Source organism: Enterobacter soli ATCC BAA-2102 (genome assembly GCF_001654845.1).
GTDB classification, from domain to species: domain Bacteria; phylum Pseudomonadota; class Gammaproteobacteria; order Enterobacterales; family Enterobacteriaceae; genus Enterobacter; species Enterobacter soli.
Genome location: NZ_LXES01000039.1, coordinates 1 through 49760, shown reverse-complemented (window position 1 = coordinate 49760; position 49760 = coordinate 1). Strand labels below are relative to the sequence as shown.

48 protein-coding genes, 1 tRNA gene and 1 riboswitch are annotated in these 49760 nt (G+C 54.7%); of the genes, 25 read left to right on the top strand and 24 right to left on the bottom strand.

Annotated features, from left to right (window positions below):
• Positions 1 to 71: 71 nt before the first annotated feature.
• The gene (locus M987_RS13860) at positions 72 to 977 is read right to left on the bottom strand and encodes a LysR family transcriptional regulator (protein ID WP_014069730.1); all 906 of its coding nucleotides are present in this window, start codon (positions 975 to 977) and stop codon (positions 72 to 74) included.
• 110 nt (positions 978 to 1087) lie between these two features.
• Here M987_RS13860 and M987_RS13855 point away from each other — a divergent pair, with 110 nt between their 5' ends.
• From M987_RS13855 to M987_RS13845, 3 genes are all read left to right on the top strand, one after another.
• Positions 1088 to 1948: a pirin family protein gene (locus M987_RS13855; RefSeq protein WP_014069729.1), complete on the top strand. Its 861-nt coding sequence runs from the start codon at positions 1088 to 1090 to the stop codon at positions 1946 to 1948.
• A 20-nt stretch (positions 1949 to 1968) separates the two neighbouring features.
• A complete protein-coding gene (locus M987_RS13850; protein ID WP_014069728.1) occupies positions 1969 to 2646 on the top strand; it encodes an isochorismatase family protein in 678 nt (225 codons plus the stop codon).
• 147 nt (positions 2647 to 2793) lie between these two features.
• Positions 2794 to 2881 (top strand) — tRNA-Ser (locus tag M987_RS13845).
• Positions 2882 to 3143: 262 nt separating this feature from the next.
• Here M987_RS13845 and phoH read toward each other — a convergent pair.
• The 4 genes from phoH to efeU all read right to left on the bottom strand — a co-directional run bounded on the left by phoH (position 3144) and on the right by efeU (position 7725).
• Positions 3144 to 3932 (bottom strand): phosphate starvation-inducible protein PhoH, encoded by a 789-nt coding sequence (phoH, locus tag M987_RS13840; protein WP_041162033.1) that lies wholly within the window; start codon positions 3930 to 3932, stop codon positions 3144 to 3146.
• Between the two features lie 499 nt (positions 3933 to 4431).
• A complete protein-coding gene (efeB, locus tag M987_RS13835) occupies positions 4432 to 5715 on the bottom strand; it encodes an iron uptake transporter deferrochelatase/peroxidase subunit (protein WP_014069726.1) in 1284 nt (427 codons plus the stop codon).
• Between the two features lie 5 nt (positions 5716 to 5720).
• Positions 5721 to 6848: an iron uptake system protein EfeO gene (efeO, locus tag M987_RS13830; RefSeq protein ID WP_014069725.1), complete on the bottom strand. Its 1128-nt coding sequence runs from the start codon at positions 6846 to 6848 to the stop codon at positions 5721 to 5723.
• Positions 6849 to 6891: 43 nt separating this feature from the next.
• Complete coding sequence (gene efeU, locus M987_RS13825) at positions 6892 to 7725, bottom strand: iron uptake transporter permease EfeU (RefSeq protein ID WP_014069724.1); 834 nt, start codon at positions 7723 to 7725, stop codon at positions 6892 to 6894.
• A 251-nt stretch (positions 7726 to 7976) separates the two neighbouring features.
• On the opposite strand from efeU, the gene M987_RS13820 reads away from it, so the two are divergent.
• Complete coding sequence (locus M987_RS13820) at positions 7977 to 9161, top strand: NupC/NupG family nucleoside CNT transporter (RefSeq protein ID WP_014069723.1); 1185 nt, start codon at positions 7977 to 7979, stop codon at positions 9159 to 9161.
• A 71-nt stretch (positions 9162 to 9232) separates the two neighbouring features.
• Here M987_RS13820 and M987_RS13815 read toward each other — a convergent pair whose 3' ends face one another.
• Both M987_RS13815 and putP read right to left on the bottom strand, forming a co-directional pair.
• A complete protein-coding gene (locus M987_RS13815; protein ID WP_014069722.1) occupies positions 9233 to 9652 on the bottom strand; it encodes a DUF3574 domain-containing protein in 420 nt (139 codons plus the stop codon).
• Between the two features lie 117 nt (positions 9653 to 9769).
• Positions 9770 to 11278, bottom strand: coding sequence for a sodium/proline symporter PutP (gene putP / locus M987_RS13810; RefSeq protein WP_014069721.1), 1509 nt, complete (start codon positions 11276 to 11278; stop codon positions 9770 to 9772).
• Positions 11279 to 11701: 423 nt separating this feature from the next.
• On the opposite strand from putP, the gene putA reads away from it, so the two are divergent.
• The gene (putA, locus tag M987_RS13805; protein ID WP_014069720.1) at positions 11702 to 15664 is read left to right on the top strand and encodes a trifunctional transcriptional regulator/proline dehydrogenase/L-glutamate gamma-semialdehyde dehydrogenase; all 3963 of its coding nucleotides are present in this window, start codon (positions 11702 to 11704) and stop codon (positions 15662 to 15664) included.
• A 101-nt stretch (positions 15665 to 15765) separates the two neighbouring features.
• Positions 15766 to 16161 (top strand): lysozyme inhibitor LprI family protein, encoded by a 396-nt coding sequence (locus M987_RS13800; protein ID WP_014069719.1) that lies wholly within the window; start codon positions 15766 to 15768, stop codon positions 16159 to 16161.
• A 69-nt stretch (positions 16162 to 16230) separates the two neighbouring features.
• On the opposite strand, the gene rutR is transcribed toward M987_RS13800, so the two are convergent.
• The 3 genes from rutR to M987_RS13785 form a co-directional block, all read right to left on the bottom strand.
• Entirely contained in the window at positions 16231 to 16869 is a 639-nt protein-coding gene (gene rutR, locus M987_RS13795) for an HTH-type transcriptional regulator RutR (protein ID WP_014069718.1), read from the bottom strand.
• Positions 16870 to 17182: 313 nt separating this feature from the next.
• The gene (locus tag M987_RS13790) at positions 17183 to 18040 is read right to left on the bottom strand and encodes an HNH endonuclease (RefSeq protein ID WP_014069716.1); all 858 of its coding nucleotides are present in this window, start codon (positions 18038 to 18040) and stop codon (positions 17183 to 17185) included.
• Complete coding sequence (locus M987_RS13785) at positions 18033 to 19673, bottom strand: AAA family ATPase (protein ID WP_014069715.1); 1641 nt, start codon at positions 19671 to 19673, stop codon at positions 18033 to 18035. Before M987_RS13785 ends, M987_RS13790 begins: the two co-directional genes overlap by 8 nt.
• Positions 19674 to 20372: 699 nt before the next feature.
• On the opposite strand from M987_RS13785, the gene M987_RS23965 reads away from it, so the two are divergent.
• The 8 genes from M987_RS23965 to rutG all read left to right on the top strand — a co-directional run bounded on the left by M987_RS23965 (position 20373) and on the right by rutG (position 26567).
• Positions 20373 to 20837, top strand: a complete 465-nt coding sequence (locus M987_RS23965) for a SymE family type I addiction module toxin (RefSeq protein ID WP_014069714.1) — start codon at positions 20373 to 20375, stop codon at positions 20835 to 20837.
• A gap of 286 nt (positions 20838 to 21123) precedes the next feature.
• Positions 21124 to 22215, top strand: a complete 1092-nt coding sequence (gene rutA / locus M987_RS13775; RefSeq protein WP_014069713.1) for a pyrimidine utilization protein A — start codon at positions 21124 to 21126, stop codon at positions 22213 to 22215.
• Positions 22215 to 22907, top strand: coding sequence for a pyrimidine utilization protein B (gene rutB / locus M987_RS13770; protein ID WP_014069712.1), 693 nt, complete (start codon positions 22215 to 22217; stop codon positions 22905 to 22907). Before rutA ends, rutB begins: the two co-directional genes overlap by 1 nt.
• Positions 22908 to 22918: 11 nt before the next feature.
• A complete protein-coding gene (gene rutC, locus M987_RS13765) occupies positions 22919 to 23305 on the top strand; it encodes a pyrimidine utilization protein C (protein ID WP_014069711.1) in 387 nt (128 codons plus the stop codon).
• Between the two features lie 7 nt (positions 23306 to 23312).
• A complete protein-coding gene (gene rutD / locus M987_RS13760; protein WP_014069710.1) occupies positions 23313 to 24113 on the top strand; it encodes a pyrimidine utilization protein D in 801 nt (266 codons plus the stop codon).
• Positions 24114 to 24122: 9 nt separating this feature from the next.
• Entirely contained in the window at positions 24123 to 24713 is a 591-nt protein-coding gene (locus M987_RS13755; RefSeq protein WP_014069709.1) for a malonic semialdehyde reductase, read from the top strand.
• A 9-nt stretch (positions 24714 to 24722) separates the two neighbouring features.
• Positions 24723 to 25217, top strand: a complete 495-nt coding sequence (gene rutF / locus M987_RS13750; protein WP_014069708.1) for an NADH-dependent FMN reductase RutF — start codon at positions 24723 to 24725, stop codon at positions 25215 to 25217.
• A 21-nt stretch (positions 25218 to 25238) separates the two neighbouring features.
• On the top strand, positions 25239 to 26567 hold the full coding sequence (gene rutG, locus M987_RS13745; RefSeq protein ID WP_014069707.1) for a pyrimidine utilization transport protein G: 1329 nt from the start codon (positions 25239 to 25241) through the stop codon (positions 26565 to 26567).
• Here the strand turns inward: rutG and M987_RS13740 are convergent.
• Positions 26555 to 27478, bottom strand: a complete 924-nt coding sequence (locus tag M987_RS13740; RefSeq protein WP_014069706.1) for a DMT family transporter — start codon at positions 27476 to 27478, stop codon at positions 26555 to 26557. The two genes, rutG and M987_RS13740, sit on opposite strands and share 13 nt — an antisense overlap.
• A gap of 117 nt (positions 27479 to 27595) precedes the next feature.
• Positions 27596 to 27769, bottom strand: coding sequence for a con-10 family general stress protein (locus M987_RS13735; protein WP_014069705.1), 174 nt, complete (start codon positions 27767 to 27769; stop codon positions 27596 to 27598).
• Between the two features lie 390 nt (positions 27770 to 28159).
• On the opposite strand from M987_RS13735, the gene wrbA reads away from it, so the two are divergent.
• Positions 28160 to 28756: an NAD(P)H:quinone oxidoreductase gene (gene wrbA, locus M987_RS13730; RefSeq protein ID WP_014069704.1), complete on the top strand. Its 597-nt coding sequence runs from the start codon at positions 28160 to 28162 to the stop codon at positions 28754 to 28756.
• 18 nt (positions 28757 to 28774) lie between these two features.
• On the top strand, positions 28775 to 29002 hold the full coding sequence (locus tag M987_RS13725; protein WP_014069703.1) for a YccJ family protein: 228 nt from the start codon (positions 28775 to 28777) through the stop codon (positions 29000 to 29002).
• Between the two features lie 33 nt (positions 29003 to 29035).
• On the opposite strand, the gene agp is transcribed toward M987_RS13725, so the two are convergent.
• Positions 29036 to 30277, bottom strand: coding sequence for a bifunctional glucose-1-phosphatase/inositol phosphatase (agp, locus tag M987_RS13720; RefSeq protein WP_014069702.1), 1242 nt, complete (start codon positions 30275 to 30277; stop codon positions 29036 to 29038).
• A 151-nt stretch (positions 30278 to 30428) separates the two neighbouring features.
• On the opposite strand from agp, the gene M987_RS13715 reads away from it, so the two are divergent.
• Positions 30429 to 30869, top strand: a complete 441-nt coding sequence (locus M987_RS13715; RefSeq protein WP_014069701.1) for a winged helix-turn-helix transcriptional regulator — start codon at positions 30429 to 30431, stop codon at positions 30867 to 30869.
• A gap of 151 nt (positions 30870 to 31020) precedes the next feature.
• Complete coding sequence (locus M987_RS13710; protein ID WP_014069700.1) at positions 31021 to 31815, top strand: SDR family NAD(P)-dependent oxidoreductase; 795 nt, start codon at positions 31021 to 31023, stop codon at positions 31813 to 31815.
• A gap of 1 nt (position 31816) precedes the next feature.
• On the opposite strand, the gene M987_RS13705 is transcribed toward M987_RS13710, so the two are convergent.
• Positions 31817 to 32176: a winged helix-turn-helix transcriptional regulator gene (locus tag M987_RS13705; RefSeq protein WP_014069699.1), complete on the bottom strand. Its 360-nt coding sequence runs from the start codon at positions 32174 to 32176 to the stop codon at positions 31817 to 31819.
• Positions 32177 to 32276: 100 nt separating this feature from the next.
• Here M987_RS13705 and M987_RS13700 point away from each other — a divergent pair, with 100 nt between their 5' ends.
• Positions 32277 to 33026, top strand: a complete 750-nt coding sequence (locus M987_RS13700; RefSeq protein ID WP_014069698.1) for an SDR family oxidoreductase — start codon at positions 32277 to 32279, stop codon at positions 33024 to 33026.
• Position 33027: 1 nt separating this feature from the next.
• Here the strand turns inward: M987_RS13700 and M987_RS13695 are convergent, their stop codons facing one another.
• From M987_RS13695 to M987_RS13670, 6 genes are all read right to left on the bottom strand, one after another.
• A complete protein-coding gene (locus M987_RS13695; RefSeq protein WP_014069697.1) occupies positions 33028 to 33531 on the bottom strand; it encodes a DedA family protein in 504 nt (167 codons plus the stop codon).
• 72 nt (positions 33532 to 33603) lie between these two features.
• A complete protein-coding gene (locus M987_RS13690) occupies positions 33604 to 34923 on the bottom strand; it encodes an NAD(P)/FAD-dependent oxidoreductase (protein ID WP_014069696.1) in 1320 nt (439 codons plus the stop codon).
• Between the two features lie 245 nt (positions 34924 to 35168).
• Positions 35169 to 35858, bottom strand: a complete 690-nt coding sequence (locus M987_RS13685) for a GntR family transcriptional regulator (protein ID WP_014069695.1) — start codon at positions 35856 to 35858, stop codon at positions 35169 to 35171.
• An 83-nt stretch (positions 35859 to 35941) separates the two neighbouring features.
• Positions 35942 to 36250: a hypothetical protein gene (locus M987_RS13680; RefSeq protein ID WP_245551568.1), complete on the bottom strand. Its 309-nt coding sequence runs from the start codon at positions 36248 to 36250 to the stop codon at positions 35942 to 35944.
• Positions 36225 to 37724 (bottom strand): aldehyde dehydrogenase, encoded by a 1500-nt coding sequence (locus tag M987_RS13675; RefSeq protein ID WP_014069693.1) that lies wholly within the window; start codon positions 37722 to 37724, stop codon positions 36225 to 36227. Before M987_RS13675 ends, M987_RS13680 begins: the two co-directional genes overlap by 26 nt.
• 9 nt (positions 37725 to 37733) lie before the next feature.
• Positions 37734 to 38636, bottom strand: a complete 903-nt coding sequence (locus M987_RS13670; RefSeq protein ID WP_014069692.1) for a dihydrodipicolinate synthase family protein — start codon at positions 38634 to 38636, stop codon at positions 37734 to 37736.
• 385 nt (positions 38637 to 39021) lie between these two features.
• On the opposite strand from M987_RS13670, the gene yddG reads away from it, so the two are divergent.
• Together yddG and M987_RS13660 are read left to right on the top strand one after the other, a co-directional pair.
• Positions 39022 to 39933, top strand: coding sequence for an aromatic amino acid DMT transporter YddG (yddG, locus tag M987_RS13665; RefSeq protein ID WP_014069691.1), 912 nt, complete (start codon positions 39022 to 39024; stop codon positions 39931 to 39933).
• Positions 39934 to 40246: 313 nt separating this feature from the next.
• Positions 40247 to 41635 (top strand): MFS transporter, encoded by a 1389-nt coding sequence (locus M987_RS13660; protein WP_014069690.1) that lies wholly within the window; start codon positions 40247 to 40249, stop codon positions 41633 to 41635.
• A gap of 30 nt (positions 41636 to 41665) precedes the next feature.
• Here M987_RS13660 and M987_RS13655 read toward each other — a convergent pair whose 3' ends face one another.
• Both M987_RS13655 and M987_RS13650 read right to left on the bottom strand, forming a co-directional pair.
• Entirely contained in the window at positions 41666 to 42679 is a 1014-nt protein-coding gene (locus tag M987_RS13655) for a GlxA family transcriptional regulator (RefSeq protein WP_014069689.1), read from the bottom strand.
• Complete coding sequence (locus M987_RS13650; RefSeq protein WP_014069688.1) at positions 42660 to 43145, bottom strand: MarR family winged helix-turn-helix transcriptional regulator; 486 nt, start codon at positions 43143 to 43145, stop codon at positions 42660 to 42662. The genes M987_RS13655 and M987_RS13650 overlap by 20 nt, the downstream gene beginning before the upstream one ends.
• Before the next feature lie 97 nt (positions 43146 to 43242).
• Between M987_RS13650 and M987_RS13645 the strand changes: the two genes are divergently transcribed.
• From M987_RS13645 to M987_RS13635, 3 genes are all read left to right on the top strand, one after another.
• Entirely contained in the window at positions 43243 to 43821 is a 579-nt protein-coding gene (locus tag M987_RS13645; protein ID WP_014069687.1) for a UbiX family flavin prenyltransferase, read from the top strand.
• A gap of 10 nt (positions 43822 to 43831) precedes the next feature.
• Entirely contained in the window at positions 43832 to 45286 is a 1455-nt protein-coding gene (locus M987_RS13640; protein ID WP_014069686.1) for a UbiD family decarboxylase, read from the top strand.
• Between the two features lie 139 nt (positions 45287 to 45425).
• A riboswitch (M-box (ykoK) riboswitch) is annotated at positions 45426 to 45595 on the top strand.
• A gap of 60 nt (positions 45596 to 45655) precedes the next feature.
• The gene (locus M987_RS13635; protein WP_014069685.1) at positions 45656 to 46657 is read left to right on the top strand and encodes a magnesium transporter; all 1002 of its coding nucleotides are present in this window, start codon (positions 45656 to 45658) and stop codon (positions 46655 to 46657) included.
• Positions 46658 to 46692: 35 nt separating this feature from the next.
• Here M987_RS13635 and M987_RS13630 read toward each other — a convergent pair whose 3' ends face one another.
• Complete coding sequence (locus M987_RS13630) at positions 46693 to 47769, bottom strand: LacI family DNA-binding transcriptional regulator (protein ID WP_014069684.1); 1077 nt, start codon at positions 47767 to 47769, stop codon at positions 46693 to 46695.
• Positions 47770 to 48038: 269 nt separating this feature from the next.
• Between M987_RS13630 and M987_RS13625 the strand changes: the two genes are divergently transcribed.
• Positions 48039 to 49304, top strand: coding sequence for a maltoporin (locus tag M987_RS13625; RefSeq protein WP_014069683.1), 1266 nt, complete (start codon positions 48039 to 48041; stop codon positions 49302 to 49304).
• A gap of 101 nt (positions 49305 to 49405) precedes the next feature.
• On the opposite strand, the gene M987_RS13620 is transcribed toward M987_RS13625, so the two are convergent.
• A complete protein-coding gene (locus M987_RS13620; RefSeq protein ID WP_014069682.1) occupies positions 49406 to 49648 on the bottom strand; it encodes a PTS sugar transporter subunit IIB in 243 nt (80 codons plus the stop codon).
• Positions 49649 to 49760 lie beyond the last annotated feature (112 nt).

Here is a 49760-nt window from a genome sequence, read left to right as displayed (position 1 = left end):
AGCCGCGGTAAGTCTTTTATTTCCATGGCGTAATATCATCGCTTTATAAAGCAATAATGACTGGGGAACCACTACTCCTCCACCATCCGCGCATACTCTTCCGTCAGAAAATCCACCAGCGTTCTCACCGATGGCAATAGCCCACGTCTGGACGGATATACCGCATGAATAACCTCCCGGCGAGGCTCCCATTCATCCAGAACCCGAACCAGCGCCCCTGAGGCGAGCTGATCTTTCACCATCAAAATGGGAAGTTGCACCACGCCCACACCTGCCATAGCCGCTTCCCGCAGCGCCAGCATATCGGTCGTGATAAAACGCGGGGCATAGTGGATCTCCGCTTTTGCCCCCTGCGGGCCGGTCAAATCCCATTTATGAACTTGCCTCCCCTCCCCCATACTCAACCCCGGCCAGCAGCTCAGCTCTGACGGCATAACCGGTTTCCCCATACGCTGAATCAAATCAGGCCCGGCCACCAGACAATGCCCTCTGTCGGCAAGCACCCGCAGAACCAGGTCGCTGTCATCAAACGGACGCGGACGCACACGGATTGCAATATCGATCCCCTCACCCACCAGATCCACCCGACGATTGGTGGCTTCAAGCTGGAGGTTTATTCCCGGATATTTCGCCATAAAGCGCGCCAGCATCGGCCCTACGTGCACATGCAGTAAGGTCACTGGGCAGGTGATCCTGACAATACCGCGTGGCTCCGCCTGCAACGCGGCGACGGCCTCTTCCGCCGCCTCAGCTTCCACCAGCATCGCTTTACAGTGTTGATAAAAAGTCTGGCCCACTTCGGTAACGGTAAACTGGCGCGTGGTGCGCTGAATTAACCGCACCCCAAGCCGCTCTTCAAGCTGCGCAATACGGCGGCTCAGTTTTGATTTTGGCTGATCGAGCGCCCGCCCGGCAGCAGCGAAACCACCGTAGTCGACCACCTTCACAAACCACACGAAGTCATTGAGATCCTGCATAAAACCTCATCGTTCCATTTATGGAACAGTGAATGTCATTTTCACTGCCTACCGGGATATTAAACCTGAATATAAGCTAATAAACATCAACAGAACATCAGGAGATAGCCATGAAAAATGTTACAGGCGTTTATACCGCACCGCGTCAGCACTGGGTTGGTGATGGGTTTCCGGTTCGTTCAATGTTTTCTTATCAGACTCACGGCGAGCCGCTCAGCCCATTCCTGCTGCTGGATTACGCAGGCCCGTATACCTTCCCGGCGGATGGCGCAAAACGTGGCGTGGGCGAACACCCCCATCGCGGGTTTGAAACGGTCACTATCGTCTATTCCGGCGAAGTCGAGCATCGCGACTCAACCGGTAAAGGCGGCGTGATTGGCCCCGGCGATGTGCAGTGGATGACTGCTGGCTCCGGCATTCTGCATGAAGAGTTCCATTCCAGTGGATTTGCACAGAAAGGTGGCGAACTCAAGATGATGCAGCTGTGGGTGAACCTGCCCGCGAAAGACAAGATGGCAGCACCGGGGTATCAGAGCATCACCCGCGACACGATCCCGGTGGTGGCGTTACCCGATAACGGCGGCGACCTGCGCGTTATCGCCGGGCGATACGGAGACATCACTGGCCCTGCCCGTACTTTCTCACCACTGAATGTATGGGACATTACGCTGCATCAGGGGAGCCATCTTGCGCTAACTCTGCCCGAGGGCTGGAGCACCGCACTGGTTGTGCTTGAAGGCAACGTAACGGTGAACGGCTCTGCGCAGGCAGGGGAAGCTCAGCTTGTGGTCCTGAGTCAGCAAGGAGAGAAACTACATCTGGAAGCCAGCCGTGATGCCAAAGTGCTGCTTATGGCCGGGGAACCGCTGAATGAGCCGATTGTGGGCTATGGCCCGTTTGTGATGAACAGTAAAACCGAAATCGCTGAAGCCATTAGCGATTTTAACTCAGGCCGCTTCGGCCAGATCTGATCGTAATTAAGGAGAAGAAAATGTCTACACCTGCGAATTTTAATGGAGCACGCCCGGTCATTGATGTAAACGATGCGGTCATGCTGCTTATTGATCATCAGAGCGGGTTATTCCAGACCGTTGGTGACATGCCGATGCCGGAACTGCGTGCCCGTGCGGCAGCGCTGGCCAAAATCGCAACCCTGGCGAAGATCCCGGTGATTACCACCGCGTCCGTGCCGCAAGGCCCAAACGGCCCGCTGATCCCGGAGATCCACGCCAACGCGCCTCATGCGCAATATGTGGCACGCAAAGGTGAGATCAACGCCTGGGACAACCCGGAATTTGTCGCTGCTGTGAAGGCGACCGGGCGCAAGACGCTGATCATTGCAGGTACCATCACCAGCGTTTGCATGGCGTTTCCGTCAATCAGCGCAGTGGCCGACGGCTATAAAGTGTTTGCGGTTATTGATGCGTCAGGCACCTACAGCAAAATGGCCCAGGAGATAACTCTGGCTCGCGTGGTGCAAGCGGGTGTTGTGCCAATGGATACGGCGGCTGTCGCGTCTGAAATTCAGCGCACCTGGAACCGAGAAGACGCCGCCGAGTGGGCTGAGGTGTACACGCACATCTTCCCTGCTTATCAGTTGCTGATTGAAAGTTACAGCAAAGCACAGGACGTGGTGAAGCACAGCGAAGTGCTCGATTCACAGCGGTAATGACACGCTCCACGGCATAAACACCGTGGAGCTGATTATTGCTTAACCGAACAAGCACTAAAGCAGAAAATCTGCTTGACCGTTTTAGCGCAACTCCCTATAGTAGCGCCCCGTTGCCCCCCAAGCGGTCAGGCAGCAATACAATATGGTGAGGTGTCCGAGTGGCTGAAGGAGCACGCCTGGAAAGTGTGTATACGGCAACGTATCGGGGGTTCGAATCCCCCCCTCACCGCCATCTTTAAAGAAGAGCTCGCATGAAAATGCGGGCTTTTTTTTCGCATGTTGCACGTCTGCGGGGGGATGAGAATCCCCGACCGGGGTTCGACAACTGGCGCAGCCAGTTGGACAGACTGAGAGCAAAGCGAGTCAATCCCCCCGGCGCTATATGCAACCCGGTGCGATCTGAGCCCCTCACCCTAACCCTCTCCCCAGGGGAGAGGGAATAAAAGTACAAAAAACAAAGCCCGGTTTCCCGGGCCTTGAACACAACAGCTAACTCAGTAGTACGCTTGAAGCGTGCGCTGGCAAAGCGCCGACCGCACGCAGTCATCTTTGGTAAAGCGAACCACCCCAATCATCTCATCTTCCTCAAAACGTGACATCGCATCGCTCAGGCCGGATTTCACACCAGATGGCAGATCGCATTGGGTGATATCGCCGTTAACGATAACCGTCACATTTTCCCCGAGGCGCGTTAAAAACATCTTCATTTGCGCAGCGGTCACGTTCTGAGCCTCGTCAAGGATCACGACCGCATTTTCAAATGTACGTCCGCGCATATAGGCGAACGGCGCGATTTCCACCTTGCCAATCTCTGGTCGCAGGCAGTACTGCATAAAGGATGCACCCAGTCGTTTCACCAGCACGTCGTAGACGGGCCTGAAGTATGGAGCAAACTTTTCCGAAATGTCTCCGGGCAAGAAGCCGAGATCTTCATCAGCTTGCAGTACCGGACGGGTGACGATAATCCTGTCCACGTCCTTATGGATCAGAGCCTCCGCCGCTTTGGCTGCACTAATCCAGGTTTTCCCGCATCCGGCTTCACCGGTTGCAAAGATGAGCTGTTTACTCTCGATAGCATTCAGGTAGTGCGCCTGAGCTTCATTGCGCGCCACAATTGGGGAATTATCACGGCTGTCCCGCGCCATGCCAATTGCTTCAACGCCACTCATCTGCACAAGCGAGGTGACCGATTCTTCTTCACGTTGCTTATGGCTACGTGAATCCCGTCTCAGCACACGTTTTGCTTCGCGACGAGCTTTGATCACTGCTTTTTGTCTTCCCATGGATAGCACCTTGAGTTGTTGGTATTCATCACACGCGCCAGTTTCGGCACGATTATGCGCACGAACATCAGAGGGTTGGCTTCCTTGTAAGCCATTGCTTGCTTTATCGGATGACGATACAGAACGGCTACGCGCACCATTTTGCACGTCGGTCGAAGGAGATTCTGGAGAAGATGAGGAGAATTTAGTGGTGAGGAAATCGCTGCCGGAGTCTGAGCCTCCGCGCCGGGTGCTGCGGTTTTTATGTTTACCATGTCCAGTACAGGACGCAACCATTCGCGATCTCCATTGTGATTCAGCATCACTGCCGGGAACTACCGCTGTCTTATATTAAGTACATCAAGGCTTATCATAAATGCAACATTTATTTTACTTTGATGCAACTTTAAGACTGTCCCTACAGGTGAAATCAGTCTCATACAGGAATATTACAGAAATATAACAGAGGGATAGTCATATGAAAAAATAATGTCCCCGCGAACTATCGCAGGGACAATTATCAGGCTTCGAGGAGCCCTTGTGCGAGATACGCGTTTTGATCGCGCGGCCCAGGTAGGGCAAAGAAATAGCCACCGCCGACAGGCTTAATGTACTCTTCCAGCGCTTCGCCGTTTAACCGCTTCTGCACGGTTAAGAAGCCCTTTTCCAGGTCATGCTGATAGCAGACAAACAGCAGACCCATATCCAGCTGACCCGAGTTGGTCACTCCCAGCGAATAGCTGTAGCCACGGCGCATCATCAGGCTGGACTGCGTCTCTTTGGTGCGCGGGTTCGCCAGACGAATATGGCTGTCCAGCGCGATGGTGTCACCGTTCGGGTCAGCGCTGTAATCCGGCACATCGTGCTCGTTTTTCATGCCCAGCGGCGCACCGCTTTGCTTGTCACGGCCGAAAATGGTCTGCTGCTCTTTGAGCGGCGTGCGATCCCAGAATTCCACGTGGAACTGGATAATACGCACCGCCTGATAACTGCCACCAACGGCCCACGCAGGCTCTCCCTGATCGGCCGTGACCCAGACCACTTCTTTCATCAACGCGGGATCGCTGCTGTCCGGGTTGGCGGTGCCATCCTTAAAGCCAAGCAGGTTGACGGGTGTCTCCTTCCCTTTGCTGCGCGCAGCATGGTCAGAGATAAATCCTTCCCGCTTCCAGCGCACGCTCAGCAGATCCGGCGTGTGCTTGATGATATCGCGCAGGGCGTGGATCACCGTATCCTGAGTGTTGGCACAAATCTGAAGAAGCAGATCGCCGTGGCACAGCGCCGCATCAAGCGAATCATTCGGGAATCGCGTCATTTTTTGCAGCGATTTCGGTTTGTGCTTCGTCAGGCCATAGCGTTCATCAAACAGCGAATCACCCAGCGACACGGTCATGGTCAGGTTATCCGGGGCGATAAACGGCCCAAGAATACCGGAGTCCATCGGCGGAAGACGCGGGTTAGGCGTTTGCGGTGCCGGGCCGCCTGCGGTGAGAAACGCGATACGCGTCGTCAGCAGGCGGAACAAACGCTCCAGGTCGGCTTTATCACTGGCCAGCGAATCAAACGCCACCAGCATCATAGAGGCCTGCTGCGGCGTCAGAATGCCCGACTGGTGCGCACCATAGAAAGGCTGCGTTTCCATTCGTGCTTCGGGGGATACCGTGCCGGGAGCACTTTGCGGTTTAGCCGCATGTGCCACCGGGCATCCGCCAGCCAGGGCAAGCGCGCCACCCAGCGCCCCTACCCCTTTCAGTAAACGACGTCGCGAAGGTTCAGCCACGTCGAATTCGTCTTGCTTGTTCATCGCGCTTAGTCCAGACCCAGTACGCCACGCAGCTGAGACAGATCTTCTGCCAGAGTCGTAATAGGGCCTTTCAGCGCATTACGGTCAGCATCCGTCAGCTTGTCGTAGGTTTCGAAGCCGTCTTTGGTGCGATATTTTGCCAGAATGGTGTCGACTTTCTTGAAGTTGGCATCCACTTTCGCCAGCAGCTCGCTGTTCTCTTTCTGCAACTGCGGACGCAGCAGAGAGACAATTTTTTGCGCGCCATCGACGTTAGCCTGGAAGTCCCACAGGTCAGTGTGGCTGTAACGGTCTTCTTCACCGCTGATTTTGCTCGCCGCCACTTCTTCAATCAGGCCTGCCGCGCCGCCCACCACTTTAGATGGCGGGAACGCCAGCTCGCTAATACGTTTTTGCAGCTCCAGCACGTCGGTGTTCAGTTGCTCAGCGTACTTCTCCATCCCTTTGGTGGAGTTATCGCCAAACAGCGCTTTTTCCAGACGGTGGAAACCGGTGAACTTAGGATCGGCGGCTTTCTGCTCGTAGTCATCTTCACGGGCATCGATGCTGCCATCCAGGTCGGAGAACAGTTCAGCAATAGGTTCAATACGCTCGTAGTGCTGACGGGTTGGCGCATACAGGGATTTCGCTTTTTCGAGATCGCCCGCTTTCACTGCATCGGTAAAGGCTTTGGTGCCGGTAACCAGGTCCGCGGTCTCTTTGGTGACATAGGCTTTATAGGCGGTAATCGCCTCGCCCAGGCTCAGCAGGGCTTCGCCTTTCGCGGCATCCGCCGTGGCTTCGCCTTTCACAATCAGCTTGCCTTTCGGGTTGGTCAGCAGGCCACAGGTCATGTCGTATTCGCCAGGTTGCAGGTTAGCCGTCATTTTCTGGCTAAAGCCCGGGGCGATGTTTTCACGCTCTTCCACCACCATCACGCCTTTGAGGATTTCCCATTCCAGCGCCTTCTGGCTGTGGTTCTGAATAATAAACTGCGTTTTACCGCTGTTCACCGTGACGCTCATCGGCTCACACTGCTTATCATTCACAGTGATTTTAACCTGCGGAATATCGGCTGCCTGCGCGGAGAATGCAGAAGCGAACAGCGCGGCAATGCCTGCGCGTAACGCACTACGACGGAACTGAATTGCCATGACTCTTCCCTTTTAAAAGTATGTTGTAACTACACCAACCCCATTACGGCGCGGGATGCGACGTCTGGGTGCGGGCACGCGGCGGCAGCGCGAACAGCACCAGCGCCGGAACCAGATAGATAAAGTACATCGCCACTTCACTGACGCTCGGCGTCTCCTGATACCCGAAGATACCTTCGAGCAGGGTTCCGGTCAGGGAGTGCGTAGAGAGCACATTGCTCAGGTCAAACGCGACATCCTGGAAGTGATTCCACAGCCCGGCTTCGTGGAACGCACGGATCGCGCCCGCGGCCAGCCCAGCGGCAACCAGCAGAATAAACAGGCTCGTCCACTTGAAGAACACGCCCAGGTTCAGGCGAATACCGCCCCAGTACAGCAGGAAACCGAGCACCACCGCCGTTGCCAGCCCCAGCATGGCACCGAGCGGCGGCCAGATCCCCACATCCTGCTGGAACGCAGCCAGCAGGAAAAAGACCGATTCCAGGCCTTCACGCGCAACGGCGAAAAAGACCATCATGATCAGCGCCCAGCCGTGGTGATTGCCTTTTTGCAGGGCGTTATCGACCGCCTGCTCCAGCTGAACTTTCACGTTACGGGACACTTTGCGCATCCAGAACACCATCCAGGTCAGGATCACCACCGCAATCACGGCGACGATGCCTTCGAACAGTTCCTGTTCTTTCTGCGGGAACTCACCGGTGGTTTCGTTGATGAGGATCCCAAGCCCCAGGCAGAGCGCCGCGGCAAGGAAAACCCCAATCCACATCACGCCAATCCAGCGCCCGCGCTGGGTTCGCTTGAGGTAACTTGCAATAAGACTCACGATTAAGGCAGCTTCAAGGCCTTCACGTAACATAATGAGAAATGGAACAAACATGCCGACACCTTAATTGTTAATCGCGGTCAACTGATGCAAAGAAAGGTAAATTCTTGTGATAGTGATTATCATTACGTAGATGAGAAACACAAGCGAAATGTGTGGTGTTTTGATGACGAGATGTAAATCGCTCGCCGGTTAATAGTTTCTGTCGTTATCGTTGTGTTTATAACTTATAACGTAAATGCCCATTTACGGTTAAACATAGCTGTGGCTAAATATGCCACTCGAAAACCAACCGAAAATTAACCATGTATAATATTATCCACTTCCTGCTGGCGCTGGTGATTATTCTTGCGCTTGCCTGGCTGGTGAGTTTTGACCGCCGAAAAATTCGTATTCGCTACGTTTTACAGCTTATTATTATTGAAATTGCCCTGGCATTCTTTTTCCTTCATGCCGAAAGCGGTCTTTTCCTGATTAAATATGTCTCAGGGTTCTTTGAATCGCTGCTTAAATTTGCCTCCGAAGGGACGAATTTCGTCTTTGGCGGTATGGGTGAAAAAGGGCTGGCCTTCATTTTCCTCGGCGTCCTTTGCCCGATTATTTTTATTTCCGCGCTGATTGGTATTCTCCAGCACTGGCGAATTCTGCCGGTGTTTATTCGGATTATCGGGACGTTGCTGTCGAAAGTGAACGGGATGGGGAAACTGGAGTCCTTTAACGCCGTCAGTTCACTGATCCTTGGGCAGTCTGAAAACTTCATTGCTTACAAAGGGATCCTGGGCGACCTCTCCTCCCGCCGTCTGTTTACGATGGCTGCTACCGCGATGTCTACCGTGTCGTTGTCGATTGTCGGCGCGTACATGACCATGCTGGATGCTAAATTTGTCGTCGCGGCGCTCATTCTCAATATGCTCAGCACCTTTATTATTCTCTCCGTCATCAACCCGGCGCGCCCGGAAGCGGAGCCGGATATCAAACTGGAAAAAATGCACGAATCCCAGAGCTTCTTTGAAATGCTGGGTGAGTATATTCTGGCCGGTTTTAAAGTGGCGATGATTATTCTGGCTATGCTGATTGGCTTTATCGCTCTTATTAGCGCGGTCAACGCCCTGTTCACCAGCGTATTTGGCATGAGCTTCCAGCAGATCCTGGGCTATGTGTTTTATCCCCTGGCGTGGCTGATTGGTATTCCGCTGAGCGATGCCTTAAATGCGGGCAGTATTATGGCCACGAAGCTGGTTGCCAATGAATTTGTGGCGATGATCGAGCTGCAAAAAATTGCGCATCAGATGACCCCACGCGGTCTGGGCATCTTGTCCGTGTTCCTGGTTTCGTTCGCTAACTTTGCGTCTATCGGGATTGTTGCGGGCGCCATTAAGGGCCTGAACGAGCAGCAAGGGAACACCGTGTCCCGCTTCGGGTTGCGTCTGGTGTACGGCGCGACGCTGGTGAGTTTGCTGTCGGCGAGTTTTGCGGGATTAGTGTTGTAATCTCATGCCGGGTGGCGCTTCGCTTACCCGGCCTACAAAACAACAACGGCGGGTTTTCCCGCCGTTTTTCATTAGAACTGCACGCACACCGGCTGATCGACACGCATCACCGACTCCTGCGCAAAGCGTGATTTGTAGATCCCACGCAACGCTTCAATATTCTGCTCACTCGCGGCGTCTTTACCGTGGATCAGCATCAGCGCCTTGCTCTGCTCACGCGCCACTTTCCCGTCGTTACCCAGCCACTGCCCACGGGCATCAAATACCGTCAGGCCATCGCGAAAGCGCGGGGTTACGTCCTGGTCAACAAACTGCTGCCACTCCTGACCGGTAATGTCTTTCCCTGCCGGGCGGCTCAGCCCGAAATAAAGCGTGGTTTGCTGCATCTGGTTATCCACTTTGCAGGTGGTGTCAGCAGTGTTGTGCGCGGGTGCGTTACAGCCTGCCAGCATGAAAAGTGCCGCCACCATAAGCCCTGTTTTGATTGTCATACTTCGCTATCCTCATTGTTATAAGCACAGCGATATCAGCGTAAATTGTGGAATTTAGCAAGAAAAAAGCCGGGTGGCGCTTGCGCTTACCCGGCCTACAGGAGGTAGAGAGTGTGATTACTCAGGTTGCAGCTTAGATGGCGGAGCTGTGTGGTAATGCGCGTCCGCTTCTGCAAAGCGTTTTTGCATCGCCGCAGACGGTGCTTTGCCCAGCAGGCTGAACACCACGATCCCGATGCTGCCGAAGATGAAGCCAGGGATGATTTCGTACAGGCCCAGCCACGCGAACTGTTTCCAGACGATAACCGTTACCGCACCAATAATCATGCCTGCCAGCGCGCCGTTACGGGTCATGCGTGACCACATAACCGAGAACAGCACTACCGGACCAAACGCGGCACCAAAGCCCGCCCACGCATAGCTTACCAGACCCAGAACGCGGTTGTTCGGGTTGGCCGCCAGCGCAATGGATACCAGCGCCACCACCAGCACCATAAAGCGCCCTACCCACACCAGCTCTTTCTGGCTCGCCCCTTTACGCAGGAACGCTTTGTACAGATCTTCCGTAATCGCACTGGAGCAGACCAGCAGCTGGCAGCTCAGGGTCGACATCACCGCCGCCAGAATGGCGGACAGCAGGATACCGGCAATCCACGGGTTAAACAGAATTTGCGCCAGCTCGATAAACACGCGCTCGGCGTTCTGATTCACCGCCCCCGCCTGCGCCGGGTTATTGCTGAAGTACGCGATACCGAAGAAGCCCACCGCACACGCCCCTGCCAGGCAGAGGATCATCCAGGTCATACTGATACGACGCGCATGAACAATGGTGTGGTGAGAGTCAGCGGCCATAAAGCGCGCCAGAATATGCGGCTGACCAAAGTAGCCCAGGCCCCAACCCATCAGCGATACAATCGCGACAAAGTTCAGCCCTTTCAGCATATCGACGTTTTCGATGCTCTTCTGCTTGATCACTTCCAGCGAATCGCCAAAGCCGCCAACGGTGAAAATCACAATCACTGGCGTCAGGATCAGCGCGAAGATCATCAGGCTCGCCTGCACGGTGTCAGTCCAGCTCACCGCCAGGAAACCGCCCACGAAGGTATACAGGATTGTCGCCGCCGCACCGGCCCACAGCGCCGTTTCATAGCTCATACCGAAGGTGCTTTCGAACAGACGCGCACCGGCCACAATGCCGGACGCACAATAGATGGTGAAGAACACAAGGATAACCAGGGCCGAGATAATGCGCAGCACGCGGCTGTTATCTTCAAAGCGCCCGGTGAAGTAATCCGGCAGGGTCAGGGCATTGTTGTTCGCCTCGGTGTGCACGCGCAGGCGGCCCGCAACCAGCTTCCAGTTAACCCATGCGCCCACGGTCAGGCCAATCGCAATCCAGCTTTCTGAAATGCCGGAGATGAAAATCGCACCCGGTAAACCCATCAGCAGCCAGCCGCTCATGTCCGATGCGCCCGCAGAGAGTGCGGTGACCATTGGCCCTAAACTGCGTCCGCCCAGAATATAGTCGTCAAAGTTCTTTGTTGATCGCCAGGCCAAAAAACCTATCAGGATCATGCCAAAAATATAAATAAGAAATGTCACCAGCATCGGTGTGCTAATTGCCATTTAAAGACTCCAATAATTTGATCGACAACCTTCCCGGCTGCCTTTTATTCCATCACCGGAACGGGGTGATGATGATGTGTATTTCTGTTGGCCGCGCGTATCCTGCCGGAAGCAGTGCTCGCACACAAACGATTTAACACTGCATTTACATCAAATTCATCCCTGGTTTTATACGTCTTTCGTATAGGTTGCACTCGCTCACGCTTTTACGGGTTGCACCTTTAAAAAGTGTTAAGTGCCGCATAAAAACAGGCTTTGGCACCATAAGCCAGCTATTTTTTCCAGCTAACTCTCCATTAACAATCCATTCATTTCCCAGCTTGCAAACCGTGTCACATTTAACACGGTTGCACAAAGTTGCAACATGGTGGATATTTCACGCTATCAACGAGAACACGAACACAGAACAACAGGAGTTTTGGCATGGGCATGACCACCATGGGGGTTAAGCTGGATGACGCAACCCGCGAACGGATTAAAACCGCAGCAACCCGCATTGACCGCACGCCGCACTGGTTAATTAAGCAGGCAATTTTTAATTATCTGGAAAGACTGGAAAGCGAAGACGGATTACCCGAGCTGCCAGCCCTGCTGAGCGGTGCGGCAAATGAAAGCGAAGAAGCGGCTACAGCCGCCGAAGAGAACCACCAGCCGTTCCTTGAATTCGCCGAGCAGATCCTGCCGCAGTCCGTAAGCCGCGCTGCAATCACCGGGGCCTACCGCCGCGCCGAAACCGACGCCGTCCCTATGCTGCTGGAACAGGCTCGCCTGCCGGAGCCGATCGCCACCCAGGCGCACAAGCTGGCGTATCAGCTTGCTGAAAAGCTGCGTAACCAGAAAACCGCTTCCGGCCGCGCCGGTATGGTACAGAGCCTGCTCCAGGAGTTTTCGCTTTCCTCGCAGGAAGGTGTCGCCCTGATGTGTCTGGCGGAAGCGCTGCTGCGTATTCCGGACAAAGCCACCCGTGACGCGCTGATCCGCGACAAAATCAGCAACGGTAACTGGCAGTCACACATCGGCCGCAGCCCGTCGCTGTTCGTTAACGCCGCCACCTGGGGCCTGCTGTTTACCGGCAAGCTGGTGTCTACCCATAACGAAGCCAACCTCTCTCTTTCCCTGAACCGCATCATTGGCAAGAGCGGTGAACCGCTGATCCGCAAAGGTGTGGACATGGCGATGCGCCTGATGGGCGAACAGTTCGTGACCGGGGAAACCATTGCCGAAGCGCTGGCGAATGCCCGCAAGCTGGAAGACAAAGGCTTCCGCTACTCTTACGACATGCTGGGCGAAGCGGCCCTGACCGCCGCCGATGCGCAGGCGTATATGGTGTCTTACCAGCAGGCTATCCACGCTATTGGTAAAGCCTCCAACGGCCGTGGCATTTACGAAGGCCCGGGCATCTCGATTAAGCTGTCTGCCCTGCACCCGCGCTACAGCCGCGCCCAGTACGACCGCGTGATGGACGAACTCTACCCGCGCCTGAAGTCCCTGACCCTGCTGGCGCGTCAGTATGATATCGGTATTAACATCGACGCCGAAGAAGCCGACCGCCTGGAGATCTCCCTCGATCTGCTGGAAAAACTGTGCTTCGAACCGGAGCTGGCTGGCTGGAACGGCATTGGCTTTGTGATTCAGGCTTATCAGAAACGCTGCCCGTTCGTCATTGATTACCTGATTGATCTCGCAACCCGCAGCCGTCGTCGCCTGATGATCCGTCTGGTGAAAGGCGCGTACTGGGACAGCGAAATCAAACGCGCGCAGATGGATGGCCTGGAAGGGTATCCGGTCTATACCCGTAAGGTGTACACCGACGTGTCTTACCTCGCCTGCGCCAAAAAACTGCTGGGCGTGCCGAACCTGATTTATCCACAGTTCGCCACCCACAACGCCCACACTCTGGCGGCTATCTACAGCCTGGCCGGGCAGAACTACTATCCGGGCCAGTACGAATTCCAGTGCCTGCACGGCATGGGTGAACCGCTGTACGAACAAGTCACCGGTAAAGTGGCGGATGGTAAACTGAACCGTCCATGCCGTATTTATGCCCCGGTGGGCACGCACGAAACCCTGCTGGCGTACCTGGTGCGTCGTCTGCTGGAAAACGGCGCGAACACGTCGTTCGTTAACCGTATTGCCGACACCACGCTGCCGCTGGATGAGCTGGTTGCCGATCCGGTGCAGGCGGTTGAGAAAATGGCCGCTCAGGAGGGTCAGCTGGGTCTGCCGCATCCGAAAATTGCCCTGCCGCGCGAGCTGTATGGCCAGGGCCGCGTGAACTCGTCTGGCCTGGATCTGGCGAACGAACACCGTCTGGCATCGCTCTCTTCTGCCCTGCTCAACAGCGCGCTGCATAAATGGCAGGCCAAACCTATTCTCGAGCAGCCGGTGGCTGATGGCGAAATGCAGCCGGTGGTTAACCCGGCAGAGCCGAAAGATGTGGTCGGTTACGTGCGTGAAGCCAGCGAGCAGGAAGTGTCCCAGGCTATCGACAGCGCCGTGAATAACGCGCCAATCTGGTTCGCCACCCCGCCGCAGGAGCGTGCCGCCATCCTTGAACGTGCTGCTGTGCTGATGGAAGATCAGATGCAGCAGCTTATCGGTATTCTGGTGCGTGAAGCAGGTAAAACCTTCAGCAACGCCATTGCCGAAGTGCGTGAAGCGGTGGACTTCCTGCATTATTACGCCGGCCAGGTTCGCGATGATTTTGATAACGAAACGCACCGCCCGCTTGGCCCGGTAGTGTGTATCAGCCCGTGGAACTTCCCCCTGGCGATCTTCTCCGGCCAGATTGCAGCCGCGCTTGCCGCCGGTAACAGCGTGCTGGCTAAACCGGCGGAACAGACCCCGCTGATTGCAGCCCAGGGGATCAACATCCTGCTCGAAGCCGGTGTTCCGGCGGGCGTGGTGCAGTTGCTGCCTGGCCGTGGTGAAACGGTGGGTGCACAGCTGACTTCCGATAACCGCGTGCGCGGCGTGATGTTCACCGGCTCGACCGAAGTGGCTACGCTGCTGCAACGCAACATCGCCACACGTCTGGATGCACAGGGTCGCCCGACGCCACTGGTGGCAGAAACCGGCGGGATGAACGCCATGATTGTGGACTCGTCCGCCCTGACCGAGCAGGTGGTGGTTGATGTGCTGGCTTCGGCATTCGACAGCGCGGGCCAGCGTTGCTCTGCGCTGCGCGTGCTGTGTCTGCAAGATGACGTGGCAGACCACACGCTGAAAATGCTGCGTGGTGCCATGGCGGAATGCCGCATGGGTAACCCGGGTCGCCTGACCACGGATATTGGTCCGGTGATTGATGAAGAAGCCAAAGGCAACATTGAAAACCACATTCAGACGATGCGCGCCAAAGGCCGCCCGGTGTTCCAGGCCGTGCGTGAAAACAGCGAAGACGCGCGTGAGTGGCAGACCGGTACCTTCGTTCCGCCAACGCTGATTGAACTGGCAAGCTTTGATGAACTGAAAAAAGAGGTCTTTGGCCCGGTGCTGCACGTGGTGCGTTACAACCGTAACAACCTGGATCAGCTCATCGAGCAGATTAATGCCTCCGGCTACGGTCTGACGCTCGGCGTGCATACCCGTATCGACGAAACCATTGCCCAGGTGACCGGCAGCGCCAAAGTCGGCAACCTGTACGTGAACCGCAACATGGTGGGTGCCGTAGTCGGCGTGCAGCCGTTCGGCGGCGAAGGGTTATCCGGTACCGGTCCGAAAGCCGGTGGCCCGCTGTACCTGTATCGCCTGCTGGCCAACCGCCCGGAAAATGCGCTGGGCGTGACGCTGGCACGTCAGGATGCGGAACGCCCTGTGGATGCACAGCTGAAAGCCGTGCTGACCCAGCCGCTGGAAGCCCTGATTACGTGGGCGGAAAAACGCCCGGAACTGCGTGCTATCGCTCAGCAGTACGGCGAGCTGGCACAGGCAGGTACGCAGCGTCTGCTGCCGGGGCCAACCGGCGAGCGCAACACCTGGACGCTGATGCCGCGTGAGCGTGTGCTGTGCGTGGCGGATAACGAGCAGGATGCGCTGGTTCAACTGGCAGCCGCGGCGGCAACGGGTTGTGAAGTATTGTGGCCGGAAGATGGGCTGCACCGCGACCTGGCAAAACAGTTGCCGAAAGTGGTGTCTGCGCGTATCCGCTTTGCGAAAGCCGATGAACTGCTCAGCCAGGACTTCGAAGCGGTGATCTACCACGGTGATTCCGACCAGCTGCGCGAACTGTGCGAGCAGGTGGCGGCGCGTCGTGGGCCGATTGTGTCGGTGCAGGGCTTTGCCCGTGGCGAAACCAACCTGTTGCTGGAGCGCCTGTACGTTGAGCGTTCACTCAGCGTCAACACCGCGGCCGCAGGCGGTAACGCCAGCCTGATGACCATCGGTTAATCGTGTAAAATCCCCCGGTGGCGCTAAGCTTACCGGGGCGACATCTGTCACCACAGGCCGGATAAGCGCAGCGCATCCGGCTTTTTTACAGGGAGCAAATGATGAAACGATTACTGATTGCCGCAGGCGCGTTACTGCTGAGCACCAGCGCACTGGCGGATGAGTGCGGCAACGCCAGCACTCAGCTTGAGCTGAACACCTGCACGGCATCGCAATACCAGGCGGCAGACAAGAAACTCAACCAGACTTATCAGGCCGCCATGAAACGTGCGCCAGCGCCACAGCGCGATCTGTTAAAGAAGGCACAGCTGGCGTGGATCGCCCTGCGTGATGCGGATTGTGCGTTTGTCGGGTCGGGTACTGAGGGCGGCAGCGTGCAGCCCATGATCATCAACCAGTGTATGACGGAGAAAACCGTCGAGCGCGAAGCCTATCTGGCGTCGATGATGCAGTGTGAAGAAGGCGATTTGAGCTGCCCTCTCTCCCCTGTGCATTGAGGAATCCCCACAAAACTACGAGCACGGACAACTCCCTCTCCCCTTGGGAGAGGGTTGGGGTGAGGGGAACTAGCGTACGCGGATCCCTTCGATAATCATCCGCTGCACGTTTTCCAGCGTGTTCTGGAAGAAGGTTTCATCCTGAAGTGTTTTGCCGGTCACCGCTTCGACCTGGGCCGAAAAGTCAGCGTAGTGCTGAGTGGAGGCCCAAATCATAAAGATCAGATGATGCGGCTCTACCGGTGCCAGCTTGCCGCTGGCGACCCACCCGGCAATGATCGCCGATTTATCGTCCACCAGCTGTTTTAAATCCCCGGTTAGCTCGGTTTTCAGCAATGGCGCGCCCTGCAACATCTCAAGGCAGAACAGGCGAGACGCCTGCGGGTAGTCGCGGGATACCTCAAGCTTGAGGCGGATGTACTCTTTAATCGCCACCAGCGGGGTGAACTCCTCACGAAACGCCTTGAGCGGTGCCAGCCAGATATCGAGGATCTGTTGCAGCACCGCAACGTAGAGCACCTCTTTTGACGGGTAGTAGTACAGCAGATTGGTTTTTGACACCCCTGCCCGCTCTGCCACCTGCTCCAGCCGCGTACCGTGGATGCCAAACTGCGAAAACGTATCCAGCGCCGCGCCCAGAATGGCCTGCTTTTTCGCACTCACCGCCTGCGAACGTTTACCTGGTGTTTTCACTGCACCTTGTGTCATCTGAGCTCTCCTTATTGGTTTGCCATAGCATAGCAAATGCGGGGGGTTGTCTCGACATTTTGGGGGATGGGGGTTGCGTAAAATCTATTAAGGAAGCGTGTTGTGGATAGGGGGATGGGCTGTGTGGAGGAGTAATTTAGAATGCGGTCGGGAAGTTATATCAAAGTTTAGCTGGGATAGTTATAGGTTGGTTGCGGCAGGCCTGAAGGGGATATTGAAAAGATACAAATTATTGCTGCGTAAACTCGTATATAACAGATCATAACGAACCAGAAAACCCACCAGTTTAATTCTGGCGGGGATTATATACTCATCAAAATACACCGCTACACAAATCATCATCTGCAATAATGGCTCGGTACATTGCTTTATTTGATGGATTTTGTGTTTCAGCGATTATATTAGCTCGACACCAATTTCTTACTGTATCGATGTCACCAATGGTCAAAAGAAAACTAATGGTGGTTTTAACTGTCGTAACCATTAATGAAGCATTCAAGGAGTAAGCTTTACGAAGGTTAAAAGCATTGAAATGATTTATAGCTCGTTCACGGTCAACTTGAGGCCAGCGCAAAGGCGGATTTGCATAAAAATCAAAAACTAGTTGTCCTTGCATTCTCTCAATGGTGGCGTAAATCCATTCTTCTTCATAAAATTTCGCATCCTCATCATAAGGATAAAGTGTTTGCTCGGGTTTAGTTTCAAATATTTTGTCTAATTTCCCAGTATTACAGTCTCGACATGCAGGAACCAAATTTTTCGGATTGACTGATTGCAACGGGTAACGAGCTTTAGGAAGATAATGATCCAAAGTTGACACATCCCTTATTCCACAAAGTGGACATGTACCACCAGCACAAGCTCTTAGCTTGTCATATATTTTTCTTGATTCACTCCCTTTTTTCAACATGTGAATTTCATAAAGAGCTTTCAATTCTGATTTCTTTACGTCCCCAGCAATTATTTGTTTTATATTTCTTGGTAAGCATGGTGTAAATAAATAAAAATCTTTAGCTTCGCTGCGACTCCTAAAGTCATTCCAATTCGAAGCAACAATGCCGGATATGCCCCTCATTCTGGTGATGTAATCAACATGCTTAACATCCACAGATAATATACAAGTTGAAAAAGGATCAGCACACTGAATATCAGGGTATGTCAACTTACGCATTCTTGCCTCCATTCTCATTTTGCCTTTTATCCCTTAGCATTATCATGCTCATCAAAATAGCCTGACCTTCTAACCCTATACTCCCTCTGAACATTTCTATTATTTCTTCAAATGAATAATTTTTATTTACTTTATCCTGAAAAAGTTTATGAAACCCTGAACGCTCCATTTCCAACTTAAAGACTTCTTTTGTGATTACACCTACATTCTCAGCAAATGTTTCAATAGATGGTCTGGCATAATGAGTTGTATCGCCAAAACGGGTCAAAACCCAGCAACATTCTCGTGGGATTTCTTGCACCACTACTGGAGAGTGGGTAGCCATGATTGCCACACCGTTCCGCTTATGCAACAATTCACTTAAAGAACGAAGAAATGCTGATAATAGGGGCGGATGCAAATGGCCTTCCGGCTCATCAAATAAGATTAGAGTTTTATCTTGAAGAACCTCAACTAAGCGACTGATTGTCATAAATACAACTGCATGCCCTGAACTCATTTTTTGCAAACGCTCTATACATACATTAACTCTCTCATTTTCTTCAACATCGGCAAGTTCTGTTAAATTTAGATCTTTAAAATTTGTATCAGACTCCAAATTCCGTATAGCTTTTTTCCACAATTCTTTTTTTGAATCATCAGAACAGCACCTACTCACAGAGTTGGCGTACTTTTCATGAAGTTCAGGCATTGGCAACAGGTCATTCACGTCATTCACGTCATCCACGTCATCCACGTCATCCACGTCATCCACGTCATCCACGTCATCCACGTCATCCACGTCATTCACGTCATTCTGACAATCTGAATTTTGTGGTTTCTTAAGACCAATGTAATAGTAGCAAGTTCCCATTAATGGGTCGTCTTGTTCTATCATTGGGCGGAATGGGTCAAACGCACTAAATGAAACAGATATAATTGTACTAAAATAATCCTTACCTATTACGTTACCAAAAGAATCATGAAATGAAGCTGAATGAGGCCTCATTTCACCAACGAGAGAAGAGACCATTTCATTAAGTAATGTTGTCTTTCCTAATCCGTTCCTACCTATCAAAGCATGTATATTACTAGAAGGTAATCGCATAGGGTTAACGTTGAATTTTAATTTCATGTCCGAATATTTATGATTCTCTCGAACAAAAGCGAAATCAAATTCCACTAAGGCCTTATCCCCCTCAACGATCCTTACAAACTGACCTTGAATGGTATTTATATTAATATCTCTCAGTAAAGATATCTTGAAAACCTCCTCCTCTTTAGCAACACTCATTGCCTCATTGCTAACAACTACACAGTTAAGTGCTTTTAAAATTTCTTTACAACGTTGCGCCCCAACCTTATAGAGGTTTTCATAAAACTCCGGTGTTTCTGCAAGACTAAAAAATTCATTATCAATCTGGATGAATTTCTTATCAATTTTGTCATACGTACTTAATGAAATATCCTGACCGACAAAGCCTATTTTAATATGGCCGATATCAAGAATTTTATTTTCTTGCGTGCTATACACGAAAAGTTTAAATAATGTTTTGTATGAATAATCATTCCATGTTTGATGAACTAGATAAACTTTATTTGGCCCTGGTGATGAAGGCCAAGCTTTAGGAGGTAACACTGTAAATTCAATCATCCTTAAAACCCTTCTTTTAAACAAAAAGTGCCATGTATATTATCTACTGAAATTACATACTTTTTCTTAACTATGCAATTCCATGTTTTAATCCTCTAACTCCAACAGAATAATACTGGTAGATGAGGATCCTTAGTCTGCCAGTTAGTCACATAGCATTAGTTCACAAATCGATGAAGGGAGGCAGACAAAGAGCATGAATCATGTAATGTATTATAGTTTTTGAACAGTATCACCTTGCACCTACACTGACACGGGGTAAACTGCGCAACGGCAGCGGTATTTGTTGATAATCTGAGCACGAACAATAACAAATTTGCGGTAATTAACCGCAGTGAATTGGATGAGGCTATGTGCTTTTCTTCCATTCAGTCAATTTCATCGTTTCGCTTTTGAGTTTACAATACAAAAAAGATGCTTTAAGTCAACAACTTACGCCATAATTCAGCCATCTCTCCCCTCCTAACAATAAAAATCCTCATTAACAGTCCCAACTTTCCTCGAGCCGCCTCGCATTTTCACCATTTCCCCGACTTTTTTACCCCTGTGTTTTTATCCATAGGAGTATAATCGACGTACTGAAACCGCCACTCACAAACAGTGAGTTTTATAGAGAAAAGTAGATAACCAAGATCGCGATATAAAGATGGTGGAACACCTTTATACCGCTAACCACAAACAACTAATACGGAGTTGAATATGGCTGCGAAGAATTTTATGCCAGAGCGGGCTGTTGCCCAAACGGAAAATGCAGTTTTTGAAAATGGTGAAGAAATTCGCGAGCAGGTACGCAAAAAGAACCCGCGGGACTTGCACGGGGAGCAGACCCATTCCGGGCGTGTTCATGCGCGGGATGAGGCGGGTACATCATGCGGTGAGCTGTATACGCGCATGGAGCATAACTATCTGCCGCTGTCTGGTGATTGGTTGTCCCGCGCCGGGTTTGCGTATGGCCGCGCGGTAAAAATCCGCGTGATGCCGGATTGCATCGTGATCACCCCGCAGAATAGCCGCGAGCTGTGGGGCTGTTTAGAAGGGTTGAGTGCAGTGCATACCAATAAACAGAAGGTGAAAGCGTGGCTGTCGACGTTCCCGGGGGCGCTGAATGATACGGGCGATCTGCCGGAGCCGAAACGCATGAACGGGGCTGTTAAGCCGCAATAAACGCTAACCTGCGATCCCGGCCCGCACCGGGATCGTGCTCCATTCCCCTCCTCGCCCCTGCACCGCCATCGCGCACTGTTGCCTGCTTTGTGTGCAATTCTTTTGACCATTTAGTCCACTTTATTTGCACTCATTTTGCCAACCTTGCGTTAACACCTTAATAACAAAGCCATTTTAAAAACTGGCATCCCCTTTGCAAAACCCTTTTCACGAGGCTGAACAGGATATGCAGGATGCAGCGCCACGTCTGACTTTCACCCCACACTGAGATGAAGAGAGGTTCGTGATGAAAATTGGCGTATTCGTACCTATCGGTAACAACGGCTGGCTGATCTCGACCACTGCCCCGCAGTACAAACCGACCTTCGAGCTGAATAAGGCCATCGTGCAAAAAGCGGAGCACTACCATTTCGATTTTGCGCTCTCGATGATCAAGCTGCGTGGTTTTGGCGGTAAGACGGAATTCTGGGATCACAACCTGGAGTCCTTCACTCTGATGGCAGGGCTGGCGGCAGTCACGTCCCGCATCCAGATTTACGCCACCGCCGCCACCCTCACCCTGCCCCCGGCGATTGTGGCGCGCATGGCCTCCACCATCGATTCCATCTCCGGCGGCCGCTTTGGTGTCAACCTGGTGACCGGCTGGCAAAAACCGGAATACGACCAGATGGGGATCTGGCCGGGCGACGAATATTTCTCGCGCCGTTACGAGTATCTCACCGAGTACGTGCAGGTGCTGCGCGACCTGTGGGGCACCGGTAAAAGCGATTTTAAAGGCGACTACTTCACCATGAACGACTGTCGCGTCAGCCCGCAGCCGTCCGTGCCGATGAAAGTGATCTGCGCCGGGCAGAGCGATGCGGGCATGGAGTTCTCCGCGAAATACGCCGATTTCAACTTCTGCTTTGGCAAAGGGGTTAACACCCCGGCGGCCTTTGCCCCCACGGCCGCGCGCATGAAAGAAGCCGCCGACAAAACCGGGCGCGATGTCGGTTCCTACGTGCTGTTTATGGTGATAGCCGATGAAACCGACGACGCCGCGCGCGCCAAATGGGAACTGTATAAAGCCGGGGCCGACGACGAGGCGCTGAGCTGGCTCACCGAACAGAGCCAGAAAGATACCCGCTCCGGCTCCGATACCAACGTCCGCCAGATGGCTGACCCGACCTCCGCCGTGAACATCAACATGGGCACGCTGGTTGGCTCGTATGCAAATGTCGCCAGAATGCTGGATGAAGTGGCCGCCGTGCCAGGTGCTGAAGGCGTCCTGCTTACCTTTGACGATTTCCTGATGGGCGTTGAAACTTTCGGCGAACGTATTCAGCCGCTGATGCAGTGCCGTGCCCACATCCCCGCCATCACGAAGGAGGTTGCGTAATGACCACGCTTGACGCTCGCCCGGAAGCCATCACCTTTGACGCCCAGCGCAGCGCGCTGATTGTGGTGGATATGCAAAACGCCTACGCCAGCCAGGGCGGTTATCTGGATCTGGCCGGGTTTGATGTCTCCGCCACCAAACCGGTAATTGAGAACATCAAAACCGCCGTGGCTGCCGCACGCGCGGCGGGCATGTTGATTATCTGGTTCCAGAACGGCTGGGACGATCAGTACGTGGAAGCCGGTGGCCCCGGCTCGCCCAATTTCCACAAGTCCAACGCCCTGAAAACCATGCGCAAACAGCCTGAACTACAGGGCAAGCTGCTGGCAAAAGGCGGCTGGGATTACCAGCTGGTCGATGAACTGGTTCCTGAGGCGGGCGATATCGTGCTGCCCAAACCGCGCTACAGCGGCTTTTTCAACACCCCGCTCGACAGCCTGCTGCGCAGCCGGGGCATCCGCCATCTGGTCTTTACCGGGATTGCCACTAACGTCTGCGTGGAATCCACGTTGCGCGATGGCTTTTTCCTCGAGTATTTCGGCGTGGTGCTGGAAGACGCCACCCACCAGGCCGGGCCGGAGTTCGCCCAGAAAGCGGCCCTGTTCAATATCGAAACCTTTTTTGGCTGGGTGAGTAACGTCGCCGATTTCTGCGATGCCCTTACCCCGTCGTCATTAGCCCGTATCGCCTGAGGAGCACCACAATGCCAAAATCCGTGATTATTCCACCGGGCACCAGCACCCCTATCGCCCCGTTTGTGCCCGGCACGCTTGCCGATGGCGTGGTGTATGTTTCCGGCACGCTGCCGTTTGATAAAGACAACAACGTGGTGTTTATCAACGACCCAAAGGCGCAAACGCGTCACGTGCTGGAAACGATCAAAGGCGTGATCGAAACCGCAGGTGGCACGATGGAGGACGTGACCTTCAACAGCATCTTTATCACCGACTGGAAAAACTACGCCGCGATTAACGAAATCTACGCCGAGTTCTTCCCGGGCGATAAACCGGCGCGGTTTTGCATCCAGTGCGGGCTGGTGAAGCCCGACGCGCTGGTTGAAATCGCCACTGTCGCGCACATTGCGAAGTGAGGCGGCCATGAAACTCTCTGTATCACCGCCCCCGCATGACGGCGCGCCCGCCGTGGTACTGATAGCCGGGCTGGGCGGCGGGGGCAGCTACTGGCTGCCGCAGCTTGCGCGGCTGGAACAGGAGTACCAGGTAGTGTGCTACGACCAGCGGGGCACGGGCAACAACCCGGACACCCTGCCGGAAGGTTACAGCATGGCCGAGATGGCGCAGGAGCTTGCGCAGGCACTGGCACACGAAGGTCTCTCACGTTACTGCGTGGTGGGCCACGCGCTGGGGGCGCTGATTGGCCTGCAACTGGCGCTGGATTATCCCGAAGCCGTCACCGCCCTGGTGTGCGTTAACGGATGGCTAACGCTGAATGCCCATACCCGTCGCTGCTTTCAGATCCGCGAGCGTCTGCTCCACGCCGGGGGCGCGCAGGCATGGGTGGAAGCCCAGCCGCTGTTTCTCTATCCGGCAGACTGGATGGCCGCCCGCGCACCGCGCATGGAAGCCGAAGAGTCTCTGGCGCTGGCCCATTTTCAGGGCAAACACAACCTGCTGCGCCGCTTAGCCGCGCTGAAACAGGCCAACTTTAGCCGCCACGCGGCGCACATTCGCTGCCCGGTGCACATCATCTGCTCTGCGGACGATCTGCTGGTTCCCTCGGTCTGTTCATCCGAATTACAGGCGGCACTGCCCGGTAGCCAGAAGGTGGTGATGCGCCAGGGCGGGCACGCCTGCAACGTGACCGAACCCGACACTTTTAACACCCTGTTGCTGAACGGGCTTGCCAGCCTGTTGCACAGCCCTGAACCCGCTTTGTAAGGAGCCACAATGAGCGAAGCCATTACCCCCACTGCGCTGGAGACGTTATTCACCGAAGCACGCACCCACAACGGCTGGCAGGATCTGCCGGTCAGCGATGCGCTGCTGCGCGAAGTGTACGACCTGATGAAATGGGGCCCCACGTCCGCCAACTGTTCGCCTGCGCGGATTGTGTTCGTCAGAAGCGCCGAAGGAAAAGAGAAGCTTCGCCCGGCCCTCTCCAGCGGCAATCTGGAGAAAACCCTTACCGCACCGGTCACGGCCATCGTGGCCTGGGACGGTGAATTTTACGAGCGCCTGCCCACCCTGTTCCCGCACGGTGATGCCCGGAGCTGGTTTACCTCAAGCCCGGCGCTCGCCGAAGAGACGGCCTTTCGCAATAGCACGTTGCAGGCCGCCTGGCTGATTTTCGCCTGTCGCGCCCTGGGGCTGGATACCGGGCCTATGTCCGGCTTCGACCGGCAAAAAGTGGACGATGCCTTTTTCACCGGCACCGCACTGAAAAGCAATCTGCTGATCAACATCGGCTATGGCGACAGCAGCAAACTGTACGGGCGCTTGCCGCGTCTGGCCTTCGAAGATGCCTGTGGTCTGGCATAAGGAGTGAGGATGAACACACCGGATAAACAAACCTTTCGTGATGCGATGGCCTGCGTGGGTGCGGCGGTCAATATCATCACCACCGACGGCCCTGCCGGCATGGCCGGGTTCACCGCCAGTGCCGTGTGCAGCGTCACCGACTCACCGCCCACCCTGCTGGTGTGCCTGAATCGTGGGGCGTCCGTCTGGCCGACGTTTAGCGAGAACCGCACCCTGTGCGTCAACACGCTCAGCGCCGGGCAAGAGCTGCTCTCTAACCTGTTCGGCGGCAAAACGCCAATGGAAGATCGCTTCGCCGCCGCCCGCTGGGAAACCGGCGAAACAGGCTGCCCGCGTCTTGAGGATGCGCTGGCCTCGTTTGACTGTCGCATCAGCCAGGTGGTCAGCGTGGGCACGCACGACATCCTGTTTTGCGACATTGTTTCGATAGTTCGCCACCCCGCGCCGCAGGGGCTGGTGTGGTTCGACCGCGGCTATCACGCGCTCTTGCGACCCGCCTGTTAACCCTCCTTAAGGAGACAGCTCATGGCAATGTTCGGATTTCCCCACTGGCAGTTGAAATCGACCTCTTCAGAACGCGGCGTGGTCGCGCCGGATGAGAGACTCCCTGTAGCGCAGACCCTGGTCATGGGGGTTCAGCACGCGGTAGCCATGTTTGGTGCCACGGTGCTGATGCCCATGCTGATGGGGCTTGATCCCAACCTGTCCATTCTGATGTCGGGTATCGGTACTCTGTTGTTCTTTTTTGTCACCGGCGGGCGCGTGCCGAGCTACCTTGGATCCAGCGCCGCCTTTGTGGGTGTGGTGATTGCCACCACCGGGTTTAACGGCCAGGGGATCAACCCGAACCTGAGCGTGGCTCTCGGCGGCATAATTACTTGTGGGCTGGTCTATACCCTGATTGGCCTGGTGGTGATGAAAACCGGAACACGCTGGATTGAGCGGATGATGCCGCCGGTGGTCACGGGCGCGGTGGTGATGGCTATCGGCCTGAACCTCGCCCCGATTGCGGTCAAAAGCGTCTCTGGCTCACCGTTTGAAAGCTGGATGGCGGTGATCACCGTGCTGTGCATCGGCCTGGTGGCGGTGTTCACGCGCGGTATGATCCAGCGTCTGCTGATCCTGGTCGGGCTGATTGTGGCGTGTCTGGTTTATGCCCTGCTGGCGAACGTGTTCGGCTTTGGCAAACCGGTCGATTTTACCCTGATCCACAACGCCGCCTGGTTCGGCCTGCCGCAGGTGACTTCTCCGGTGTTCAGCGGACAGGCGATGATGCTGATCGCCCCCGTGGCGGTGATCCTGGTGGCTGAAAACTTAGGCCACCTGAAAGCGGTTGCCGGGATGACCGGGCGTAATATGGATCCGTACATGGGGCGCGCGTTTGTCGGTGACGGGCTGGCGACCATGCTCTCTGGCTCTGTTGGCGGCAGCGGAGTGACCACCTACGCCGAAAATATCGGCGTGATGGCGGTAACCAAAGTGTACTCCACGCTGGTTTTTGTCGCGGCGGCCGTGATTGCCATGCTGTTAGGCTTTTCACCGAAATTTGGCGCGCTGATCCACACCATTCCGGCACCGGTCATTGGCGGAGCATCCATTGTGGTGTTTGGGTTGATCGCCGTCGCAGGGGCGCGTATCTGGGTTCAGCACCGGGTTGACCTTAGCCAGAACAGCAACCTGATTATGGTGGCAGTCACGCTGGTGCTGGGCGCGGGTGATTTCGCCCTGACGCTGGGTGGGTTTACCATTGGTGGGATTGGTACGGCAACGTTTGGCGCTATTTTGTTAAACGCCCTGCTAAGCCGCGGGATGGCGGCAGTTCCGCAGGGCGAAGTGGCCCGTCAGGATTCGTGATTCACCACAGCGCTGTCTGTTTCGGGCAGCGCTTTTTTCTTCCTGCTAAGCTTGAGTTCACTCACCAGTACCCCGGCAACAATAAAGGCCGCGCCCACCAGCGCCAACAGCGGTAAACGCTCCCCGGCAATGCGCCCGAACACGCCCGCCCAGACCGGCTCACCGGTATAGATAACCGTCGCCCGCGTCGGGGAAACGCTGCGCTGCGCCCAGTTCATCGTCACCTGAATAATGGCGCTGAAGATCCCCAGCCCCAGAGCAACCACCACAAGCCCGGTAGACATCGGCGGCACAGATTCCCCCGCCGGGACCATGGCGGCAAACGCCACCAGCGAGGCGGTCGCCAGTTGCACAACGGTCACCCGCTTCACGTCCACTTTCCCGGCCCAGGCGCTGATCAGAATAATTTCGGCGGCAATTGCCACCGCGCCCACCAGGGTAATCATCTCACCCGGCCCCAACGCCAGCAGGTTATCGCCCGGCCCGGCCAGCAGGATCAGGCCGATAAACGCCAGCACGATACCAATACAGGACATCAGCCCCGGCATTCTGCCCAGACACAGCCATTGCAGCAGCGGCACCAGCGGCACGTACATCGCGGTAATAAACGCCGATTTACTGCTGGAGATGGTCTGCAAGCCCCAGGTTTGCAGGCTGTAGCCCATTGCAATGGCAATACCTATCGCCACACCGGCCTTCAGCTCTTTAAGCGTCAACCCCCGTAAGGTTTTCAGTGAAATCAGCGCCACAGCAATTGCCGCCGTAGCAAAACGCAGGCCGACAAAGAAGAAAGGATCGCTCAGGGTGACCGCATACTGGACGGACAGAAACGTCCCGCCCCAGAACATGGTGATCAGAATGAGGATAGCTTCCTGCGGTTTTACGGAGAATTTGAAACGAGAAGACGACATGGTGCACCAGCAATAAAGGTCAATCCTCTAGTGTGCGTTGCCTTTGGTTACAGTTCAATGTTGCAGAAATAAAAAAACCGCCGGGAGCCCCCGGCGGCAGAGGATCAACCCGGCGTATTACTTGTTACTGCTGCCGTGGCTGTTTTTACCCCCTTTTTTACCTGCTTCAGATGCACGCTGAGGGTCATTTTTGAAGTTACCCCCACTGTGTTGGCCACCTTTACGACCTGCTTCTGATGCTCTTTCACGGTCTTCAGCGAAATTACCTGAACCACCACGATGGTTTGCCATCTCTAACCTCCAGGGTGTGAAACATTAAACATCATACTGCATTCAGTAAAAGAGGATTCTTTCACCTGACGACGAATGGCCGGGCCACTGTTTACGTCGCGTGACACTAAGCTTAGTGGAATGCCCGCTGCGGGGGTGTAAACGGTAATATTCTGCAACATGAAAACCCACATTCCCCTACGCAGGCGTCGCTGTTATCAATAAGCCTTTCTTATCATTCCAGAATTTCGTTTTCGTAAATATGTTTCATATTGCTACAACGAAAGACGTTAAATAACTTGTTATAAATCAAAGAAATGGTGCTCAGAGTTGCAGTCTGGCCAGCACGACTTATCTTTAAATGAACGCAGCGATCCGCTGTCAGAAAAAACAAACGAGGAGTGATGCAAAATGGCAAAAGTTCTGGTGCTCTATTATTCCATGTATGGACACATTGAAACCATGGCTCACGCAGTTGCAGAAGGTGCAAACAGAGTGGATGGCGTTGAGGTTGTGGTGAAACGCGTACCGGAAACCATGAATGCCGAGGCCTTCGCCAAAGCCGGGGGAAAAACACAAAATGCCCCGCAGGCCACCCCACAAGAACTGGCTGACTACGATGCCATCATCTTCGGCACTCCAACCCGCTTCGGCAATATGTCAGGGCAGATGCGAACCTTCCTCGACCAGACCGGGGGACTTTGGGCATCTGGCGCCTTATACGGCAAGCTCGCCAGCGTATTCAGCTCTACAGGAACCGGCGGCGGCCAGGAACAGACCATTACCTCAACCTGGACCACTCTTGCGCATCACGGCATGGTGATTGTGCCAATCGGCTATGGCGCTCAGGAGTTGTTTGATGTGTCTCAGGTTCGTGGCGGTACACCTTATGGCGCAACCACCATTGCCGGTGGCGATGGTTCACGCCAGCCAACGAATGAAGAGCTGACTATCGCCCGTTACCAGGGTGAACATGTCGCGGGTCTTGCCAAAAAACTGAACGGCTAACCCAACAGGAGGACAATCATGCCAACTCAAGAATCCAAAGCTCACCGCGTGGGCGAATGGGCAAGTTTACGTAATACCTCTCCAGAAATCGCCGAAGCCATTTTTGAAGTTGCGAAATATGACGAAAAGCTGGCCGAGCAGATTTGGGAAGAAGGCAGTGATGAGGTACTGATGCGTGCCTTCGAAAAAACGGACAAAGACTCACTCTTCTGGGGTGAGCAAACCATCGAACGTAAAAACGTCTGAACGTTTCCCCCCGCCTGCGCGGGGGGGTTATTCTTATTTCGCCGCGTTGTTCAACACCGTATTAAACTTCTCTACCGGGCAGAACCCGTTATCATCCACCGGACACCCTGAAAGCTCCAGCGTGACACGCTGCGCGGGTGATTTCAGCGACAGAACCTCAGCGTTACGCAGCTGCGTAGTGCTTTGATAAACATATTCGATTTTCATCAGCTCCCGGTTGGCGTTCTTGTCATGCCAGCGCTGGAAGACAATTTTGCCGCCAATCGGGGTGCGTTCGTACTGGTCATGCAGCTGATAAGGTTTGAAATCGAGCGCCGTCAGCAGCGAGGCGATGTTGGAATCGTGTCCCACCAGCAGCGTGATTTTTGCGGCTTTTCCCTGCTCAGTCACCAGGGCGTTGTCGATGTATTTCACCAGCGGTTTCGCCACATTGCGCGCCACTTCACCCGAGGTGAATAACGAATCCTGATAGCCATTTTTCAGCTTCGACAACACGCGCCACTGCTGATCGGTTTTGATTTCGCCCCACGCCACCTGATCGGCCGGGAAGCCTTCGTAGTACTGCAAGGTGAACGCATCCACCAGGGAGTTCCCCACCTTCAGCGGCCCGGATACGCCCGGCTCTTTTTCGTAATCAGCACTGAAAGTGTCTTTGGCGTCCGTCAGCGAACAAACCTTTTTCTCTTTGCAGGATGGCGAGTCGGCGTAATTCGTCATCTGTTCCAGCAGCTTGTAGCTTTCATCAAGCTGCATTTTCTGCCGCTCTGACGCCATTGCGCTCAGCGCTTTATCGCGGAATTCCGGTGAGTTGTTGGTGATGACAGGGTTAAAGGTGGGGTCCATCGTCCCCATTTCCGGCTGGTGATGCACCGGCACGTCACACCCCGGGAAAGCGCCGGTGATAAAGAACTGCGCGGTCGCCACGGTGCGTTGCAGGCTATTGGCGTAGGCATAAACGGTATTCGCAGGCGGGCATTCCCCGGTGGTCACCAGCCCCTGCCCGGCCAGCCATTCGCGCATATAGTGCCCCATATACACTTCGAGAACGCCACCTTTGGTGGTGAGCTGCCCGCCGGGCACATCCCATTCCGGCCACTTATTCGGCGTGGATTGTTCCAGCACGCTGCCGTTATTGGCCAGCGGCGCGCGCAGATTATGGCGGCTCATGATTAAAACTTGCTCTAACTGGTATCCTTCTGGTGCGTCCTGCGCCTGAGCGCCGAACGTCATGGATATGGAACCTGCCACTGCAACAGCGAGTAGTGCTTTTCTCATCCCTAATTCCTCACTCGGTTTTAAACATCGCGTTAAGTGTGACAGATTTATGACATTTTTCCGGGAAGCATTTCTCAAACTGATGAATAACGCCCTTACCCGTACCGCAGATTAGTTTTATAATAAAACCATACTACCCGGAGGACCCGCTGTGAAACGTACCCGCCTTGAAGAGAGCACCTGCCCTGTCGCCCGTTCGCTGGACATCATCGGCGACTGGTGGTCGTTACTGATTGTTCGCGATGCGCTGCGCGGCGTGAAACGCTTCGGCGAGTTTCAGAAAAGCCTCGGTATCGCCAAAAACATGCTGACCGCACGCCTCAAACTGCTGGTCGAGGAAGGCATTCTGACGCTCCAGCCCGCCTCTGACGGCAGCGCCTGGCAGGAATATGTGTTGACCGACAAAGGGCGCGCCCTGCAAACGGTGCTGGTTGCGCTGTCGCAATGGGGGAATGAATTCCTGTTTAGCCCAAACCAACCGGGCAGCGTGCTGGTCGATGTCAAAAACCAACAACCGCTGCGTAAACTGGCGTTGGTTGCCAACGATGGCCGCGAATTAGCCCCCCAGGACATCGAGCTTAAACTCCCGTAATGTCAGTGCGTTAAAATCGGATTGCCCCCCGTTCAGGCCGCAGGAATAAAAAATACCGCGCAAAATGGTTGCATTATAAAACCAAATATCTCACAGTGAATTCAGTTTCAACATGCAACCAATTAATCCTTTTGCTTTGAGGTAACACACCATGACTACGCAACATTCAACCGCTTTAATCACGGGAGCTTCTTCGGGGATCGGTGCGGTTTATGCCGATCGTCTTGCGGCACGCGGCTACAACCTGGTGCTGGTTGCCCGTCGTGAAGCCCGGCTTCAGGCGCTGGCGGCAGACCTTTCCGGCCGCTATGGGGTGAATGTGCAGATCCTCACCGCCGATCTGAGCGATGAAAACGGCATTCGTGCGGTTGAAGAGACGCTGAGAAACGACCCCCGTATTGATACGCTGGTGAACAACGCCGGAACGGCGCAGATGGCCCCCTTTTTATCCGGCGAGGTTGAACAGCATCAGGCTATCAACACCCTGAATACCACCGCGCTGATGCGCTTGACCTACGCTATTCTTCCGCGTCTGGCGCAGAACAACAGTGGTACGGTGATCAACATTGCCTCTGTGCTTTCCCTTCACGCCCGCGCCGGTAGCGCGCTTTACAGCGCCACCAAAGCCTGGGTGTTCAATTTCACTCGCGGGTTGCAGGAAGAGTTTGCCGAAAGTGGCGTGCGCATTCAGGCGGTATTGCCTGCCGCCACGGCGACGGAAATTTGGGATCTGTCCGGTGTATCTATTACCGACCTGCCTGAAGGCTCGGTCATGACCACCGACAACCTGGTGGATGCCGCACTTGCCGGGCTGGATCAGGGCGAGCTGATCACCATCCCACCCATGCACGATATCCGCTTATGGGAACGCTTTGAGGCCGCGCGTCTGGAGCTGTTTGCCAGTGCGCGTACCGGTGAACCAGCCCCGCGCTATTTAAGCCGCTGATTTAGCGCTCCAGCTGGTCGCCATACTCGTTCATCCAGGCGGCCAGCGGGGAAAGCGCGTTCTGAAGCGTCAGCCCCAGTTCGGTTATCTGATACTCCACGCGCGGCGGGATTTCAGGGTAGACGGTGCGTGACACCAGCCCACGCTGCTCGAACAAACGCAGCTGTTTGGTCAGCTCTTTTTGCGTAATGGGCGCAGCGGCGCGTAGCAGATCGCCAAAGCGCACCGGGGTGTTAAGCACAATCAGCCGGTACAGGATCGGGATCGCCCATTTGCCCGCAATCAGATTCACAAACCGCGTCATCGGGCAGGCGTGGACCGCAGATTTTTTTTCGCAGGGTTCAGTGAGTATTTCCGCCATAGCACACCTCTTGCCTCTTTAGTATCCAAATGGTACCTGGTTTCCTTTCGATACTAACGTTTCTATAGTGCTTTCTCCAGAGCGAATTCAGGAGGCATTCATGGGACGTTTAGCAGGTAAATACACCTTGATTACGGGCGGAACCAGCGGCATTGGGCTGGCTACCGCGCAGGAATTTATTGCCGAAGGGGCACAGGTTGCCGTCACCGGGCGCAACCCGGAAACCCTGGCAGAAGCCCAACGCATTCTCGGGGATAGCGCATGGGTTATTCCTGCCGATGCCGGTGATGTCACAGCACAAAAAGCGCTGGCGGAGACCCTCGCGTCCCGCTGGCCACGGCTGGACGCGGTGTTTATCAACGCCGGAGATGTCACCCACGGGCTGCTGGAAGAGTGGCAGGAAGAGGCCTGGGACCGGCTGATGCGCATCAACCTTAAAGGCCCGTTCTTTTTGATTCAGGCGTTGTTACCGCTACTGAATAACCCCTCGTCAGTGATTTTGTGCGGCTCGGTCAGCGCCCGTATCGGCCTGCCCACCAGCAGCGTGTATGCAGCAAGCAAAGCCGGTTTGCTTTCCCTGGCACGTACCCTGTCAGCAGAGCTTTTACCACGCGGGGTTCGTGTTAACGGCCTTAGCCCTGGCCCGGTAGAAACTCCGGCGTTGCATAAACTGGGGTTAAGTGAAGAGGCGCAAAAAGCCTTGCGGGGTGATATCGCAAATCTGGTGCCGCTGGGGCGCATGGGCACGCCGACTGAGCTGGCAAAAGCCGCGCTGTATCTGGCATCGGATGAATCGAGCTATACCGTCGGCACGGAACTGCTGGTGGATGGCGGAACGGGAAGCCTGTAATTCAGAAGGCGCTGATGCCGGTCACCGCACCGACATACAGCGCCGCCCACACGGCAGCAGAAAGCAGACTAACGACGTAAACCTTCACGGCGCTCAAGCGCAGCGTCCCCGCCGCCAGTGGCACGATGTAGCGCAATACCGCCAGGAAGCGGGCGGTGAACAGCACAACCACGCCGTTTTTTTGCAGTTGGTGCTGCACGCGTAAAAATTTATCCGCATGTTTTGTCGTAAAACGCGTGACCAGCCGCGACTGCCCCATCAGCTGACCAATGTGGTAATTCACCACTGACCCCAACGTCGCGCCCATCACCACCGCAAGCCAGGTCAGGCCCGGATGCAGCGCCGACTGGCTGACGCTGATGCCCGCAATCAGCATCACCGATGCGGGCGGCAGTACCGACGAGACCAGCACCGTTGATTTGCTCAGCGCCATCACAAACAGCAGGGCAAACAGATGCGCCGGATAGAGCGCAAAATGTTCCAGCAGATTGTCAAACCATGCCATACCCCACCCCGGATCGTTGCTTCTTCATAGCAGCTATTAGAAACGACCGACCTTAAATGGGGTATCAACCGGTCAGACCTCCCGACCCGCCCGGTACTGGCCCCATTTCAGTACCGAGTTGACGCCAATAGAGAGGAAGGGCTCAGGCGGGGTTTTGTTCGGCCCCGGAGACGCCACCAGGAAATCGATCAGCTCGTTACGTTGACCGGCAATCATATCTGCCAGCAGTTTGCCGGTTGCCGTTCCACGGGTGATCCCCAGACCGTTGCAACACAGCGCGCCATACACATTAGGTGCCAGCTGGCCGAAGAAACCTTCGTGATTCTCGGACAGACAAATCGCCCCGCTCCAGGAATATTCAAAATCAACCTGGTTCAGCGTCGGGAAACGGCGTTCAAAAGATTTACGGTGGTTAGCAATAAAGTTATTCAGATGGTGCTCGCGCGGGCGGCCATCGGGATGGAAGCTGAAACTGTTACGCACCAGGATACGGTTGTCGACGGTACGGCGCACGGTGCTGCCAAACGGATGCGCGGGGATCACCCCCCAGACCGGTTTACCGCCCAGTTGCGCCTGCTCATCAGCAGACAGCGGCCGCGTCAGGCTGCCGTACAGGAAGGTGGGCAGCAGGCGTCCGCGCAGGAAACCAAAGTGCGAGGCAAAGGCATTATTTGCCAGAATCAGCTTATCCGCTGTGATGCTGCCTTTGTCATGCACCAGCGTGACTTTTTCGCCGTAGTTGATGGAGGTGATCGGCGTGTACTCATAGAGCGTCACGTTTGAAGGCAGGCTGTTCGCCAGCCCTTTCACCAGCGCCGAGGGCTGGAGCAGGATCGTCCCCGGGATAAAGAGCGCCTGTTTGTAGTAGGACGTACCAATATGATCAGGCAGATCCTGGCCGCTTATCATCTGCGTTTCCCGGCCGATTTTTTCCAGCCCGCTGCGATACGCCTCGAGGATCGCCACACCCTGCTCACCCACCGCCGCCTGATATTTCCCGGACTCCGTCATCTGGCATTCAATGCCGTGCTCTTTGACGATGCTGCGCAGGTAATCCTGCCCCAGCGTATTGAGCTTCAGGACGAGCCTTGCGGTGGTGACATCGCCGATATAGTCCTTCGCGCCGATATCATGCGGCACATCGATGGCAAAGCCCGCATTGCGCCCGGCCGGGCCATACCCCACCTCCTGCGCCTCAATCAGTACGATTTCATCGTCGGGGAAGTTCAGCGCCATCTGGCGGGCGGCGGCAAGCCCGGTTAATCCGGCTCCGACAATCGCCCAGCGGGCGTGTTTTTGCCCCACGTGGGCAGGACGTGGGGTGCGCGATGGACTGGTGTGATACCACCCTGGCAGGGCGTCATCAGCAGGAAGCGAGGTGATCTTTTGCACGTTGGTTACTCCGGTACGCTGTCATTTTTTCTTTCGCTTACGTGAATAAGCGTTGCTGAAATCATGTTAGCCAGGCTAAAAAAATGAATACGTGATGTATATCTCATGTATACAACAAGTATAAAAATAGTTAACTAAGGGTTAATATAGACGTGCGAAAGCCCCCGAACGCGCGGCGAAAAAGGGTATTTCGATGCAAAGATAAACCCGCCAGCGAACGCCAGCAGGCGTGTCGTCAGGTAGGGTTATTCAGGTGACTGGACGCGTTCATCCGCTTTAAGCCCCTGCGGCGCAATAAAGATCTCCATATTTTCCCGGGACAACTCCCAGTGCTCAAACACCAGATCCACCACCGCCTGCTCGTCGCGCGCTTCCAGGGCGGCGATAAATGCATCGTGATGATCGGCCGCCAGCTGTAAACGTCGCTCCATATCATCATTTTGCGGGCGGAAGAAAGTGTGGCCAATGCGGCAATGGTCAATCAGCAAGCGTCCAAGACTGGGTTGCAGATAGGGGTTAGCCGCCATCTCGCCCATGATCTCGTGAAAACGGTTGTTTTCCAGCGCCAGCGCTTCAGCATCATGGCTCTGCACCGCTTTTCGAAAGCGTTTCTGCGTTTCTTTCAGCGCTTTTAATTGCGCCGGTTTGTAATGCTGCACCGCAAGACGGCCCGTAGCCGCGTAGATCATCGGTGCCACCAGGAAGAAATTACGCAGTGTGGCGTGGCTCATCGGGATCACGCGTACGCCGCGCTTTTCCACGATTTCGAGATACCCTTCCCCCGCCAGGCGCTGAAATACTTCGCGTACCGGTGTGCGCGACAGGCCGTACTGCGCAGTCAGGCTGGCTTCATCCAGCAACTCATCCGGATCCAGCTCCATGGTTAAGATATGACGCTTGAGATCCTCATACAGCGCTGCCTTCCCCGTTCTCATTACCGCCTCCTGAAAATCGACCTCTGATCCTGCTTAACCTACCTATAAAAATGCGCTACAGCAAAAATTATCAACAGCGGCGATCACGTTCTGCGCATTTCACTGGCAGTCCGGTAGATCAACATCAGAACCGGCTCCAGATCCCGGTCAGGCGGATGGCGTAAAATCTCGCCGCGCAGCCAGACTATTTCACTGCTGGCGCGCTGGCGAAAAGCGGCAATCTGCCCGGCATTTTTTAGCCACTTCATAATAAAGGCATTTTTTTGCCGGTTAGAGGTGATGCGTCCCTGTTTTCTGGACAGCCCCACCGCCACCAGAAGACAGAAATAGAAATGCACTCTGTCTTCCAGACCGTTAAACACGGCTTCAGGCGTCGCTTTCAGAGACGTCAATCCAGATGGTCTTCAGTTCGGTGTACTGATCGAGCGCGAAGACCGACTTATCACGTCCACCAAACCCCGACTGCTTATAGCCGCCAAACGGTGTGGTGGCATCCCCTTCGCCGAAGCAGTTTACGGTCACCGTTCCGGCGCGGATCGCACGGGATACGCGGATGGCGCGATTAAGCGCACCGGTATACACCGACGCCGCCAGCCCGTACGGGGTGTCATTGGCCAGCGCAATGGCTTCGGCTTCCGTTTTAAAGGTGGTGACACAGAGCACCGGGCCGAAGATCTCTTCCCGGAACAGCGCACTTTCCGGCGTTACGCCGTCGATAATGGTCGGCTGGACGTAAGCCCCCTGCTCCGTGTTGCCACCGTGCAGCACGCGCAGACCTTCCTGACGCGCGGTGTCGAGGTAACTGCTTACCTTGCTGAAGTGGTCAGGCGAGATCATCGTCCCCAGACGGTTGTTCGGATCGAGCGGGTTGCCCATCGTCCAGCCACTTATCTGCTTCGCCATCTCTGCCAGTAATGCTTCTTTCACCTCTTCCTGCACCAGCAGGCGCGAGGTGGCCGAGCAGTTTTCGCCCATGTTCCAGAACGCACCGTTTAGCACGTGTCCGGCCACTGCGGCGATATCGTCAGCATCGTTAAACACCAGCGCCGGATTTTTGCCGCCGCACTCCAGCACCACCTTCTTGAGGTTAGATTCCGCTGCATAATGCAGGAAACGACGCCCGGTTGCCGTGGAGCCGGTAAAGCTCACCATGTCGATATCGGGATGCAGGCCAATCGGCTCGCCTACCTCTTTGCCCGTGCCGGTGACGATGTTCAGCACACCGGCCGGGACGCCCGCTTCAAACGCCAGTTCCGCCACGCGAAGGGACGTCAGCGAGGTCTGTTCCGCCGGTTTCACCACCACCGAACAGCCCGCCGCCAGGGCCGGGCCAATTTTCCAGGCCAGCATCAGCAGCGGGAAGTTCCACGGCAGGACGCAGCCCACCACCCCAATCGGCTCACGCACCACCAGCGCCAGCGCGTTGCCTGTCGGTGCGGTGTGATCGTAAATCTTATCGATGGCTTCCGCGTGCCACTTCAGCACATGAATGGTTTCAGGCACGTCCACCGCCAGACACTCGCTGACCGGCTTACCGCTGTCGAGGCTTTCCAGCACCGCCAGCGGCTCAAGCTCCTGCTCCATCATTGCCGCCAGTTTTAGCAGCACTGCCTTGCGTTCACCCGGCGACCGTTTGCTCCAGCTTCCGGCCTCAAAGGCTGCGCGAGCCGCACTCACGGCGGCGTTAACATCGGTGACATCACAGGCGGCGATGTTGCCGATAACCTCGCCGGTTGCCGGATTGCGCGTGACCAGGGTTTTCCCGGAGTGGGCCGGAACAAAACCACCGTTGATAAACGCCTTGTCCGCCAGCTGAAGTTCATGGGCGAGGCGCGTGACATCATTGAGTGTCTGAAGCTGTTTCATCCTGCCCCCTTACGCTGCCGTAACCGCAGCCACGTTGCGTTTCACATCGGCAATCACGGCTTTCAGCTGTGCTTTCTCTTCTTCATCCAGGCTTTGCAGCGGCGCACGTACCTGACCCGAGGTCAGACCGTTCAGCTCGCAGCCGTAACGAATGGACTGCACAAACTTGCCGCCATCAAGGAAGTTCATCAGCGGCATCATGGCAGCCATGATCTTGCGCCCTTTCGCGAAGTCTTTTTCCACGACGCAGGCTTCATACAGCGCCACATGTTCACGTGGAATAAAGTTGGAGCCGGCACATACCCAGCTGCTCGCGCCCCAGGCGAAAAATTCCAGCGCCTGATCGTCCCATCCGCATGAAAGCGCAATATTCGGGAATTTGCAGGCCAGCAGATGCAGGTTGTTGAAATCACCCGAGCTTTCTTTAATTGCCACCACGTTGGACGAGCGGCTCACTTCGCGGAAGTAAGTATCCCCCATGGTGATGCCCATACGGCCCGGGTAGTTGTAGAGCATGATCGGCAGCTGTGCCGCTTTATCCACCGTCAGTGCGTGATGGGCGTTTTCCAGCTCAGTTGGCAGCGCATAAGGCGGCGAGGTGACCAGAATCGCATCGGCTTTGATTTCACGGGCGTGCTTCGCGTAGTCCACCGCGTCTTCAGTCCGGATGGCACCGGTACCGACAATCAGCGGCAGACGGTTGCCAATCACCTGGCGGGCATGTTCCGCCAGCGCCTTACGCTCTTGCGCGCTCTGGGCATAGTATTCGCCGGTTGAGCCGCCAATGATGATGCCGTGCACGCGGCCTTCAATCAGGGACTCCAGCACATCTGCAAAGCGGGCGAAATCAATGCTGCCATCGGCTGCGTAAGGGGTAATTGCAGGGGTGTAGATACCTTCAAATTTCAACACGATAACCTCCAGGGGGAATTCACGACCATGACAGTCTGCTCAGCAGCCCATCAGACTGCGTTTGTTAAAAATTTGCACACAGGCGTGAAAGAGGTCAATGGATGAATATTTTTTGTATACATGAAAAATACAAAGTAAATACGTCAGAATAGTAAATTTCTACACATAGTTAAAATTTAATTATTATTATTCATGTAGTTATAAGTTATTTTTTTAGGTAGTAATTTTCTACATGATTTCAGATAACGATCACATTCCGGAATTATTGCCCCTGGAGACGTATTTACAGCGTCAACACGGAAGCATAGTTTTAAGGCAAGATTTAACCAGAATTTAACAGCCAGCCGCGCTGGTTGTGACCAAAATGTAAACAGAGGTATCGGGTATGCCCCAGAAGAAAGCGACACTCATTGGACTGATAGCCATCCTGCTCTGGAGCGCCATTGTCGGCCTGATTAAAAGCGTGAGCGAAGGTTTTGGCCCGATAGGAGGTGCAGCGCTGATCTACTCCTGTAGTGCAGTGCTGCTGCTGTTTACGGTCGGTTTTCCCAATCTGCGGCAGTTTCCGCGCAGCTACCTGATTGTGGGCAGCATTCTGTTCGTCTGCTACGAACTCTGTCTGTCGCTGTCGCTGGGATTTACCCATACGGGCCGCCAGGCGATTGAGGTCGGCATGGTGAATTACCTCTGGCCGAGTATGACAATTTTACTGGCGGTCATTGTTAATCGTCAGAAAACCAGCCCGCTGATTATTCCCGGCGTTATTTTAGCCGTAGCCGGAATATGCCGGGTATTAGGTGGCGATCAAGGTTTCTCTTTTAGCGAGATGACCCATAACGTGATGGAAAACCCGCTCAGTTATGGCCTGGCCTTCAGCGGCGCAATTATCTGGGCAATATATTGTGTGGTAACGAAATTTATCGCCAAAGGAAATAATGGCATCACCTTATTCTTTATTTTAACGGCGCTGACATTATGGACGAAATACCTGATATCACCGCAGCCTGAGTTTGTGCTGTCGTGGCATTCGTGGATCAGCCTGCTGCTGGCGGCCATCGCCATGGGCTTTGGCTATGCGGCCTGGAACGTGGGAATACTGCACGGCAATGTCACGGTGCTGGCGGCGGCATCCTACTTTATTCCGATTGTTTCGGCAGTCCTGGCGGCCTTTATGCTGAATTCACACCTGGCGCTGTCGTTCTGGCAGGGCACCGCAATGGTTAGCCTGGGATCGCTTATCTGCTGGTGGTCTACCCGCAGCGTTGAACGAAAAAAGATACATCGCGAGGCCTCATAACGGCCCGTATTAAAAAGAAAGTAAGTAAGACCCTAATAATAAAAAACATCTTATCCGACCATCCTGCACCGGAGGAGTATTTGCCATGAAACACTCTGCATAACAGAAACGACGAGTTATTGATTTATTGAGATCGCTTTATCTGCTCTGGATAACGTTTTAACGATCTTACCTGACCTACATTTATTCCGTGATCGTTGAATAACGGCACTGGCGTTGTGCGCCTGTAATAAACCTCCATCGCTAATAAGGTTTATTACTGCGATGCCCAATACTGTTAATTCAACGACGTCGGGGAAAGACAGGAGTTACCATGTCAAATACCATTTCTGTAGAAGACGTTCCACTTAACCGCTTCCACCGGTTGTTGACCGTACGCTCTGGCGGGGGTTCTTTTGTTGACGGCTATGTACTGAGCATCATCGGTATCGCCATGATGAAAGTCTCCCCTGCCCTTGGTCTCAGCGCCTTCTGGGAAGGGCTGATTGCCGCGTCGGCGCTGATCGGCATCTTCTTTGGCGGCTTTATCGGCGGCGCCCTGACCGACCGCCTTGGCCGTCGCGTGCTCTACTTCGTCGGCCCAACGCTGTTCGTTGTCTGCTCCCTTGCGCAATACTGGGTGCAAAGCGGTGAAATGCTGTTTGCCCTGCGCTTTATGAACGGGGTTGCCGTCGGGATTGAATACCCGGTCGCGACTGCTTTCCTGGTGGAGTTTCTGCCGAAGAAAAACCGTGGCCCTTGCCTGGCAACCCTCACTATCCTGTGGTTTGCCGGTGCGGCGGTGGCCTATCTGACCGGTGAAGCCATTCTGCACTTCGGCGGCCCCGATGCCTGGCGCCTGACGCTTGCCAGTACTGCCGTGATTGGCGCTCTGCTGTTCCTGGTCCGTCTCGGCACGCCGGAATCCCCACGCTGGCTGATGAGCAAAGGACGTCACGCTGAGGCCGAAGCGATCATCCGCCGCGTATATGGCCCTGAATTTGGTCTGGATAACCTGCCCGCTCAGGCAGAAAGCAAAAACCTCTCCTTCGCCAGTTTGCTTCACTCGGGCTACGGCAAGCGCATGGCTTTTGTTACCGTCTTCTGGACCTGTTCCGTGATCCCGGTGTTCGCCGTCTATGCCTTTGCGCCAAAAGTGCTGGAAGCCCTGCACCTGAGCGGCGGCTGGGCATCTTACGGCTCGGTGGCCATTACCCTGCTGTTTGTGGTGGGCTGCGTTATTGCGACGCGTCTGGTGAACACCCTTGGTCGTCGTAAACTCCTGCTGCACAGCTTCCTGTGGTCAGGGCTGGCCCTGCTGTTGCTCGGCTTCCTTCGCGATGGCCCTTCAGCGGTGATCCTGTTGATGTTTGGTCTGTATGCGCTGTTTATCGGCGGGGCGCAGGTGCTGCAACTGGTCTACCCGAACGAAATCTTCCCGACCGAGATCCGCGCCGGGGCCGTGGGAGTGGGAACCTCGCTGTCACGCATTGGTGCGGCCGTTGGGACCTGGCTGGTGCCCGTTTCTCTGCAAAGCATTGGGATTGGACCCACAATGTACATCGCTGCCGCGATCACCTTCTTTGGCCTGCTGGTGTCGTGGTTCCTGGCGCCAGAAACCGCCGCGCGGAGCCTGGAAGATGCCTCCTCGCTGGATGATGAGCGTCCGCGCAACCCGATTTCCATGCGACAGGTTGTGATGCCAAAACGCCATATTCAATGATCCAAAAGGGCCGCACGTTGCGGCCCTTTGTTATTCCTTCACGAGCTTCTCCACTTCCCTTCTTCGTTTTCTGAACGAACTGGGCGTTTCGCCGTACTGCTTGCGGAACCACGAAATCAGATGCGAGGCATCGGAAAACCCCGTCGCAGCGGCGATGGCATCAATGCTGTTGCTCGAATCCGCCATCAACTTACGCGCCTGCTCCAGCCTCATGCTTCGCCAGTAGACCGCCGCCGAGTGGCCCGTGCATTTGGTAAAAATCAGGTTCAGCTGGCGAAACGTTACACCGGCAAAATCCGCCACATCACCGAGTGGGATCGGCGAATCCAGATGGTGCTGCATAAAGGCAATCACCTTACTGACCAGCTCATTTTCATAGACGTCTGGCGCATTCAGCGGGACGTTGTGTTTTGCCTTTCCCACAGGCCGGGAAGCGTCATCCACCAGCAGGTATTTCAGCACCTTCTGCGAGCGCACCAGCCCGCAGTGCTGGCGGATAAGATCCGCCGCCAGATCGATAGCGGTACCACCCGGGCAGGAGATAATGCCGCCGTCTTTGATGTAGGTTTTATCGATTACCGGAATGGCTTTTGGAAAGCGCACCCGGAATTCATCGCGGGTGGTGAAGTGGATTGCGCAGTGGCGTCCGTCCAGCAGCCCGGCGTTGCCTGCCACAAAGGCGCCGCTGCACAGCGTAATGATGGGGATATTGCGCGAATGTAAATCACGCAGCGCCTGTAACAGCCACTCTGGGGGATTGCGCGTCTCTTCCAGCAGACCGCCCGCGATCACGAAGTAGTCCCAGGCTTTGCTGAAATCAAGCGTTGCGGTGGGCGAAACCGGCAGGCCGCAGCTGGCCGTCACCGGCTGGTTATCACAGGTCATCCACTCCCAGCGACAAAAAATTTGTCGGCTGGAGAAAGACTCATCGGCGGCAAAACGCAACGACTCCACCAGCCCGGCCACCGAGGCCAGGGTGAACTGGCGCATCAGCAAAAAGCCGATGGTCAAATCGGGTTTAGGTTCAGCATTCGTTAACGGCATTGTCATCAGGCTCCTGCAATCCGCCCAGCTTGCTCAGCAGGCGTTTCAGGTCAGCAATATCCTGCACATTCAGACCAGCAGTAATCATCTTTTCAGCGCTTTTCGCCTGCTCCACCATCTGCGCCAGCATGGCTTCGCCTTCAACGGTCATCGTCACCAGTTTGCGACGACGGTTCGCGGGGTCGGTCTGCACCGTCAGCAACCCGCTTTTGGTCATGCGATCGATAACGTAGGTTCCCGTGGCCTTATCAAACCCGGCACGGTTACCCAGGGTTTGCTGATCGCAGGTGGTTTCTTCGGCCAGTACTACCAGTATGGCGTACTGCACCGCAGACAGCCCGGTATCCACGCACTGCGTCCAGCACAGGGTTGAGTGCTGCCCTGCCCGACGCATCAGATGCATTAACGAATTGTCTCCGTGAGGCCATAGCGGCGCGGCAACAATGAGATCGCGATTTTCTGACATCGGCTGTCTTGACTCCTGAAAACGATAAAACTATAGTTCGAGCACAAACAGTTTGAACTCAAACTATAACCCAAAGGTTCAATATAAAGGAACCCGCATGAAGCTTGTTGTAGGCATGACTGGCGCTACCGGCGCTGCAATTGGTGTTCGCGTGCTGACCGCGCTCAAAGACCTGGGCGTTGAAACGCATCTGGTTATCTCTAAGTGGGCGCGGGCAACGATTCAACTGGAAACGCCCTACAGTGTACAGGACGTTATCGCTCTCGCCTCGAAGACTTACAGTGAACACGATCAAGCGGCGGCTATTTCCAGCGGCTCTTTTCGCGTCGATGGCATGGTGATTGTGCCCTGTAGCATGAAAACGTTAGCGGCTATTCGTTGCGGTTATGGCGACGGGCTGATTGCCCGCGCTGCCGACGTCACGCTGAAAGAGCAACGCAAGCTGGTGCTGGTGCCGCGTGAATCGCCGCTGAATGCCATCCACCTTGAGAACATGCTCGCCCTGACCCGCGCCGGCGCCATGATGCTGCCGCCCATGCCCGCCTTCTATAACAAACCTGCCACCACTGATGACATTATCAACCACTGCGTCTCCCGCATTCTGGATCAGTTTGGCCTCGATAACGAGTTAACTCAACGCTGGGGCCAGCCCCAACCGTCTTCCACTACGGCCTGAGGAGCGCCGCATGAAATATTATGATGATTTAAGAAGTTATATCGATGCGCTGGATGACATGGGTGACATCATGCACGTCACGCGTGAAGTTGACGGTGATTTTGAACCCAGTGCCATCACCCGTCGCAGCTACGAAATCCAGTCTCCGGCTCCGCTGTTTCATAAGGTGGCTGGCACAGAACCCGGTTTTCGTCTGTTTGGCGCCCCCGCCGGGCTCTCTTCGCGTGCGGATATGCCTTACGCCCGCGTGGCAATGTCCCTGGGGCTGGCACCGGAATCCAGCGGCCCGGCCATTGTCGAAGCGCTATCGGCGGCACGCCTGCAACCGGGTATTCCCCCCGTGCGGGTTGAATCGACCTCAGCCCCTTGTCAGCAGAATATTTTGCGCGGCGACGACGCCACGCTGGACCGTTTCCCGATCCCGTTTGCCCATGATAAAGACGGCGGCCGTTACGCCAACACCTGGGGCACGCTGATTGTGAAAACCCCGGACGGAAAATGGGTGAACTGGTCCATTGCCCGGGTGATGAAGGTTGACGGTAAACGCATGGTCGGGCTGATTGTCCCAAGCCAGCACATCGGCCAGATCTGGGCCGAGTGGGTTAAGATTGGCGAGCCTATGCCTTACGCCCTGGTACAGGGCCCGGCTCCGGCCATCTCGTGTGTTTCCGGTATCCCGATCCCCGCCCATGCCGATGAAGCCGACTATATCGGCACGCTGGCAGGTGCGCCTGTTCCGGTGGTTCGGGCTGTGAGTATCAGCCTGGATGTGCCTGCCACCGCTGAAATTGTTATCGAAGGGCATGTTTCCCTCACCCGCGACTGCCAAGAAGGGCCATACGGTGAATACGGCGGATATCTCGGAGAAGGCTCTTCGGCGCAGCCCACTTTTCATGTAGAAACCATCACCCATCGCGATGATCCTATCTGGCCGATGTCGGTAACCGGACGCCCGACCGACGAATCCCATACGCTGTGGGCGATGGGGCTGGCAGCGGATGCGTTAACCTACCTGCGTGAGGCGAACCTGCCGGTCGCCACCGCCTGGATCCCGGAAGATTCTACCGTGCACTGGCTGCTGGTGGTTGTCCCGCAGAACTGGCGTGAACTGCTGCCGGGCGTCTCCAGCGAAGAGCTTAGCCAGCGTATTGGCGAGGTGCTGTTTAAAACCGACGCGATGGTCTTTATCCCGAAAGTGTACGTTGTGGATGACGATTTCGACCCGACGAACCTGCGTGAAGTGGTGTGGGTGCTCTCAACTCGCGTACACCCGGTCGGCCGCCGCGTGGTGTTTGACAATCAACGCGTGATCCGTTTGCCGCAGTGTTATGACGAGGCGGAGTATGTGGCAGGTCTTGGGGCGAAAGTGGTGTTTGATACGCTGCAAAGCAAACGCCATCTTCATGCTTCTTTTGCGCAAGGCTACCCGGAAGAGATCCGCCAGCGCGTACTGGATAACTGGTAAAATAAATACACGCCTCTTCGGAGGCGTTATTAAACCGTTTATCAACCATCGCGATAAATCTATTCTTTTAAATAATCATTAAACGCGATTTAAATTTCAAAGCACGATATTAAAATTGGCGTATTATCCCTCTCGTTTACAACGATCTCGTTATGGCGAGGCTCCTGTACAAATACACGTTATCGCTCTGGTGGGTTCGAGAGAACCGGCACAGGGTAAAACAGGCACTGTCGAATCAAGGCTTTGTCAGTATAACTTCCCTTGCGGGATACGGTGTACAGTGCTGAACCCAGGACGTGGGGATCTCCTCTTCGACATGCCCTGTCTTGCTCGCCCCTGAGAGATTTTATTCTTCAAAGGGAATTTACTATGTCTTACTCCATTCACAACAATAATCTGGCATTCAATGAAAGCGCGGTCGCGCAATATATGAATACCGATTTTATCGTTCTCGATATTTCATTATGCGTGGCGCTGGCACGTGAACAGTTTTTCGAAAAATTAAAAGATGATGATATTCCGTCACATGTTTTTATCGAAGATCAGGGGCGTCTGGCGGGCATGATTGCCGTGCGTCAATTATTACAAACCGCCAATACGGTGCAGCCGGTCCGGGCGCTGATGATTTCGGAGTTTATTCAGTTGAAACCGGAAGATGAACGTTCAGACGTTGCCGGATTGCTGGCTCACGGCGGGGCGGATGTGGTTCCGGTGGTCACGCACGGCAAACTGGTCGGGTGCCTCACCGAGCGTGAAATCGCGCATCTGCTGGAAGATGACGTTACCGAAGATGCCCAGCGCCAGGGTGCCACGTTGCCGCTGGAGAAACCCTATCTGGAAACCAGTCCATTTAGCCTGTGGAAAAAACGCGCCGTCTGGCTGCTGCTGTTGTTTATCGCCGAAGCCTATACCAGCTCGGTTATCCAGCATTTTGAAGAGGCGCTGGAATCCGCCATCGCCCTGGCATTCTTTATTCCTCTGCTGATTGGTACCGGCGGCAACAGCGGCACGCAGATCACCTCCACGCTGGTGCGTGCGATGGCGCTGGGCGAAGTGCATTTACGCGACGTCGGGCGGGTGCTGCGAAAAGAGATGAGCACCTCGTTAATGATTGCCGTCACTCTGGGGCTGGCGGGCTGCGTTCGCGCCTGGATGATGGGCATCGGGATGGAAATTACCCTTATCGTCAGCCTGACGCTGGTCTGCATTACGCTGTGGAGCGCCATTGTCTCGTCCGTGATCCCAATGGTACTCAAGCGCTGCGGCATCGATCCTGCCGTGGTGTCCGCCCCGTTTATCGCCACACTTATTGACGGTACCGGGCTGATCATCTACTTCAAGATTGCCCAGTATACGCTGGGGCTGGAGTAATACTAAGGGCACCTTTGCCAGAGGTGCCCACGCCGTTACATATCACCCAGCTGATGTGCGATCTCGCGCAGCTGCTGAGCCAACGCTTGCAGGTTTTTCCCCTTCTCCCCTTTCGCCCCGGTAGACTGGCGCACCACCAGCCGGGCAGGCAAAATCGACGACATGCGCAGCGCATTGTCGTCGCCGCTATCCAGAATGCGGCGCACGGCCTCTTTACCCTGCAAATCCAGATCGAGCGATACCGTGGTTAACGCCGGGTAGAAGAACGAGCTTTCGTAGGTGCCATCGTAACCAATCACCGACTTCTCCGTCGGGATGGAAATTTGCTGCTGATGGAAAGCGCTCAGTACGCCAAGCGCCATCTGGTCGTTGGCGACCAGCACGGCAGAAAATTGTGCCGTTTCGCGCAGCATTTGCAGGGCACCGGAATAGCCGCTTTGTGCATCCCAGTTACCGCGAATGACCGTTGCCGGCTCCAGACCATAGCCTTTCAGCGTTTCGATCCAGCTCTTCAGCCTCAGCTGTGCCGACACAGAAGACTCCGGCCCGGCCAGCAGGGCAATCTCCCGATGGCCGAGTTCGTAGAGATATTTGACGCTGGCGCGCGTGCCATCTGCCGGGTTAAACGAAACGTTAAACACGGAACTGTACGGGTCAACATCGAGAAACAGGCAGACAATATCGTCGTTGTCTATCGCGATTTTCTGCGCCTGTTCGGCTTCCAGCGGGACGTTGACAATCACTTTGCTGACCCGCTGAGACTTCAGCTCGTTAATGGAATCCTGGATGCTATGGTTGACGTTCTCATCAATCATTGAGATCAGCACCTGGTATCCTTCCATATTGGCGTAGCGTTTGACCGCTGCCGCCACCTGTGAAGGGGCGTGTAAGGCCAGCGAAATGGTTACCAGCCCGACCGTCTGGGTCTGCTTGCCCACCAGCTGCTGGGCCAGTCGGTTTGGAACATACCGCAATAACTCTATGGATTTCTCCACCTTGTGACGCGTGGCTTCGGATACATTGGCAGATTTATTCAGTACCCTGGACACGGTCTGATAGGAGACGCCCGCATGGCGTGCCACATCCTCTAACGTCGCGCTTTTCGACTTCATGGTCCGGTTCCTTATGTTGTTATGCGCTGATTGTAACAGGGGCGATGTAAAAAAACGCACCCTGCTAACTTTTCATGCGCCCAACACCATCAAAAAGTATGACGCTCACAATGCCACATTTCATGGCACATCTCATTAATCGTAACAAAATTGTCTATTTTATTTGCACTTAATCACACATTCACGATCGTGTAATTGCCAGATAACAGGTTTAGGCATTTTATGACTGCGGATTTGTGAACGTATTACAAAACAATAAGAGGGTAACAATGAACACGACGATCCGATCTGTATCCGTTGCGTTGGCTGCCGCGTTAGCGTCTCCTTCGCTGTTTGCAGCGTCTTCTGTACCAATTGATTTTCATGGATATCTTCGCTCCGGTGTGGGCGTCTCACGGGATGGTGGGATGGAGGAGTGGCAAAAAAATAAAATTGGCCGTCTGGGTAACGAAGCCGATACCTACGGCGAGCTGGAGCTGGGTTCTGAGGTGTACAAAAAGAACGACGTCAGCTTCTACCTCGACAGCATGGTGAGCATGGTCTCTGACGGTTCAAACGATAACGAAACCACCTTTGGTGATGATGCCCAGTTCGGTCTGCGCCAGTTGAACCTGCAAATCAAAGGCCTGATCCCGGGCGATCCGAATGCGGTGATTTGGGGCGGTAAGCGCTACTACCAGCGCCATGACCTGCACATCATTGATACCAAATACTGGAACATCTCCGGCTCCGGTGCGGGTATTGAGAACTATACCCTCGGCCCGGGCGCTGTCTCTGTAGCCTGGATCCGTGGCGATGCTAACGACGTGGATTACCGTGTGGACGGTGATAACGACGTGAACATCAACTATATCGACCTTCGCTATGCGGGCTGGAAACCGTGGGCAGGGGCATGGACAGAAGTGGGTATTGATTACGCCATGCCAAACCCTACCAACAAGCAGAAGGAGTATGGTGGGCTTTATGAGGCCGATAACGGCGTGATGGTCACCGGCGAGATCAGCCAGGATATGTTTGGTGGCTATAACAAGCTGGTGTTGCAGTACGCTAACAAAGGTCTGGCGCAGAACATGGTGTCACAGGGTGGCGGCTGGTATGACATGTGGAACTACGTCAACGATGCGACAGGCTACCGCGTGATCAATACCGGCTTGATTCCGATTACCGACAAATTCTCGTTTAACCACGTGTTAACCTGGGGCTCGGCGGATGACACCACGCAGTACACCGACAAATCACGCCTTGTTTCGCTGGTCGGCCGCGCCCAGTATCAGTTTACGGAATATGTCCGTCTGATTGGCGAAGTGGGTGGCTTCTACCAGGAAGATACCTATACCGACGGCTCGAAATACAAGCAGAGCGGCGAGAAGTACACCATTGCTCTGGGTCTGGCCGATGGCCCCGACTTTATGTCACGTCCTGAGCTGCGCGTGTTTGCTTCTTACCTGAATGATTCTGAAAAAGGGCAATCCTTCGAAGATGGTACCGCAAATAATACCTGGAACTTTGGCGTGCAGGTCGAAGCCTGGTGGTAATTAATTTTTAAAATGCGTTAATCGTTATTGTATCTCCAACAACTGGCAGTCTATTCTCCTGTTTCGGGATAGCCATTATTTTGGCTATCCCTTTTTTATATTTAATGATTAAAGTGCTTATCTAATAACTGACGCAAGGTATCAGACTGCCGGCCAAATATCGCATGAACCTGCTGACCGATAATAATCACGCCAAGCGCCCCCTCCTCCTGTAACGCCTTTGAATTAACCTTATTTAAATCTTTTACCGTCACACGCAGACGGGTAATACAGGCTTCGACGTGCTCGATATTATCGTCGCCACCAAATGCAGGAATTAAACGCTGAGTAATTTGACTGTCCATAATATACCTCGCTTTTATACAGATAAAAAAATGCCTGCTCGAGGAGCAGGCACATTCACATTATGTCACCCAGAGGGTGCGGTCTGATGCCCTCACCCCAACCCTTTCCCAC

What these genes read in the sequence shown, in the direction of transcription:
- M987_RS13860 (WP_014069730.1), bottom strand. Translation starts at nt 977, where the DNA reads ATGCAGGATCTCAATGACTTCGTGTGGTTTGTGAAGGTGGTCGACTAC.
- M987_RS13855 (WP_014069729.1), top strand. Translation starts at nt 1,088, where the DNA reads ATGAAAAATGTTACAGGCGTTTATACCGCACCGCGTCAGCACTGGGTT.
- M987_RS13850 (WP_014069728.1), top strand. Translation starts at nt 1,969, where the DNA reads ATGTCTACACCTGCGAATTTTAATGGAGCACGCCCGGTCATTGATGTA.
- phoH (WP_041162033.1), bottom strand. Translation starts at nt 3,932, where the DNA reads ATGGGAAGACAAAAAGCAGTGATCAAAGCTCGTCGCGAAGCAAAACGT.
- efeB (WP_014069726.1), bottom strand. Translation starts at nt 5,715, where the DNA reads ATGAACAAGCAAGACGAATTCGACGTGGCTGAACCTTCGCGACGTCGT.
- efeO (WP_014069725.1), bottom strand. Translation starts at nt 6,848, where the DNA reads ATGGCAATTCAGTTCCGTCGTAGTGCGTTACGCGCAGGCATTGCCGCG.
- efeU (WP_014069724.1), bottom strand. Translation starts at nt 7,725, where the DNA reads ATGTTTGTTCCATTTCTCATTATGTTACGTGAAGGCCTTGAAGCTGCC.
- M987_RS13820 (WP_014069723.1), top strand. Translation starts at nt 7,977, where the DNA reads ATGTATAATATTATCCACTTCCTGCTGGCGCTGGTGATTATTCTTGCG.
- M987_RS13815 (WP_014069722.1), bottom strand. Translation starts at nt 9,652, where the DNA reads ATGACAATCAAAACAGGGCTTATGGTGGCGGCACTTTTCATGCTGGCA.
- putP (WP_014069721.1), bottom strand. Translation starts at nt 11,278, where the DNA reads ATGGCAATTAGCACACCGATGCTGGTGACATTTCTTATTTATATTTTT.
- putA (WP_014069720.1), top strand. Translation starts at nt 11,702, where the DNA reads ATGGGCATGACCACCATGGGGGTTAAGCTGGATGACGCAACCCGCGAA.
- M987_RS13800 (WP_014069719.1), top strand. Translation starts at nt 15,766, where the DNA reads ATGAAACGATTACTGATTGCCGCAGGCGCGTTACTGCTGAGCACCAGC.
- rutR (WP_014069718.1), bottom strand. Translation starts at nt 16,869, where the DNA reads ATGACACAAGGTGCAGTGAAAACACCAGGTAAACGTTCGCAGGCGGTG.
- M987_RS13790 (WP_014069716.1), bottom strand. Translation starts at nt 18,040, where the DNA reads ATGCGTAAGTTGACATACCCTGATATTCAGTGTGCTGATCCTTTTTCA.
- M987_RS13785 (WP_014069715.1), bottom strand. Translation starts at nt 19,673, where the DNA reads ATGATTGAATTTACAGTGTTACCTCCTAAAGCTTGGCCTTCATCACCA.
- M987_RS23965 (WP_014069714.1), top strand. Translation starts at nt 20,373, where the DNA reads ATGGCTGCGAAGAATTTTATGCCAGAGCGGGCTGTTGCCCAAACGGAA.
- rutA (WP_014069713.1), top strand. Translation starts at nt 21,124, where the DNA reads ATGAAAATTGGCGTATTCGTACCTATCGGTAACAACGGCTGGCTGATC.
- rutB (WP_014069712.1), top strand. Translation starts at nt 22,215, where the DNA reads ATGACCACGCTTGACGCTCGCCCGGAAGCCATCACCTTTGACGCCCAG.
- rutC (WP_014069711.1), top strand. Translation starts at nt 22,919, where the DNA reads ATGCCAAAATCCGTGATTATTCCACCGGGCACCAGCACCCCTATCGCC.
- rutD (WP_014069710.1), top strand. Translation starts at nt 23,313, where the DNA reads ATGAAACTCTCTGTATCACCGCCCCCGCATGACGGCGCGCCCGCCGTG.
- M987_RS13755 (WP_014069709.1), top strand. Translation starts at nt 24,123, where the DNA reads ATGAGCGAAGCCATTACCCCCACTGCGCTGGAGACGTTATTCACCGAA.
- rutF (WP_014069708.1), top strand. Translation starts at nt 24,723, where the DNA reads ATGAACACACCGGATAAACAAACCTTTCGTGATGCGATGGCCTGCGTG.
- rutG (WP_014069707.1), top strand. Translation starts at nt 25,239, where the DNA reads ATGGCAATGTTCGGATTTCCCCACTGGCAGTTGAAATCGACCTCTTCA.
- M987_RS13740 (WP_014069706.1), bottom strand. Translation starts at nt 27,478, where the DNA reads ATGTCGTCTTCTCGTTTCAAATTCTCCGTAAAACCGCAGGAAGCTATC.
- M987_RS13735 (WP_014069705.1), bottom strand. Translation starts at nt 27,769, where the DNA reads ATGGCAAACCATCGTGGTGGTTCAGGTAATTTCGCTGAAGACCGTGAA.
- wrbA (WP_014069704.1), top strand. Translation starts at nt 28,160, where the DNA reads ATGGCAAAAGTTCTGGTGCTCTATTATTCCATGTATGGACACATTGAA.
- M987_RS13725 (WP_014069703.1), top strand. Translation starts at nt 28,775, where the DNA reads ATGCCAACTCAAGAATCCAAAGCTCACCGCGTGGGCGAATGGGCAAGT.
- agp (WP_014069702.1), bottom strand. Translation starts at nt 30,277, where the DNA reads ATGAGAAAAGCACTACTCGCTGTTGCAGTGGCAGGTTCCATATCCATG.
- M987_RS13710 (WP_014069700.1), top strand. Translation starts at nt 31,021, where the DNA reads ATGACTACGCAACATTCAACCGCTTTAATCACGGGAGCTTCTTCGGGG.
- M987_RS13705 (WP_014069699.1), bottom strand. Translation starts at nt 32,176, where the DNA reads ATGGCGGAAATACTCACTGAACCCTGCGAAAAAAAATCTGCGGTCCAC.
- M987_RS13700 (WP_014069698.1), top strand. Translation starts at nt 32,277, where the DNA reads ATGGGACGTTTAGCAGGTAAATACACCTTGATTACGGGCGGAACCAGC.
- M987_RS13695 (WP_014069697.1), bottom strand. Translation starts at nt 33,531, where the DNA reads ATGGCATGGTTTGACAATCTGCTGGAACATTTTGCGCTCTATCCGGCG.
- M987_RS13685 (WP_014069695.1), bottom strand. Translation starts at nt 35,858, where the DNA reads ATGAGAACGGGGAAGGCAGCGCTGTATGAGGATCTCAAGCGTCATATC.
- M987_RS13675 (WP_014069693.1), bottom strand. Translation starts at nt 37,724, where the DNA reads ATGAAACAGCTTCAGACACTCAATGATGTCACGCGCCTCGCCCATGAA.
- yddG (WP_014069691.1), top strand. Translation starts at nt 39,022, where the DNA reads ATGCCCCAGAAGAAAGCGACACTCATTGGACTGATAGCCATCCTGCTC.
- M987_RS13660 (WP_014069690.1), top strand. Translation starts at nt 40,247, where the DNA reads ATGTCAAATACCATTTCTGTAGAAGACGTTCCACTTAACCGCTTCCAC.
- M987_RS13655 (WP_014069689.1), bottom strand. Translation starts at nt 42,679, where the DNA reads ATGCCGTTAACGAATGCTGAACCTAAACCCGATTTGACCATCGGCTTT.
- M987_RS13650 (WP_014069688.1), bottom strand. Translation starts at nt 43,145, where the DNA reads ATGTCAGAAAATCGCGATCTCATTGTTGCCGCGCCGCTATGGCCTCAC.
- M987_RS13645 (WP_014069687.1), top strand. Translation starts at nt 43,243, where the DNA reads ATGAAGCTTGTTGTAGGCATGACTGGCGCTACCGGCGCTGCAATTGGT.
- M987_RS13640 (WP_014069686.1), top strand. Translation starts at nt 43,832, where the DNA reads ATGAAATATTATGATGATTTAAGAAGTTATATCGATGCGCTGGATGAC.
- M987_RS13635 (WP_014069685.1), top strand. Translation starts at nt 45,656, where the DNA reads ATGTCTTACTCCATTCACAACAATAATCTGGCATTCAATGAAAGCGCG.
- M987_RS13630 (WP_014069684.1), bottom strand. Translation starts at nt 47,769, where the DNA reads ATGAAGTCGAAAAGCGCGACGTTAGAGGATGTGGCACGCCATGCGGGC.
- M987_RS13625 (WP_014069683.1), top strand. Translation starts at nt 48,039, where the DNA reads ATGAACACGACGATCCGATCTGTATCCGTTGCGTTGGCTGCCGCGTTA.
- M987_RS13620 (WP_014069682.1), bottom strand. Translation starts at nt 49,648, where the DNA reads ATGGACAGTCAAATTACTCAGCGTTTAATTCCTGCATTTGGTGGCGAC.